Raw genomic sequence first — 56,786 nt, 5'->3', positions numbered from 1 at the left:
AGATCGAGCGGGTGGCGTGCCCGTCGGCCGGCGCCTGCGGCGCCCAGTTCACCGCCAACACGATGGCGACCGTCTCCGAGGCGATCGGCCTCGCGCTCCCGTATTCTGCCGGGGCCCCGGCGCCTTACGAGATCCGTGACTCCTTCTGCGCCGCTGCCGGCGAGAAGGTGATGGAGCTGATCGAGAAGAACATCCGGCCCCGCGACATCGTCACCCGCGAAGCCCTTGAAAATGCTGCGGCCGTGGTTGCAGCCTCAGGTGGTTCGACCAATGCTGCGCTGCACCTGCCGGCGATCGCCCATGAGTGCGGCATTAAATTCAATTTGTTCGACGTCGCCGAAATCTTCAAAAAGACTCCTTACGTCGCGGATTTGAAGCCGGGCGGCCGTTATGTTGCCAAAGACATGTTTGAAGTAGGTGGCATTCCGCTGCTGATGAAGACGCTGCTCGACAATGGCCACCTGCACGGGAATTGCCTGACCGTCACTGGCCGAACGATCGCCGAAAACCTCAAAAGCGTGAAATGGAATCCGCACCAGGATGTGGTGCGGCCCGCCGACAATCCGATCACCGTGACAGGTGGCGTTGTCGGACTGAAGGGTAATCTCGCTCCGGAGGGTGCGATCGTGAAGGTCGCGGGAATGTCCAACCTGAGGTTTACCGGTCCGGCCCGGTGCTTCGACCGCGAGGAAGACGCCTTCGAGGCGGTGCACAAGCGCACCTACAGGGAAGGCGAGGTTATCGTGATCCGCTACGAGGGGCCGAAGGGCGGTCCCGGCATGCGGGAGATGCTGGCGACCACGGCGGCGCTGACCGGGCAGGGGATGGGCGGCAAGATTGCGCTGATCACCGATGGCCGGTTCTCCGGAGCCACCCGTGGCTTTTGCATCGGACATATTGGACCCGAAGCGGCCGTCGGCGGGCCGATCGGGTTGTTGCAAGACGGCGACATCATCGAGATCGATGCGGTCGCCGGCACCCTTAACGTAAATTTGAGCGACGCCGAACTCGCAAATCGTAAGACCAAATGGGCCCCTCGCGCGACGAACCATACATCTGGTGCGCTGTGGAAGTACGCCGAGCAAGTGGGGCCGGCGGTGGATGGCGCAGTCACCCATCCGGGTGGCGCGTACGAGAAACAGTGTTATGCGGACGTTTAGGCGTACGATATTGGCGTTTGCGTTAGGGGCCATCCCGGTGGCGGGCCCCGGATTCGGATTCGACGGCGCTCCGGTCAACCCACAAGATACGGTTCTTCCTGTGGTTTCCCCGCAGCCGGGGACAGCCGGCGCGCTGAAACGGGCCGCGACTCCGGTGGCGCCTGCGGCGACCTCGCCGACCTCGTCGTTCAGCTCATTGCAGTATCAGGCCGAGGGCGGTCACCCCGTCGCGCAGTGGAAGCTCGGCAAGATGTACGCCGAGGGCGATGGCGTCATCCAGGACGACATGCGCGCCTTCGAGTATTTCAGCCGGATCGCCAATGCGCATGCCGAGGATTCTCCGTCGGCGCCGCAGGCCTCGATCGTGGCCAACGCCTTCGTGGCGCTCGGCCGCTACTATCTGAGCGGCATTCCCAATTCGAAGGTGAAGGCGGACACCGAGCGGGCGCGGGAGATGTTCTCCTATGCCGCGTCCTATTTCGGCAATGCCGACGCCCAGTACGATCTTGCCCGGCTGTACCTGAAGACGCCGGACGCCTCGCGGGACGACTTCCGCTACGGGGCGCGCTGGCTTGGGCTCGCCGCCCAGAAGGGCCAGCATCAGGCGCAGGCGCTGCTCGGCCAGATGCTGTTCAACGGCGACCGGCTGCCGCCGCAGCGGGCACGCGGCCTGATGTGGCTGACGCTGGCGCGCGACAGCGCGACGCCGGACGAGGCCTGGATCAAGGAAAGCTACAACCGGGCGATCGCCAAGGCGTCCGAGGACGATCGCGCGATGGCGCTGCAGATGCTCGAGCACTGGGTGCAGGGCCGCCGGGATTGATCTCCCGGCCGGCCGGCGGGGTCAGGCGGTCTCGAAATCGAGATCGGCCCAGACCGGGACGTGGTCGGACGGCTTCTCCCAGGCGCGGACATAGCTGTCGATGCCGACGTCGATCAGCCGGTCGCTCGCCTGCGGCGACATCAAGAGGTGGTCGATGCGCAGGCCCCAGTTCTTCTGCCAGGCGCCGGCCTGGTAGTCCCAGAAGGTGTACTGGCCGGGCTCGTCATTGACCGCGCGGAGCGCGTCGGTCAGGCCGAGGCCGAGCAGCGACTGGAAGGCCTCGCGGGTGGCGGGGCGGAACAGGGCGTCATCCGCCCAAGCAGCGGGATTGTAGACGTCACGGGCCGCTGGAATGACGTTGAAATCGCCGGCCAGGATCAACGGCTCCTCGGCCTTCAGCCGCTCCTTCGAATACTCAAGAAGCCGCGACATCCACTTGAGCTTGTACGGATATTTGTCGGTATTGGCGGGGTTGCCATTGGGCAAATAGAGGCACGCGACCCGGATCACGCCCTGCTTCAGTGTGACGACGCCTTCGAGGAAGCGGGCGTGAGCGTCCTCGTCATCGCCGGCGAGGCCGGATTTGGTCTCGTCGAACGGCAGCTTGGAGAGCAGTGCGACGCCGTTGAAGGTCTTCTGGCCGTGGGTGACGACATTGTACCCGATCGCCTCGACCTCGAGTCGGGGAAACGCGTCGTCGACGCATTTGATCTCCTGCAGACAGACGATGTCGGGGGAACACTCCTTCAGCCAGCTGACCAGAAGTTCGATCCGTTGCCGGACCGAGTTGACGTTCCACGTAGCGATGCGCATGCAAATGACCGGATTGAAGCCGCACTATTTCACTTAGGTGGCATACCATGGGCGGTCCGCCTGTGCTAACCCTCTCCGGAAACAAGGCGCAACAATTGCCGACGGGGGAGTGACGACGCGCACCGGCCTGCAAGGGAAGCCGGCGGCGCACGTGCAAAACTTATGAAAAAACGCAATTTGGTTCTGACTGTCGCTGTTCTCGGCATTGCGGCCGGGGCGGCTTACATGACCCGCACTTCATGGATGGGTGGCGGCGCCGCCACCGCGCAAGGGACGGCGCGGCCGCGCGTGGTGTCCGTGGATCTCGCCAAGGCGGAACGCAAATCGGTTCCGGTCGATGTCGATGCCATTGGACAGGTCACGCCGATATCCAGCGTGGCGCTGAAGTCGCGGCTGGAGACCACCATCGTCTCGGTGCATTTCGAGGACGGCGCCAAGGTCAATGAAGGCGATCTCCTGTTCACGCTCGACGCGCGGCAGATCGACGCGCAGATCGAGCAGGCCGAGGGCGTCCTGGCCCGCGACCAGGCCCAGCTCGAGGGCGCGCAGCGCGACCTCCGCCGCTACACCGAACTGGTCGGCAAGGGCGCGACCACTCAGGTCAACCTCGACAACGCCAAGACCCAGTCCGACGTCCTGATCGGCACCATCAAGGCCGACCGGTTCGCGCTGGAAAATCTCCGCGTCCAGAAGAGCTACACCGTCATCCGCGCACCGTTCGCGGGACGGATCAGCGCCGCCAACGTCAAGGTCGGCAACTTCGTCCGCCCCGCCGACACCCAGCCGCTCGCGGTCATCAACCAGATGGCGCCGGTCTATGTCACCTTCGCGATCCCGCAGCGGGCGCTGGTCGATCTGCGCGACGCGATGGGCAAGGGCGATTCAAAGGTGATCGCGACCATTCCCGGCCACCAGCGTTCCGAGCGCGGCAAGGTCGCGATGGTCGAGAACGCCGTCGACGCGACCACCGGCATGGTGACCGTGCGCGGCATCATGAACAACGAGAGCGAGACGCTGTGGCCCGGCACCATCGTGCAGACCAAGCTGATCATCCGCAGCGAAGACGCGGTCGTGGTGCCGACGGTCGCCGTGCAGCGCAGCCAGAACGGCAATTTCGTCTTCGTCGTCAAGGACGGCGTCGCCAAGGTCCAACCTGTCAAGGTCGATCGCACCTTCCAGGGCAGCTCGGTGATCGCGGGCGGCTTGGCGGGCGATGAGAGCGTCGTCGTCGACGGTCAACTGCTGCTCTCGGAAGGATCGCGGGTCGAGCTGCGGGCGCGCAAGGCCGGAGCCTGACCGATGACGCTCTCCGAGCTCTGCATCCGCCGCCCGGTCATGACGACGCTGATCACGGCGTCGATCATCGCATTCGGGGTGTTCGGCTTCCGCCTGCTGCCGGTCTCGGCGCTGCCCAAGGTGGACTTCCCGACCATCGCGGTGACCGCGACCTTGCCCGGCGCCAGCGCCGACACCATGGCGGCCTCGGTCGCCGGCATCATCGAGCGCCAGCTCTCGACCATTGCCGGCATCTCCTCGATGTCCTCGAACTCCTCGCAGGGCACGAGCGTCATCACCATCCAGTTCGACCTCAACCGCAACATCGACGCCGCCGCGCTCGACGTGCAGACCGCGTTGACGATCGCGCAGCGCCGGCTGCCGATCGAGATGACGATCCCGCCGAGCTTCCGGAAGGTGAACCCGGCGGACTTCCCGGTGCTGTTCGTCTCGCTAGGGTCGGCGACGCTGCCGCTGTCGAGCGTCAATGAATATGGCGACATCACGATCGGGCAGGCGCTGTCGCAGCTGCCGGGTGTTGCGCAGGTGCTGATCTATGGAGCGCAGAAATTTGCGATCCGCGTCCAGGCCGATCCGGTGGCCGCGGCTGCCCGCAGCGTCTCGATGGAGGACATCCGCGCCGCGGTGTCGCGCGCCAACTCCTCGACCCCGGTCGGTACCTTGAACGGCCCCAAGCAGGACGTCGCGCTGCAGGCCTCCGGCCAGATGGACAAGGCGGCCGACTACCGCCAGATCTATGTCGCCTGGCGCAACGGCTCGCCGGTCCGGCTTGACGAGATCGCCAAGGTCTATGACAGCGTCGAGAACGACAAGATCGCGACCTGGATGAACGACGAGCGGGCGATCGTGCTCGCGATCCAGAAGCAGCCCGACGCCAACACCGTGGCGGTGGTCGATGGCGTGCTGGCCAAGCTGCCGTCGCTGCGCGCCGCGATCCCGCCCTCGGTGACCATGCAGGTCATGATGGACCGTTCGGTCTCGATCCGCCAGGCGGTCAGCGACGTCGAGGAGACCCTGCTGATCGCGATCGGCCTCGTGATCCTCGTGATCTTCCTGTTCCTGCGCTCGGCCTCTGCCACGTTCATTCCGGCGCTCGCGGTGCCGATCTCGCTGTTCGGCACCTGCGCGGCGATGTACGCGCTGGACTACTCCATCAACAACATGACGCTGCTGGCGCTGACGCTCTCGGTCGGCTTCGTGGTCGACGACGCCATCGTCATGCTGGAGAACATCGTCCGCCATATCGAGCACGGCATGAAGCCGTTCGAGGCGGCGCTGAAGGGCGCCCGCGAGATCGGCTTCACGATCATCTCGATCACCTTCTCGCTGATCGCCGTGTTCATCCCGGTGCTGTTGATGGGCGGCATTGTGGGCCGCGTATTCCGCGAGTTCGCGGTGACGATCTCGGTTGCCATCATCGTCTCCGGCTTCGTGTCGCTGACCTTGACCCCGATGCTGTGCGCCCGCGTGCTGCGCGCGCATGACGCGAGCAAGCGGCCGAACGTCGTGCTGCGGGCGTTCGAGGCGATGTTCGAGGCCTGGCTGCGCGCCTATGAATGGGCGCTGGACTGGGTGCTGGCCAAGAAGGCGCTGATGCTGGTGGTGACGCTCGCGACGCTTGGCGGCACCATCTATCTCTACATGATCGTGCCGAAGGGCTTCTTCCCGCAGGAGGACACCGGCTTCCTGATCGGCGTGACGGAGGCCGCGACCGACACCTCGTTCGAGGCGATGAAGGTGCGCCAGCAGGCGCTGGTCGAGGTGATGCGGACCGATCCAGCGGTGGATTACATCAATTCGACGGTCGGCTCCGGCGGTCCCAATCCGACCACCAATTACGGCCGGTTGTTCATCGCGCTGAAGCCGCAGAAGACCCGCGACAACGCCACCGTGGTGATCGGCCGGCTCCGCCAGAAGGCGCGCGAGATCCCGGGCATGCAGGCGTTCTTCCAGAGCGTCCAGAACCTCAGCATCGGCGGGCGTATCTCGAAGAGCCAGTATCAGTATGTGATGCAGAGCGGCGATACCGAGGCGCTGTACCGGCTGGCGCCCGAGATGCGCGACAAGATCGAGAAGATCCCGGGCTTGCTCGATGTCACCACAGACCTCTACATCAAGAACCCGCAGATGACGGTCGACATCGATCGCGAGAAGGCGGCGGTTTACGGCGTCACGGTCGATCAGGTCCGCAACCAGCTCTACAACGCCTACGGCGCGCGGCAGGTCGGCACCATCTACATGCCGTCGAACGACTACCAGATCATCCTCGAGGTGCAGCCGCAGTTCCGCGTCGATCCGTCCGACCTCTCGAAGCTCTACATGAAGACCGCGAACAACCAGACCATTCCGCTGGATGCGGTGGCAAGGCTGGTGCCGACGGTCGGACCGCTGCAGATCAACCACCAGGGCCAGCAGCCGGCGGTAACGATCTCCTTCAACCTCGCGCCGGGCACCTCACTCGGCTACGCGGTCGACAAGATCACCGAACTCGAGCAGACCGCGAATTTGCCGCCGACGATTGTGACCGGCTTCTCCGGCACCGCGCAGGTGTTCCAGGATTCGCTGCGCGGGCAGGGCGTGCTGATCCTCGCCGCGGTGTTCGCGGCCTTCGTGATCCTCGGCATTCTCTACGAGAGCTTCATCCACCCGATCACGATCATCTCCGGCCTGCCTTCGGCCGGTATCGGCGCGATCCTGACGCTGATGATGTTCGGGATGGAGCTGTCGGTCATCGCGATGATCGGCATCGTGATGCTGGTCGGCATCGTCAAGAAGAACGCGATCATGATGGTCGACTTCGCGCTGGAGCGACGCCGGGTCGGCCTCAGCGCCGAGCACGCGATCCGCGAGGCGGCGCTGCTGCGCTTCCGCCCGATCATGATGACAACGTTCGCGGCGATCTTCGGCACGCTGCCGATCGCGCTCGGCGCCGGCGCCGGCGCCGAACTGCGTCAGCCGCTCGGCGTCGCCGTGGTCGGCGGCCTCTGCGTCTCGCAATTGCTGACGCTGTTCATCACGCCCGTCATCTACATCTATCTCGACCGCATCGACCGCAGGCTGCGCCGCAAGCTCGATCCGCAGGCGGAGGCGGGCGGCGACGTCGAGCGGCCGCAGGTGGTCGCGGCGGAATAGCCGAGCGTTCGGCGCGAGCCGGAAACCGGCTCGCCGGGAGAAACTGCTCGGGATCGCGAGGTGTTAGATCGAGAAGCTGGTGCCGCAGCCGCAGGAGGCGGTGGCGTTCGGATTGACGACGCGGAACGAGGCGCCGATCAGGTCGTCGACGAAGTCGACTTCCGAGCCCGCGAGGAAGGGGACCGAGGCGGGATCGATCAGCACCACCGCGCTGTCGCGCTCGATCACGAGGTCGTCATCGGCCTGGGTGCGCTCGACGTCGAACTTGTACTGGAAACCGGAGCAGCCGCCGCCCTCGACCGAAATGCGCAGCTTGGCGCCTTCGCCTTCCTTGCTGAGGATCTGCCCGATACGGCGGGCGGCCCGTTCGCTGACGGTGATGGCAGCAGTCATGTCGGTCTCCGAAACCCTATTTGAGCATGATCTGATCGGGATCAGGCCCGGCGTCATCCCCAATTCATTTGGTCGGCCGCCTCAGTCATAGTTAAGTGCGTCGGACCATGGAATCAAATGGATAAGGACTAAAATACAGTGTCGGTCGGAATGGCTGCCCCCCGCGCGCCTTATGCCTGCGACCCCGATCGCAGCCGCGGCCGGCTGGTCGCGGAGCCGCCGAGCCGGACCCGCAGCCCGTTCCGGCGCGACTGCGACCGGGTGATCCATTCCACCGCGTTCCGCCGCCTCAAGCACAAGACCCAGGTCTTCGTCTTCCACGAAGGCGATCACTACCGCACGCGGCTGACCCATTCGCTGGAGGTCGCACAGATCGCCCGGGCGCTGGCCCGCCAGCTCGGGGTCGACGAGGACCTGACCGAGACGCTGGCGCTGGCGCATGACCTCGGCCATCCGCCGTTCGGGCATGCCGGCGAGCGGGCGCTCGACGAATGCCTCAGGGATGACGGCGGCTTCGACCACAATGCGCAGGCGCTGCGGGTCGTCACCTCGCTGGAGCATCGCTATCCCGAATTCGGCGGACTGAACCTGACCTGGGAATCGCTCGAGGGGATCGTCAAGCACAACGGTCCGCTGACCGAGCGCAATGGCGCGCCCGCCGGCCGCTACCTGGACAGTGGAATCCCGATCGGAATTGCTGACTACAACAAGGGCTACGACCTCGAGCTCTGGAGCTATGCCTCGCTCGAGGCACAGATCGCGGCCTTCGCCGACGACATCGCCTATGACGCGCACGATATCGATGACGGCCTGCGTGCCGGCCTGTTCGCGGTCGACGACCTCAAGGAGATGCCGCTGACCGCCGACATCATCGCCGAGATCGACCGCCACTATCCTAGGCTCGACGAGGTCCGGCGCGGCGCCGAACTGGTGCGTGAGCTGATCTCACACTTCATCAGCGCGGTCTTCAACGAAGCGAGCCGGCGCCTCGCGGCCGCGCAGCCGCTATCGGCCCACGACGTGCGCCACCACAATGCCCCGCTGATCGCGTTTCCGTCCGAGGTGGCGGAGCAGGAGGCGGCGATCAAGGCGTTCCTGTTCCGGCGGATGTATCGCCACAAGCGGGTGATGCTGGTGATGGGAGAGGCGGAGGAGGTGGTCCGCAATCTGTTCGAGCGCTACCAGCAATCGCCGGAGGACCTGCCGGCGGAATGGATCGAGGGGAGCGTGCAGGAGACCGGGGGCGCTCGGAACAGGCGGATCGGCAATTTCATTGCCGGGATGACCGACCGTTTCGCCCTGATCGAGCACCAAAGGCTTTTTGACTCGACCCCGGATTTGCGTTAGCGCCCTGCCATGGCCGACACCACTGCTTCACCACACCTTTTTGCCGACATGTTGACGCGCGTGCACGCGATCTGTGCCGCTGTGGCAGCCGAGGACAATTGGCCCGCCGGCATCGATCCGTCCCGCGTCGTGGTGGAGCCGCCGCGCGACGCCAGCCATGGCGACATGGCCACCAATGCCGCGATGGTGCTCGCCAAGGACGCCAAGGCCAAGCCGCGCGACCTTGCCGACAAGATCGCCGAGCGCCTGCGCGCCGATGCGCTGGTGGCGTCGGTCGATGTCGCCGGGCCCGGCTTCATCAACCTGACCTTGAAGCCGCAAGTCTGGTCGGACGCGCTACGCGCCGTGCTGGCCGCCGGCTCGGCTTACGGGCGCAGCGACATCGGCAAGGCCGAGAAGGTCAATGTCGAATACGTCTCGGCCAACCCGACCGGGCCGATGCATGTCGGCCATTGCCGCGGCGCCGTGTTCGGCGACGCGCTGTGCAGCCTGCTGCAATTCGCGGGCTTCGACGTCTGCCGCGAATATTACATCAACGACGCCGGCGCCCAGGTCGACGTGCTCGCGCGTTCGGCGTTCCTGCGCTACCGCGAGGCACTCGGCCAGGACATCGGCCCGATCCCGGAAGGGCTCTATCCCGGCGACTACCTCGTGCCGGTCGGCGAGGCGCTCGCCAAAGAATATGGCGAGAAGTTGCTCGACGTGCAGGAAGCCGCGTGGCTGCCGATCGTGCGCGACAAGGCGATCGCCATGATGATGGAGATGATCAAGGGCGATCTCGCCGCGCTCAATATCCATCACGACGTGTTCTTCTCCGAGCGCTCGCTGATCGCGTCAGGCAACAACAAGGTCGCCGAGACCATCGATTTCCTGCGCGCCAAGGGCGACATCTACGAGGGCCGTTTGCCGCCGCCGAAGGGCAAGCCGGTCGAGGACTACGAGGACCGCGAGCAGTCGCTGTTCCGCGCCACCGCCTATGGCGACGACGTCGATCGTCCGCTGATCAAGTCGGACGGCTCCTACACCTACTTCGCATCCGACATCGCCAACCACCGCTACAAGTTCGAGCGTGGCTTCACCAATCTGATCGACGTGTTCGGTGCCGATCACGGCGGCTACATCAAGCGCATGCAGGCCGCCGTGAAGGCGGTGACCGCGGGCAAGGCTGTGCTCGACGTCAAGATCGTGCAGCTCGTGAAGCTGCTGCGCGACGGCGAGCCGGTGAAGATGTCGAAGCGGTCCGGCGAGTTCGTCACGCTGCGCGAGGTGGTCGAGGAGGTCGGCTCCGACGCTGTCCGATTCATGATGCTGTTCCGCAAGAACGACGCGGTGCTCGATTTCGACCTCGCCAAGGTGATCGAGCAGTCAAAGGACAACGCGGTCTTCTACGTCCAGTATGGCCACGCCCGCGGCCACTCGATCTTCCGCAACGCGCGGGAGGAAGCGGTTCCCGATCTGCCCGAGACCGATGAGGCCCGGCTCGCCTATCTCCGTAATGCTACGGTCGAGCGGCTGACCGACCCGGCCGAGCTCGAGCTGCTCAAGCGGCTTGCGCTTTATCCGCGGATGATCGAGGCTGCGGCGGTGGCACATGAGCCGCACCGAATCGCTTTTTATCTCTATGATTTGGCCAGTGAATTTCACGCGCTTTGGACCAAGGGGCGCGATTTGCCCTATTTACGCTTCATTATCAATAATGATGCAGAGATCACGAGGGCGCGACTGGCAATGGTTCAGGGCGTCGTCTCGGTTCTGGCATCGGGCTTAGCTGTTCTAGGCGTCCACGCTCCGACCGAGATGCGGTAGGCAGGGGCATTAGGCCCTCACGAGTGGGGATTTGTGAGGGCATCTGGCAGAGGCCAACTCGTACGGACCGGCTGTGCCGGCGATCTTGGCGCTGTCCCGAAGGGGATGCATCATCACAATGGCTGATCGATATCAGGACCGACATTTTCCCGCCGACACGGCTTCCAAGGCCGACAGCGATCCGCTTGCCGAACTGGCACGGCTGATCGGCCAGACGGATCCGTTCGGCTCCTCCAACAAGCCGCCGCCGCGTCCGCTGCAGTCGCGCGCCAACGCGCGGCCGCAACAATACGAGCCGCAGGCCGCGGACGAGGATGCGCCGCCCGCGGGCCCGCCGCCTTGGATGCAACGCGCGCGGCAGGAGGCCGTCGCTCCGCCTCCCGTGCAGAACGCCGAAGACGAAGAGCCCGAGCAGGACTACCAGCCGAAGCCGGTGCATCCGTTGCACCGCTATGCGGCCCAGCAGGCGCAGCCTGCGCCCGCGCCGGTGGCGCAGTATCGGCCGGTCGAGGCCCCTCGGCAGCCGGAGGCATTTGACGAGGAGCCGCACTATCAGAGTGGCGGTCAGAGTCAGGATCCGTCGCGCTATGACGACGCGCTCTACGGCCAGCTGGAAGCCGGCGAGCAGGACCTGCAGCGCGATCCCGCCTATCCGGACGATCCCTATGCCTATGAGGAGGCATACGAGGAAGAACCCGAGCCCCGTCGGCGGCGCAGCGGCCTGATAACGGTCGCCGCGGTGCTGGCGCTTGGCGTGTTCGGCGTCGGTGGCGCGTACGCCTACCGGACCTATGTCGGCTCGCCCCGCAGCGGTGAGCCGCCGATCATCAAGGCTGACAACACGCCGACCAAGGTGATCCCGGCCCAGGCCGATGCGCCGGCCAAGACGCCGGACCGGATGGCGACGGGCGACGGCACCGAGAAGATCGTGTCGCGTGAAGAGACGCCGGTCGACGTCAATTCGAAGACCGCCGGACCGCGCGTCGTGTTTCCGCCGCTGAACGCCAATGCGAATCCGCCGCCGGCGGCCAGCGTGCAGACGGCGCAGCCGGCGCCGGCGCCGCTCACCGCGAACGGCACGTTGCCCAACAACGAGCCGCGCAAGGTCCGCACCCTCTCGGTCAAGGGCGATGCGCCCGATGGCACGCAGGCCACCGCGGCCGTGCCGGCGAAACCTCCGGCGGCGGCGAAGCCTCCGGTGTCGCGCGGCAACCCGGCTGCGGCCAATGCCAGCGTCAACTCGCCAATGTCGCTTGTTCCCGGCCAGGCTGAGGCGGCTCCGGCCGCGCCTCCGACCCGGGTCGCGTCAACCTCGGCGGCTCCGGTTGGTGGCGGCGGATATCTGGTCCAGGTGTCCTCGCAGAAGAACGAGGCGGACGCGCAGGCGTCCTATCGGACGCTGCAGGGCAAGTATCGCAACGTGCTCGGTTCGCAGCCCTTGGTGGTGAAGCGCGTCGATCTCGGAGAGAAGGGCGTCTACTACCGCGCCTTTGCCGGCCCGTTCGCGTCCTCGGAAGAGGCGAGCCAAGTGTGCAAGAGCCTGATGTCTGCCGGTGGGCCGCAGTGCCTCATCCAAAGAAATTAAGGGCCGTTTCCTTGACCCGTGAGCTGCATACGGCCTAATCGGCCGAATGACGAACCGCGCATTCATCACGGGCATATCCGGGCTGATCCTCAACGACGCCGAACGCGAATTCATTCGCGCCGAGCGGCCATGGGGCTTCATCCTGTTCAAGCGTAACATCGAGAGTCCTGCCCAAGTCGCGGCTCTTGTTGGGGAACTCCAGTCCGCGGTCGGCGTCGCCGATGCCCCGGTCCTGATTGACCAGGAAGGCGGGCGGGTGCAGCGGCTCGGCCCGCCGCATTGGCCGGCCTATCCGCCGGGCGCGAGCTTTGGGGCGCTCTACGACATCGATCCGAAGCTCGGGCTTGCGGCAGCCCGGGTCAGCTCACGGCTGATTGCGGCCGATCTGATCGATCTCGGAATCACCGTCGATTGCCTGCCCTTGGCCGACGTTCCGGTGGCCGGGGCGGATGCGGTGATCGGCAACCGGGCCTATGGAACCGAGCCGGACAAGGTCGCGGCGATCGCCCGCGCTGTCACGGACGGGCTGGAACAGGGCGGGGTGCTGCCGGTTCTCAAGCATATTCCCGGCCATGGCCGGGCCACGGCGGACAGCCATTTCCGGCTTCCGACGGTCGATACCGCCAGGGACGAGCTGGAACGGACCGATTTTGCTGCGTTTCAGCCGCTTGCCGATCTGCCGATGGCGATGACTGCACATGTTGTGTTTAGCGCGCTCGACCCCGTCCATCCGGCGACGACTTCTGCGACAATCATCGAACAGGTGATTCGCGGCCTGATCGGGTTCCAGGGTTTGTTGATGAGTGATGACGTGTCGATGAATGCTCTGGCCGGATCGATTGCCGAGCGGACCCGCGCCATCGTCACCGCCGGTTGCGACATGGTTCTGCACTGCAACGGCAATATTGACGAGATGCGCGAGGTCGCACGCGAAACGCCGGAACTGACCGGCAAGGCGCTTGAGCGCGCCAAGGCGACGCTCGCCGCGCGCAAGCCGCCTCAGCCGCTCGACCGGCAGGCGGCACGGGATGAACTGGATGCGTTGTTGGATCGGGTAGGGACGGCATGACCGCTGAAATTCTTTCGTTTGATACCGGGCGGCCGGCTGACCTCGCCGAGGGCGAACCGGCGCTGGTGGTCGACGTCGAGGGCTATGAGGGTCCGCTCGACCTGCTGTTGACGCTGGCACGGCAGCAGAAGGTCGACCTGTCGAAGATCTCGATCCTCGCGCTCGCCGATCAATATCTTTCGTTCATCGAGGCGGCGCGCAAGATTCGCCTCGAGCTTGCGGCCGACTATCTGGTGATGGCGGCGTGGCTGGCGTTCCTGAAGTCGCGGCTGCTGCTGCCCGAGCCGCCGACCGCGGAGGGGCCGAGCGCCGAGGAAATGGCGACCGCGCTCGCCAACCGGCTGCGCCGGCTGGAGGCGATCCGCGAGGCGGCGAACCGGCTGATGAACCGGCCCCAGTTCCAGCGCGATATCTTTCCGCGCGGCAATCCGGAATCGATCGCCGAGATCAAGCATCCGAAGTTCACCGCGACCTTGTACGACCTGCTGTCGGCCTACGCCACGCAGCGCGCGTCGCGCGTACTGACATCGGTGCATCTGGCCAAGCGGACGGTGTGGTCGCTCGCCGAAGCGCGCGCGTCGCTGGAGCGGCTGGTCGGCCTCGCCGAGGAATGGAGCTGCCTCGACGAGTACCTGATGAAGTACGTCGCAGATCCCAAGCAAAAGGCGACGGTGTTCGCCTCGAGCTTCGCGGCCGCCCTCGAACTGGTTCGCGAAGGCGAGATGGAGATCAACCAGAAGCAGGCGTTCGCGCCGATCTATTTCCGAAAGCGTCAAGCGCAGGCCGCAATGGCGGCGCCGGACCTGTCGGTTGAGTAAGTGGAAGAAGGAGAGCAAGCCCATGGCAAGCTTGGCGGAAGTGCGCAGAGAAGAGCCCGAGGAGGAGGTTTCTCCTATGGATCCGGTGGCGCGTCCTGAGGAATTGCGGCTCCTGGAAGCCCTGTTGTTTGCATCGGCCGAGCCGATCGACCAGGCAACGCTGGCAAAGCGGATGCCCGATGGCGTCGACGTCAAGGCTGCGCTGGCACAGTTGCAGGCGGAATACGCGCCGCGCGGCGTCAACCTGGTGCGCGTCGCCAACAAGTGGACGTTCCGCACCGCCGGCGATCTGTCGTGGCTGATGACGCGCGAGAGCACCGAGACGCGGAAGCTGTCGCGTGCCGCGATCGAGGTGCTGGCGATCGTCGCCTATCACCAGCCGGTGACTCGCGCCGAAATCGAAGAGATTCGCGGCGTGGTCACGTCGAAGGGCACGATCGACGTGCTGCTCGAGACCGGCTGGATCCGTCCGCGCGGCCGCCGCAAGACGCCGGGCCGTCCGCTGACCTTCGGAACCACCGACGCGTTCCTGTCGCAGTTCAGTCTTGAAGCGCTTGGCGACCTGCCGGGGCTCGAGGAGCTGAAGGGCACGGGTCTGCTCGACTCGCGTCTGCCGACCGGATTTTCCGTTCCGTCGCCGTCGGATGACGCGACGCTGCGGGAAGACGAGGAGCCGCTCGAGCCGGGTGATACGCTGGAACTGCTGCTGGCGCCGGCCGTCGAGCCGGAAGCCGAGGAACCCAAGACTGAGGCCGAAAAGACTGAGGCCGAAGCGACTGCGGTGGTTGAAACCACCGCCGAGGTCGAGGTCGAGGCGGATGTTGGCTCTGAGGCGGATACGGCCGAACCTGACGCTGGCGAGCCGCAAGACCGGGCCGACCGCGCGGGTGATGAGGCCGACGCCGAGGACAAGGGCGAATAAGCCTGAATATTCCCGGTTAAGCCTAGCAATATTACGTAGCCGCGACAGCGATTTGCCGCGGCCGAGGTCCTTGTTTTTGACACCCCGCGGGCCTACCTTCCGGCAAAGTTCAGGCCGGTCCGCCGGCCATTTCTGGAGGGTTGCAGGATGGGTTCGTTGAGCATTTGGCACTGGATCGTCGTGATCGCAGTGGTCCTGCTGCTGTTCGGACGCGGCAAGATTTCGGATCTGATGGGTGACGTCGCTCAGGGCATCAAGGCCTTCAAGAAGGGCATGCAGGACGACGACAAGGTCGCCGAGAAGACCGAGCCCACCAAGTCGATCGATCACAATGCGGCGACGTCGGCCGCGCGCCAGGACGTCGGCAGCAAGGCCGTCTAACGCGCTTGTACTGACGCATATTTCGACGTTTTTTCTTGCGCGAAACGGTGACGCCGTCGCACAGACGCGCTATGGACGCCGATTGAGAAAAGGCGCCGGCAGCCCCAGATCCTGTTAAGAGCGATGGGGCCGATGGCGGCGCGCTTAGGCGGAAGAATTCATGTTCGATATCGGGTGGAGTGAACTGGTCGTCATCGCGGTCGTCGCGCTGATCGCCATCGGCCCGAAAGAACTGCCGGGCGTGCTGCGCATGGTCGGGCAATGGATGGGCAAGGCCCGCAAGATGGCCTCCGAATTCCAGGGCCAGTTCCAGGAAGCCATGCGCGAGGCCGAGATGGCCGACCTCAAGAAGAGCTTTGACGAGGTCAAGGAGGCCGCAACCGGTATCACCAGCGGCAACATCATGACCTCGCTGCAGAAGGACGTCAGCGACGCCCTGCAGATCGACAAGCCGGTCGATGCGCAGGTCGCCTCCGCAATCGACGCACCGGTGACGTCCAGCGACGCACCGGTGACGTCCAGCGACGCACCGGTGACGTCAAGTGACGCACCGGTTACTCCCACGACTCCCGCCGAGCCGACGCCGGAAACCTTCGTCGAGGCTGAGACGCATGTCGCCGCCAGCGAGCCGCTCGCGATCACCAATGAGGTGAAGGGTGAGCCGACGCCGCAGGACGTGACGCCGGCACAGCCGGATGTGCGCAAGGACGCGAGGGCGTCATGAGCGCCGAAGACATCGAGGCCAGCAAGGCCCCCTTGATGGATCACCTGATCGAGCTGCGCTCGCGGCTGATCAAGGCGCTGCTCGGCTTCGGTGTGGCCTTCATCATCTGCTTCTTCTTCGCCAAGCAGATCTACAATGTGCTGGTCTGGCCGTTCGTCTGGATCGCGGGGCCTGAGAATTCGAAATTCATCTACACCGCGCTGCTGGAATATTTCATCACCCAGCTGAAGCTCGCATTGTTCGGCGCGGGCTTCATCTCGTTTCCGATCGTGGCCACCCAGATCTACAAATTCGTCGCGCCTGGTCTCTACCGGCATGAGCGCAACGCGTTCCTGCCGTATCTGATCGCCACCCCGGTGTTCTTCGTTATGGGCGCGGCGCTGGTCTATTTCGTCGTGCTGCCGATGCTGGTGCGGTTTTCGCTCGGCATGCAGCAGGCCGGGGGCGCGGAGACCGCGCAGATCCAGCTGCTGCCCAAGGTCGGCGAATATCTTTCGCTGATGATGTCGCTGATCTTCGCCTTCGGCATCGCGTTCCAGCTGCCGGTAATCCTGACGCTGCTCGGCCGGATCGGCATCGTCACCTCGAAGATGCTGAAGGAGAAGCGGCGCTACTTCATCGTGATCGCCTTCATCATCGCCGCCGTGCTGACGCCGCCCGACGTGCTGAGCCAGGCCTCGCTCGCGATCCCGCTGCTCGCGCTCTACGAGGGCGCCATCATCGCGGTCCGGATCGTCGAGAAGAAGGCTGCCACCTCGACCGCCTCGTCCGGGGCGACCAATCCCGCCGAATAGGTGATTTTGCCTCACACTCAGCGTCATACCCCGCGAAAGCGGGGTATCCAGTACGCTGCGGCCTCTCGGTGACACGCTGACGTCTCTGGAATACTGGATCGCCCGCCTTCGCGGGCGATGACAGTTGTGCTAGTTGAGGCACACCACAAAACGTTGACATACAACGTTATCCGCCTGAGCGACGTTAGGACCCCGACTGCCATGCACGACATCAAAGCGATCCGCGACAATCCGACAGCCTTCGACGCCGGCCTGAAGCGCCGCGGGCTTCGGCCGTTGTCGCCGTCGCTGCTGGCGATCGACGAGAAGCGGCGTGCGGCGATCCTGGCGTCCGAGCAGGCCCAGGCGCGGCGCAATGCGGCCTCGAAGGAGATCGGCGAGGCCAAGAAGGCCAAGGACGAGGCGCGTGCGGCCAAGCTGATGGCCGAGGTCGCCGAGCTGAAGACCACGATGCCGGAGCTCGAGGCGGCGGCGAAATCGTCCGATGACGAGCTGACCAAAGAGCTGTCGTCGATTCCGAACCTGCCGCTCGACGAGGTGCCCGACGGCACCGACGAGCACGGCAATGTCCAGCACCATGTGTACGGGAAGAAGCGCGACTACGGCTTTGCGCCGAAGCTGCATGATGATCTCGGCACCGCGCTCGGCTATATGGATTTCGAGGCGGCGGCGAAATTGTCCGGCGCACGCTTCGTCGTGCTGAAGAAAGGGCTGGCGCGGCTCGAGCGCGCGATCGGGCAGTTCATGCTCGATTTGCACACCGGCGAGCACGGCTACACCGAAATCAATCCGCCGCTGCTGGTGCGCGACGCCGTGATGTTTGGCACCGGCCAGTTGCCGAAATTCGAGGACGACCAGTTCTGGGCGATCAAGGGCGAATTGCTCGCGGCACCGAATGCCGATCTGCGCAGCGAGCGCCTCGGCCTGATCCCGACCGCGGAAGTGTCGCTGACCAACCTCGCGCGCGAATCCATCCTCGACGAGAAGGAGCTGCCGATGCGGCTGACCGCGCTGACGCCGTGCTTCCGCGCCGAGGCAGGCGCGGCGGGACGCGACACGCGCGGCATGATCCGCCAGCACCAGTTCACAAAGGTCGAGCTGGTGTCGATCACGACGCCGGAAGCCAGCAAGGATGAGCTGGAGCGCATGCTGTCCTGCGCCGAGCAGGTCCTGCAGAAGCTCGACCTGCATTATCGCGTGATGACGCTGTGCGCTGGCGACATGGGCTTCTCCGCGCAGAAGACCTACGACATCGAGGTGTGGATGCCGGGGCAGGGCGACGGCGGCGCCTATCGCGAGATTTCGAGCTGCTCGGTGTGCGGCGATTTCCAGGCCCGTCGCATGGACGCGCGCTATCGCGGCCCCGACGGCAAGCCGCGCTTCGTGCATACGCTGAATGGCTCCGGCACGGCGGTCGGGCGCGCCTTGATCGCCGTCATGGAGACTTATCAGCACCAGGATGGTTCGATCGCGGTGCCCGATGTGCTGCAGCCCTATATGGGCGGGCTCAAGGTCATCGAGCACGGCATGTGAGGCGAGGGCCGGTGTGATGCCGCTGCACCGTGACATCCACTGGCTTGGTCGACAATGGGCCGTCACGGGCCACGGTCTGCAGCTGATCAATCAGAAGCAGATGGGCTATTACGACATCGAGGCCGCGCGCCTGTGGGAGGCGCGCGTGACCGAGGTGCAATCGAAGGCCTGGATCGACAGGCCCGACTTCGACAAGGCGCTGGAGATCGCGCGCGGCAAGTTCGCCCAGATGGCGCCGGCCGATCTGCCGCCACCTGTACCGATTGCGTCGCCGCCACCGCCGGTCCGGGCGACGCCGCCGGCCGCGCCGCGCGCGCCGCTTGACGCGACATCGGTGCCCTCGATCGAGGAGCTGCTGGCCAGGCTGAAATCGAAATCGGCTGCGACGGCGCCGATCGCAAAGCCGGCCGAGGCACTCGCTCCGGTGCCGCCCAAACCCGAACCGCTCAGGGTTGAGCCTCGGAAAGTCGAGCCAGCGAGGTCTGAGCTCCCCCAGGCGGCTTCGGTCGCCCCCGAACCGTCCAAGGCCGAGCCTCGCGCGTTTGAAGCTCCGAAGGCCGAGTCGCTCACGACCGCACCCGCCAAGGCCGATCTCATCACGGCCGATTCCATCAAGTCCGAGCTCCCCACATCGGAGCTTCCGAAGCCTCCCAAGCCCGAGCCTCGCCAAACCGCACCAATTGTTCTTGAGCCCGCCAGGCCGGAAGCTCGAAGGGTTGAGCCGCCCAAGGTTGAAGCGCCCAAATCTGAAGCTCCCAAGTCTGAAGCTTCCAAGGCTGAAGCGCCAAAACCTGAACCTGCCAAGCCCGAGCCTCCAAGGTCAGAAGCTGTCACGTCCCGGGGTCTCGGGGCCGAACTGCGTCAGGCCCCGCGGGTCAAAATGCCAGGGGCGCCGCCGCCAGCGCCCGTTATCGCGGTTGTTCGACGGCCGGCCAGACCGGCCTGGCCGGTGTTCGAGCGCAAGATCGCCGGCAGCGGCAGATTTGTCCGTCCATGGCGCGTGACGTCGGCGCGATGGCACGGGCCTTCGCCAGGTTTGCCTCCGCGGCCCTAGCCGGTTAAGACGGCAATCAACTCAAGAAACCGCAGCGTAAGAAACCCGCGTCGAATCGGAACAAGAGGCACTTTGACGGATGCGAATTCTCTGCACCAATGATGACGGCATCCACGCTCCAGGCCTGCAGGTCGTCGAGCAGATCGCACGCGCGTTGTCCGACGATGTCTGGATCGTTGCCCCCGAGCTCGATCAGTCCGGCGTCTCGCATTCGCTGTCGCTCAACGATCCGCTGCGTCTGCGCGAGGTCAGCCCGCGTCATTTCGCGGTGCGTGGCACGCCGACCGATTGCGTCATCATGGGCGCGCGCCACATTCTCGGAGACAAGCTGCCCGATCTCGTGCTGAGCGGCGTCAACAAGGGCCGCAACGTCGCCGAGGACGTGGTCTATTCCGGCACCATCGCCGGTGCGCTGGAAGGTACCATTCTGGGCTTTCCGTCATTCGCGCTGTCGCAGGAATTCTCGATCGAGACGCGCAATGCGCCGCTGTGGGACACTGCGCTGAAATTCGGACCCGACATCATCCGCAAGGTGATCGGCGCCGGCGTCCCCAGGAACACCGTCATCAACGTCAACTTCCCGTCTTGCATGCCCGATGACGTGAAGGGCATTCGGATCACGCGGCAGGGCAAGCGCAATCAGGGATTCCTGAAGATCGATCGCCGTCACGACGGACGCGGCAATCCGTATTTCTGGATCGGCTTCGAGCGCGCGGCGATGATGGACACGCCGGCCGAAGGCACCGATCTCGCTGCGCTTGCGGCGCGCTACGTCTCGGTCACACCGCTGCGGCTCGACCGCACCGATGAAGCATTTTCGGAAACGTTGCTTGATACGCTGAAGTAATCCTCGGGGAATCTGTAGCCCGGATGGAGCGAAGCGAAATCCGGGACCCGTGTTGTGAAGTCACCGGATTACGCTTCGCTCCATCCGGGTTACGCACCCAACTTGCCGTTAAACCGGCGCACCCTTCATCGCGCTGGAGATCACCTGGGCCAGCGTTTCCAGTTGGAAGGGCTTTTGCAGCGCCGGACGGTCGCGATACTCCGGAGGCAGGCCGGACGAGCCATAGCCGGTCGCGAAGATGAAGGGGCGGTTGCGGGCGTTGATCAGCTCGGCGACCGGGGTGATCACCTTGCCATTGACGTTGACGTCGAGGATCGCGAGGTCGAATTCGGTCGATTGCGCAAGCTTGACCGCTTCGCCGATCTCGCCGGCCTCGGCCGCGACGCTATGGCCGAGTTCCTCCAGCATATCGGCGACCATCATCCGGATCATGACCTCGTCCTCTACGAGGAAAACTGAACAGCCCGCCGGCCGTATCGCTGTCATGATGGAATCCTTGCCCTTCCCTGAATCAGGCTCGCAAATAACATTACAGCGCGCAATGCAAACGTTTGGGAATTGGTCCTTTTCCAGCGCGCAGCAGGGTTTGCCGCGTCGCCCTGGCTGACCTTGTTGCGCAAGATTTGCCCAACAGCCGACGAGGTATGTTGGCTCTACCAGAGCCCCGATCTGCACCACCCAGACGTTAACCCGCGCATCGTCGCGATTATATGTGATGCAACCGGGCCGGCGCCAATGCGAAACCGGGCGATGGTTCCTGGCCGGGAACAAAACGCGACGGGAAATTTTTCCTTAACGCGGTATTTCGGATTTCAATGGCATCAAGAGGGCGGAGATTCCGCGCTGCTGCCCAGAGACGCTGATGAACATGGCCGTGAACCCCGATCCGACCGAGAAGATGATGTTTCAGCTGACCCTGCGGCGGCGCGGGGTGAGCGATCGGGCGGTGTTGCGTACGATGGAGGAGGTGCCGCGCGAGGTCTTCGTCGATCCGCGCGATCGCAACGAGGCCTATCGCGACAGCGCACTTGCGATCGCCTGCGGGCAGACCATCAGCCAGCCTTTCGTCGTGGCCTACATGACCGAGCAACTGCAGCTGCAGAAGGACCATCGCGTGCTCGAGATCGGCACCGGCTCGGGCTACCAGGCGGCCGTGCTGTCCCGGTTGTGCAAGCAGGTTCTGACCATCGAGCGCTACCGGACGCTGGCCGACGGCGCCCGCAAGCGCCTCGAAAAGCTGGGCTATTACAATATCGAGGTGCTGCTCGGGGACGGCTTCGACGTTCCGGCCGGGGCAGGCGATTTCGACCGCATCATCGTCACCGCGGCGATGGAGCAGATCCCGGAGAAGCTGCTGGAGCGGCTCGAACCCGGCGGCATCCTGATCGCCCCGGTCGGGCCGCATCAGGGTACCCAGACCCTCGTCCGCGTGGTGCGGACCGAGAACGGCTTCGACCGCAAGGAATTGGTCGACGTCCGCTTTGTGCCGGCGCTGCCGGGAATCGCGCGCGAATTGTAAATTTGGCGATTTGCTGCTTGGCACCAACGCCTTATTCGCAGGGTTAAGCGGTTATTTACTCGGTACGTGTTTACTCAAAACAGTCTTTTGTTGCGTACGAGTGAGTAACCATGTCTGGGGTTGTCGAGTTGCTTCGCTCGCGTCGCGTGCCGCAGGTTGCGGTGCTGACGCTGATGTCCATGGCTTTTGCCGGTTGCAGCGCCGATATGTCGTCGCGCTTCTCGCAAAACTCCTACTCGCAAAATCCGTTTGCGTTTGATCCGCAGCCGACCGGTACCGTGCAGCAGCCGCCGCCGCCGCGCGAGTTGCCGCAATACGCGCGGCCGCGAACGCAACCGCAATATTCGCAATATCAGTCACAGCCGTTGCCGCCGCCGGTCGCAGCAGCGCCGCAGTCCTATCCGGTCGCCAATGCCAATGCCGGCGTCTCCGGAGGAGGGCGCGGAGTTTCGTCCTACACACCGCCGTCCGCGCGTCCGCAGATCGAATCCACCGGCACCGTTCCGCATTCGGTCGCAGCAGCCAATACCGGGCATAACGGCACCACGATCATTGTCGGCACCAGCGACACACTGGAAGTGCTGGCGCGCCGCTACAACGTCTCGACCGCGGAGATCCTGCGCGCCAACGGCTACAAGGGACCGCGCGCGCTGTCGCCCGGCCAGCAGCTGGTAATTCCGCGCCCGACCGCATCGGCCGCGGCGCCGGCGATGGCCGCACCGGCGGCGCGCCCCGTCGCCGTGGCAGCGGCGCCTGCCGGCGTCCACTATGTCAATCGCGGCGACACGCTGCACAGCATCGCGCGCCAGCACCACATTCCCGTGGCCGAGCTCGCCCGCGCCAACAATCTCGACCAGTCGGCCCGGCTCAGCCTCGGCATGAAGCTCGTGGTGCCCGGCGCCAAGACGGCGATGGCGGCGCCTGCGCCCGTCGCTCAGCCTGTTGCTGCTGCGCCGATTGCTGTGGTGGCTCCGGCACCGGCGGTCGCAGCCCCGAAGGTCGTTGCAACCGCGCTGCCGCAGCAAAGCGCGCGGCTGGTCCAGCCGACCGCGGCAGTCGAACAGCCGGCGGCTGCCGCTGAAGCGCCCGTCGTCACCAAGTCGAGCGAGGCCACCGGCGCGTTGCCGACCTTCCGCTGGCCGGTGCGTGGCAAGGTCATCACCGCCTACGGCTCGAAGACCAACGGCAAGGTCAATGACGGCATCAACGTCGCGGTGCCCGAGGGCACGCCGGTGAAAGCTGCCGAAGACGGCGTCGTCGCCTATTCGGGCAATGAGCTGAAGGGCTACGGCAATCTCGTGCTGGTTCGCCATTCCAACGGCTACGTCACCGCCTACGCCCATGCGAGCGAAATCCTGGTGAAGCGCGGCGATACCATCAAGCGCGGTCAGGTGATTGCCAAGTCGGGCCAGTCCGGCGAGGCGGGCTCGCCGCAGCTCCACTTCGAGATCCGCAAGGGGTCGTCGCCGGTCGATCCGCTCCAGTTCCTCAACGGCGCGTAAGCTACGCGTCGGGACTTCAAGGGACTTCCAAGTCTCACAACAAAGACAGCGGGGGTGGCGCAAGCCTCCCCCGCTTTGTTTTGTCGATTGCCTCGGTGATTACTTGCCGCTCAGCCGCGTAGCCCGGATGGAGCGAAGCGAAATCCGGGAGCTCACCCGCGGAGTGCACGATCCTGGATTGCGCTGCGCTCCATCCGGGCTACACAGGCAATGACGGGAGGGCTATGCCTTCCATTGCCTGTTACTGGCCGGTCAGCCGCACACCGAGCCGGCCCGCGAGCTCCTGCGTGTACTGCCAGGCGACGCGGCCCGAGCGCGAGCCGCGGGTGGTCGACCATTCGAGCGCCTCGCGCTCGAGTTCGTCGTCGGCGATCTTGATGCCGTAATGGTCGCAATAGCCCTTCACCATCGCAAGGTACTCGTCCTGGCTGCAGCGATGGAAGCCGAGCCAGAGGCCGAAGCGGTCCGACAGCGACACCTTCTCCTCGACCGCTTCGCCGGGATTGATCGCGGTCGAGCGTTCGTTCTCGATCATCTCGCGCGCCAGGAGATGCCGCCGGTTCGAGGTCGCATAGAGGATGACGTTGTCGGGGCGCCCCTCGATGCCGCCTTCCAGCACGGCCTTCAGCGACTTGTACGAAGCATCGTTGCCGTCGAAGGAGAGGTCGTCGCAGAACACGATGAAGCGGAAGGAGGAGCTGCGCAGCAGCTCCATCAGGCCGGGCAGGCTCTCGATGTCCTCGCGGTGGATCTCGATCAGCTTGAGGCGGTCGGCCCGCTTGCGGTCGAGATTGATGCTGGCATGGGTGGCCTTGACCAGCGACGACTTGCCCATGCCGCGGGCGCCCCAGAGCAGCGCATTGTTGGCGGGCAGGCCGTCGGCGAAGCGCTCGGTGTTCTCCATCAGGATATCGCGCATCCGGTCGACGCCCTTGAGCAGGCCGATCTCGACGCGGCTGACGCGCGGCACCGGGGCCAGGCGCCCGTCCGGATGCCAGACAAAGGCGTCCGCGGGGCCGAAGGTCTCGGCCGGATCGAGGGCCGGGGAGGCGTCAGCGAGGCGGCTCGCGATGACCTCCAGGGCGTTCGCGATCCGCTCGGCCGCCGCGCCGTCGAGCGCCGTTACCGGGCGTTTTGTCGCGGCGTTTTCAGCACGCTTGGCGGCAGCCTTGGGGGTGGTTTTGCGGGTTGTTTTACTGGTCGTTTTCTTGGCTTTTTTCGGCATTTGTCCAGTTCCTGACGGCGCAGCCTTATCGGGCTGGCGGCGGTCCCGCAAGCGCCCTAAATGAAGGTCCGTTAACGTTGCAATTGGGACCGCGGCCGCTATAGTCCGCGCGAATTTGTCCGGACCGCCATACCGCCCCGAATCCGAGGGCGCTGCCGGTTCTTTCCCGTCTTATCCGAGGATCGTCCGAATGCTGATTACTCCTGCGTTTGCCCAGGCTGGAGCGACTGGTGACACCAACAGCATGTTGATGTCACTGCTGCCATTCGCGCTGATCTTCGTCATCATGTACTTCCTGATTCTGCGCCCGCAGCAGAAGAAGGTGCGCGACCATGCGGACCTCGTGAAGAACATCCGCCGCGGCGACACCGTGGTGACCTCGGGCGGCCTCGTCGGCAAGGTGACCAAGGTGGTCGACGACGACCAGATCGAGTTCGAGATTTCGGACGGCGTGCGCGTGCGCCAGATGCGCCAGATGATCTCGGGTGTGCGTACCAAGGGTGAGCCGGCGAAGGGCGACGCCAAGGACGAGGCGTCCGCGAGCTGATCGCCGCGGCGCCTTTTTGGAATCTGACGGGTCAACTCGATGTTGTATTTCACGCGGTGGCGAGCGCTGGGGATTATCCTGACAGCGCTGGTGGTCTGCCTGTGCGCCGTGCCCAATTTCTTCCCCGAGGCGCAGGTGAAGACTTGGCCGGCCTGGGCGCAGCGGCGCCTGGTCCTCGGCCTCGATTTGCAGGGCGGCTCTTATCTGCTGCTCGAGGTCGACTCCAACTACGTGAAGAAGGAGAAGCTCGACCAGATTCGCGACGATGTCCGGAAGGTGCTTCGTGAAGCCAAGATCGGCTACACCGGCCTCAACACACGCAACGACGCGGTGGAAGTCCGCATCTCCAAGGAAGGCGACCAGTCGACGGCATTGTCGAAGCTCCGCGAGCTGTCGCAGCCGCTCGGCGGCCTGCTCGGCTCCAGCGGCCAGCGCAGCCTCGAGGTTGCCGATGCCGGCGGCGGCCTGATCCGCCTGACGGTCCCGCAGGCCGCGATCACCGAGCGCATCCGGCAGACCATCGAGCAATCGATCCAGATCGTCGAACGGCGCGTCAACGAGCTCGGCACGGTCGAGCCGGTGATCCAGCGTCAGGGCACCGACCGCATCCTGGTCCAGGTGCCGGGCCTGCAGGATCCGACACGCCTGAAGGAACTGCTCGGCAAGACCGCCAAGATGGAATTCCGCATGGTCGACAGCTCGGTGTCGCCCGACCAGGCCCAGCAGGGCCGCCTGCCGCCGGACTCCGAGCTCTTGATGAGCGCGTCACCGCCGCCGGTTCCGTATGTCGTCAAGAAGCAGGTCCTGGTTTCCGGAGGCGAGCTCTCCGATGCCCAGCCCGGATTTGACCAGCGCACCGGCGAGGCGATTGTCAGCTTCAAGTTCAATACGTCGGGCGCGCGCAAATTCGCGCAGGCGACCGCCGAAAACGTCGGCCAGCCGTTTGCGATCGTGCTCGACAACAAGGTGATCTCGGCACCCGTCATCCGTGAGCCGATCACCGGCGGACAGGGCCAGATCTCCGGCAGCTTCACCGTGCAATCGGCCAACGATCTGGCGATCCTGATGCGTGCCGGCGCGCTGCCGGCCCCGTTGACGGTGATCGAGGAGCGCACCGTCGGTCCCGGCCTCGGACAGGACTCGATCGAGAAGGGCGAGCTCGCGGCCTATGTCGGCTCGATCCTGGTCATCGTGTTCATGCTGATCACCTATCGGCTGTTCGGCGTGTTCGCCAACATCGCGGTGGCGATCAACGTCGCCATGATCTTCGGACTGCTGTCGCTGCTCAACGCCACGCTAACCTTGCCCGGCATCGCCGGCATCGTGCTGACCGTCGGCATCGCGGTCGATTCCAACGTGCTGATCTACGAGCGCATCCGCGAGGAATTGCGCGGCGGCCGCAACGCGATCTCGGCGATCGACGCCGGCTTCAAGCGGGCGCTGGCGACCATCCTCGACTCCAACATCACTACCTTCATCGCCGCCGCCGTGCTGTTCTACATCGGCACCGGACCGGTCCGCGGCTTTGCCGTGACGCTCGGCATCGGCATCATCACCACGGTGTTCACCGCCTTTACCCTGACGCGCCTGATCGTCGCCGGCTGGGTGCGGTGGAAGCGGCCGCAAACCGTGCCGATCTGAGAGGCCTGTTGTGACTCATACCGTTCTCATTGGCCTTGGTATCCTGATTACCGTGCTGACCGTGGTCGCGGCGCTCGGCCTGCTGCCGGCGCTGCGCATCGTGCCTGACGACACCCATTTCGACTTCACTCGCTTTCGCCGCATCAGCTTCCCGATCTCGGCGCTGCTCTCGATCCTTGCCATCACGCTGTTCTTCACCCACGGCCTGAATTTCGGCATCGACTTCAAGGGCGGCACGCTGCTGGAGGTGCAGGCCAAGTCCGGCACCGCCGACATCGCCGCGATGCGCACGACCTTGAACGGCCTTGGCCTCGGCGAGGTGCAGCTGCAGCAGTTCGGCGGTCCGGCGGAAGTCCTGATCCGCGTCGCCGAGCAGCCCGGCGGCGACAAGGCGCAGCAGGATGCGGTGACGAAAGTGCGCGGCGCGCTCGGCGAATCCGTCGACTACCGCCGCGTCGAGGTGGTGGGACCGCGCGTCTCCGGCGAACTGCTGGCCTACGGCATGATCGGCCTGATGTTCGCGATCATGGGCATCCTGATCTACCTTTGGTTCCGGTTCGAATGGCAGTTCGCGCTCGGCGCCATGATCGCCAACGTCCACGACATCGTGCTCACGATCGGCTTCATGTCGATCACCCAGGTCGATTTCGACCTCACCAGCATCGCGGCGCTGCTGACTATTCTCGGCTACTCGCTCAACGACACCGTCGTCATCTATGACCGCATCCGCGAGATGCTGCGGCGCTACAAGAAGATGCCGATGCCGCAGCTGCTGAACGAATCGATCAACTCGACGCTGTCGCGTTCGATCATCACCCACGTCACCGTGACGCTGGCGCTGCTCGCACTGCTGCTGTTCGGCGGCCAGGCGATCCACAGCTTCACCGCGGTCATGATGTTCGGCGTGGTGCTGGTCGGCACCTACACCTCGATCTTCATCGCGGCGCCGATCCTGATCTATCTCGGTGTTCACACCACGCGGGGTGGAGAGGCGGCGCAGGACGCGCCGGCCAAGAAGCCGGACACGGCGGCAGCCAAGAAGTAGCCGGTCATGAGCAACCCCTCGGACGCTCCCCATCTTCCGAGGTCGGCGCCGATCGAGGCCTACGGCAAGGGCGGCTTCGCGTTTGCCGATATGTCGCACCGCGGCTCGCTCCTGTGCCTGCCTGATTCGATCTGGGCCTGGTCGGTCACCAGACCGCAGGAGATCGACGAATACTCGCTGCAAAAGGTGTTCGCGGCCGCCAATGCGATCGACACGCTGATCGTCGGCACCGGCACCGACGTCTGGGTCCCGCCAAAGGGCCTGCGCGAGGCCCTGCGGGCCGTGCGGGTGGTGCTCGACCCGATGCAGACGGGACCCGCGATCCGCACCTACAACATCATGCTGGGCGAGCGGCGGCGCGTCGCGGCGGCGCTGATCGCGGTGCCATGAGCGCGACGGAGGCACCGAAGGACGGCGCGGCCTTCTGCGCCGATCTGGTGCGGAGCCATGACTTCGTGCGCTACGCGTCGACCTTGTTCCTGCCGGGTCCGGAACGGCGGGCGATGCTTGCGATCTACGCCTTCAACATCGAGGTCTCGCGCGTGCACGAGCAGGTCAGCCAGCCGCTGCCCGGCGAGATGCGGCTGCAATGGTGGACCGACATGCTGGCCGGCGCGGGCCATGGCGGCGTCGAGGGCAATCCGGTCGCGGCAGAATTGCTGCACACGATCCGCAATCACCGTCTGCCGGTCTCGCCATTCTCGCTGTTGGTCGAGGAGCACCAGTTCGATCTCTACAACGACCCGATGCCGTCGCTGACCGCGCTCGAGGGCTATCTCGACGCCACGGCCTCGGTGCTGCTCTCGCAGGCCACGCGCGTGGTGGCGCGGCCGTCGGAGGCGATCGATCACCTGGCCCGTCATGCGGGTCTTGCCCAGGGCATGGCGCAGGTCATCGCTTCGCTCGGCCGCGACGCCTCACGGCAGCAGCTGTTTCTGCCGTTGCAGCTGCTGCAGCAGCACGGCGGCAGCAAGGAGGAAGTGTTTGCCGGCAAGGTGACGCCGAACATCCGTGCCGCGATCGATCAGCTTGCGGACGAGGCCCAGGGCCATCTCAAGACCGCATTCGGACTGCTTGCGGATGTCCCGTCCGGTGTGAGGCCGATCTTTCTGCCGCTCGCTTGCGTCAGGCGCGAGTTGAACCGGGCGAGGAGGGAGGACTACGACCCGTTCCTGCCGAAGCCGGTCTCGCGCCTGCGCACGCTCTGGACGTTGTGGCGAGCCGCGCGCACGGAGGAGTTCGGTCGCTAGCTCTGCTCTTTCGGGATGTGCTTGGTGAAGATCCGGATTGTTGTGCCCCTGACCATCGGGCCGCTGTCATAGATGTCGGATGCGATCTGCTCCACCGCGTCGCGCAGCGCAACGAACTGGGCTTGCCGCGCCATGCTCGCCGTTCCGCGCGTGCCGGCCAGCTCGTCCAACGCGGCGTCGCTGATCTGGCATTCGATTTCCTGGTCGCCGTTCATCATGGTGAATCCGAACGCCAGTCGTTCGGAATCGTATCCCCCGATCCGGCCACGGGTGAGTGGCATTAAACTTGTCCCTTGAGCGCGCTACCCCTCGCAAAGAGTGAAGCTTCGCGCCGTGTTTGTCGAGGGCCACGCGCCGAGAAGCGCGCTCTAACCTGCCGGCCGGTCCATCTCGGCGACTTCAAAATTGAAGCGGTCGCGCAGATTCTTGCGTTGCTCGAGGATGTCCTTGAGGAACTCGCGATCGGCGTCGCTGCGCATCATCGGCTCGATCAGATCGATCTGGTTCATGGCGACGAGCTGCAGGATTTCGGTGCGCGGCTTGCCGGCGGCATCGCGCGGCAGCGCGTGCACGACCTGGATGTGTTCGGGCGGCTTGATGCCCCTTGCCGCGGCAAGCTCATTGCGCAGCGTCTTTTCCAGCGCGGACTGGTCCGCCTCGACGAAGGCATAGAGTCCGACGCCGACGCGCCGGTCGGCAAAGGCGACGATCGCGGTGTCGCGCACCTGCGGATTCTTGCGGATCAGATCGATCAATACCGGAGCGTCGTTGACCAGTCTCCGGCCGCCGCCCTCGCGGTCGGTGAAATTGAAGATGCCGCGCGTGATCGCCTGATAGACCTTCTTGCCGGTCTTGAGCCAGATGCCGGCGACCGCGGATTTCTTTGCGAGTACCTTGCGCTCTTTCGGCGTCAACGCCTCCGGCGCGTAGCTGCGCTTGTGCTTCAACAGATGCCGCAGATCCTCGTAGGCGGCGATGCGGAACAGCCGGCTGCGGGTCTTGAAGCAGGCGGCAAGCTGGAAGTCGGTGAGGTAGGCGCGGCCATCGCGGCCGACCAGCCAGTTCTGCTCCTTGGCGAGATCGTTGTGGCAGATGCCGGCGCGATGCAGCTTGCGCAACGCGGCCTTGGCGGAACGAAAATAGACGACATCGCCATGCGGTTTCGCCAGATGCAGCGCCGCGCCGTCGATGAAACCGCGCACCAGAGCCCGGCGGCCGGCCCACAGCAGCTTTGGCCCGACGTCGAGGTCGCGCGCCAAGGTCAGCGCGCGGCGCTCGCGCGAGAACAGATGCAGCGCCAGGCCGAACGACCAGAACGGCACCTGATCGAGCCGGCGCAGCACGCCGTCGACCTCGCCGTCATCGGCGCGGAAGCGGCCGCGCTCGACGGTCGAGAACACGTCGCGCTTGAGCAGCACGCCCTGGCTCCACCGCACCGACAGGGTGGCGTCATCGTCTTTCGGCAAGCTCATGACTGTCAGGCCGCTGCCGCAACGCGCAGATGCTCTGCGATCCAGTGGTCGAGATCGGCGAGAGCGCGCGCGCTGATCGCCTGCTTCTTGGCGACGGTCTTCTCGTTGCCGCGCAGCCGCGAGCCGTCCGGCTTCTTGGTCGGCGCGCTGGCCAGCGGCGGGAACAGACCGAAATTGATGTTCATCGGCTGGAACGAGCGCGAACCGGCCTCGATCGTTTCGATGTGGCCACCGGTGATGTGGCCGAGCAGCGCGCCGAGCGCGGTCGTCGCCGGCGGCGGCGTCAGCGCGGCACCGCGCATGTCGGCGGCGGCACAGAGGCCGGCGATCAGGCCGACGCTGGCCGACTCGACATAACCCTCGCAGCCCGTCATCTGCCCGGCGAAGCGCAGCCGCGGCTGCGCGCGCAGACGCAGCTGACCGTCGAGCAGCTTTGGCGAGTTCAGGAAGGTGTTGCGATGCAGGCCGCCGAGGCGCGCGAACTCCGCGTTCTCAAGGCCAGGAATGGTCCGGAACACGCGCTGCTGCGCGCCGTGCTTCAGCTTGGTCTGGAAGCCGACGATGTTGTAGAGCGTGCCGAGCTTGTTGTCCTGCCGCAGCTGGACGATCGCATACGGCTTGACGGTCGGGTTGTGCGGATTGGTCAATCCCACCGGCTTCATCGGCCCGTGGCGTAGCGTCTCGTGACCGCGCTCGGCCATCACCTCGACCGGCAGGCAACCGTCGAAATAGGGCGTGTTGGTCTCCCAGTCCTTGAAGTCGACCTTCTCGCCGTCGAGCAGCGCCGCGACGAAGGCGTCATACTGCTCCTTCGTCATCGGGCAGTTGATGTAGTCCGCGCCGGTGCCGCCGGGGCCGACCTTGTCGTAGCGCGACTGAAACCAGGCCACCGACATGTCGATGGAATCCTTGTGCACGATCGGCGCGATCGCGTCGAAGAATGCCAGCGCGCTCTCGTCGGTCAGCTGCCTGATGGCGTCGGCAAGCGGTGCCGAGGTGAGGGGACCGGTCGCGACGATGACGTTGCTCCAGTCGGCCGGCGGCAGTCCTGCGACTTCCTCCCGGCTGATCTCGATCAGCGGATGTTCGTTGAGCGCCTTGGTGACGGCGGCCGAAAAGCCGTCGCGGTCGACCGCCAGCGCGCCGCCGGCGGGCACCTGATTGGCGTCGGCCGAGCGCATGATCAGGGAGCCCAGCCGCCGCATCTCGGCGTGCAGCAGCCCGACCGCGTTATTCGCGGCATCGTCGGAGCGGAAGGAGTTCGAGCAGACCAGTTCGGCACAGCCGTCGGTCCGGTGCGCCTCGGTCATCCGGTGCGGGCGCATTTCATGCAGCACGGCGCGGATGCCGGCATTGGCGACCTGCCAGGCGGCCTCCGAGCCGGCGAGCCCCGCGCCCACGATGTGCACGGGTTGGGAAGAGGATTGATGCGGTGTCATCGCGCAGCGTTAGCGCGTTTTGATCTCATATGCATCTGAAACCGCACCACAAACGACAACGCCCGCTGTGGAAGCGGGCGTTATCCGTTCAGCAGATGGCCTGCGGCCGATTAGCCGTTGTAGGTGCCGGCGGCAACGCGCGGAATGTCCGAGCGGTCGAGGCCGATATCGGCGAGTTCACGATCGCTGAGCTGGGACAGTTCGCTGACATTGCGCTGATAATCCCGGAAAGCCTGGATCATGCGGATGAGCGAGAGCAACATGGTAGTCTCCTAGTAATTCAGATTCAGCTTTTCCAAAGCCTCATCGTTGAAGTGAATATAGATGGTATAGTGCAGTGCGGTAGTTCCGATGTTGCGATGCAGCTAGGCTCAAAACGCATAGCGGCAGTAAGTTCCGGTTAACCGTTTGGCGCATCGAAAACTGCCCGGTAGACGGAAGTTCCATAAAGGCCGAGTATGCCAACAAAACGTTTCTGAAATCAGTCAGTTATTGAAATCTTGGCAGGCGTGGTTGCGCCATTTACGTGGTAATTACGGACCGTTTGTTCAAGCCGAGGTCCCTCGTTACGGGAGGGATCACAGCGATGTGTTCCATGCGTGATTCGCATGCAAGCGGTTGTCGTTAAAATGATCTTATATTCACTTCATTGCGATCTCGGACAGAAGATGGTGTCGCGTCAATCAGTCGCATTGACGTAAGCGGTAATTCGATCCTGTGCCGCAACGGATTTCCGTCGCGGGGTCCCATGTCGCGCGGAATGTGCTGCTGATTATCGGAAGTGAGTCTCGATTGAAGTGAACACGCCGAACAAAGCTATTGCGGCGCTGCTTCCTTACTGCCTTGTAATCAAAACACTATGCAACGCATGCGCGATGCGCGCGCAGCGCTCATCACATTTGTATCGCGCGAAGTTCATTCTGAACGGTGCCGGGAACAGCGAATAATCGTTCCGCAGATTCCGCAATCACGCTGGGATCTGTCCAAGAACAACAGATGGATCATCCCATGATTAAGACATTGATCGCAGCAGCCACCGTGGCTGCCGTTGCCTACGCTGTCGCTCCCGCTCAGGCTGCGCATCGTCATCATGCGGGCCTCGGCTGCAGCGGTGCCAATCTCGGCAAGACTGAAGCTGCAGTCGAAGCCATGGCTGACAATGAGGTCAAATTCGCGGCGGAGAAGGAAGTCTCGCTCGCCCAGGACGCGATGCTGAACAACAAGTGGGGCGCATGCGGCGCGCACCTCAGCAAGGCTGCCGAAGCCAGCATGGCGAAGTAAGCTTTGATCATTGCGATAAGGGCCGATTGCCTGGGGCGATCGGCCCTTTTTGATTCACCCGTAGCTGGACCAACTTTGATCTAGTCAGAGCAGAAGGTTGGCCTCGCTGCGCCACGCAATCTGGTGTGAAAGCGCTATGGAGCCTTGGCGAGTTGGGTGGCGAAGTAGCCGATCGTCTTGGCGTACACCTCGCTCTTGTTCCACTGCTGGATCACCGCAAAATTCTCGCTGCCGGGCTCCCAGCCCTTGCCCTTCTTCCAGCCATAGCTCTTCAAATAGTTTGCCGTCGACGCCAGCACGTCGGGCACGTTGTGCAGGAGGTCGCGCTTGCCGTTGCCGTCAAAGTCGACCGCGAACTTGATGTAGGACGACGGCATGAATTGAGTCTGGCCGATCTCGCCGGCCCAGGCGCCGCGCATCTCCTGCGGCGGCAGATCGCCGCGCTCGACGATGCGCAAGGCGTCCATCAACTCGGCCTTGAACATGTCGGAGCGGCGGCAGTCATAGGCGAGCGTCGCCAGCGAACGTATGGTCGGAAACTTGCCGGTGTTGACGCCGAAATCGGTCTCCAGTCCCCAGATCGCAACCAGGATCTCGCCCGGTACGCCGTAGGCCTCCTCGATCCGCGACAGCACGGAGCCGTAGCGCTTCATCATGTCGGCGCCGCGATTGAGCCGCGGCGGCACCATGCGGCCCGAGAACTGCTCGAACGTCTGGCTGAACACCTGCTGCGAATGGTCGCGGGCGAGGATCGCCTTGTCCTGCGTGACGCCGGTCAACCCGGCCTGGATCGCGTTCTGCGAAATGCCCTTCGTCGCAGCCTCTTTCTTGAAATCGTCGAGCCAGGATTCGAACGTGCCCGTGCCGCATTGGGCAGCCAGCACCGACGCCGTCGAGGTCAACAGCCACGCGCCGATGGCGAGCGTGCGAAAGCAAAAGCGAGAGGTCATAGGCAATTCACTCCGGAGTCTGCGCCGTCATCGACTGGTCGCGAAGGGCGGCGGGTATGTTCGCGGCAACAGCGGCCAAAACAAGGCTCGTGACCGAGCCGCTTTTTTCTCAGGCCGCGCTGCAAGTGCCACGCCAATTTCACATCCTCTTGACAGTGCGGGACGACAAACCGCCGGCCGAACATATCGGCCGGCGGTTGCTTTGACGTTTACGAATCCGGGTTAGCGGCGCTTAGCCGCGATCGCTGCGCCGCCACGGAAACAGATTGGCCGGGAAGTCCGCCGCGGGCTTGCGCTCGCGCGGTTCGGGGGTTACCGGCCGCGCATTCGGATCCTTGACGATGACCTCGCGATAGAGATGCCAGGTGGCGTGACCGAGCAGCGGGATCACCACGGCAAGCCCGAGGAAGAACGGGATCGTGCCCAGCACCAGCAGCACGGCGACGATCAGGCCCCAGGCCGCCATCGGCACCGGGTTCTGTGCGACGGCGCGCATCGACGTCACCATGGCTTCGCCGGCGGTTGCCTGGCGGTCGAGCATCATGGGGAAGGCGATCACGCTGATGCAAAGTGCGATGAGCGCGAACAGGAAGCCGACGCTGCAGCCGACCACGATGAGCCACCAGCCTTGCGGAGTGGTCAGCACGCGCGCGGCGAAATCGGGAATGTTGGCTGCGGTCTCATAGCCGAACACCGCCGTGTAGATCGCCTGGGCGGTCGCGATCCAGGTCACGAAAAGCGCGAACAGCAGCGTTCCGACCCCAAGCATCGCGCCGAATGACGGCGAGCGGAATACCTCCATGGCATCCCATGCAGATGCTTCCCCGCCATCTTCGCGGCGGCGGCTCATCTCGTAGAGGCCGATGGCGGCAAACGGGCCGAGCAGGGCAAAGCCCGCGGCCAGCGGAAACAGCAGGGGCAGCACGGAATAGCCGTGCACGGTGCGCGCGAGCACGAGGCCGAGCACCGGATAGATCAGGCAGAGGATGATGGCGTGACTTGGCACCGCCTTGAAGTCTTCCCAGCCGAGACGCAGCGCATGATGCAAGTCGGACAGGCCGATGGTGCGGATAACAGGCGCAGACGCGGCGCCTTGTCCGCTCTGCGTCATCGATGTGACATTGCCTTGGTATGACGTGGCCATGGTCGTTGTCTCCCTCTGGGCGGTCGCATTCAGCGCCCGGCACGCGGGCACAAACGTACCGCCTCTCGAAACGATCACGATCAAGCCAGACGCGAAAGACAGAGCAGGGAACTGGCCGTGTCGCGAACTGTAGAATGAAGGTACTCCCAAACTGTGCCAAAAGCACTCACGCTTAAGTGAATGTCGCATTGGCAAGCTATGGAGGGGGCGATAGACTTGAACTGCGACCTCGGTCAGGCGCGCCAAGGCCGTCTGGCCTTCACATCTCAACTCTCTTGGGAGCGAACGATGAGCATTTTCGGAAAAATCATGGGCGCGATCTTCGGCAGCAGCGCCAGCGCCGCGCCCGCCGGCGGATCGGCCACAAGCGCAGCTCCCGCCGGTGGATCCGGCAGCGCATCGTCGTCTCCTGCCGCGGTGCCCGCCGGCGCGGCGCCGGCGCAGTCGGTTGACGTCGCCCCGATTCTCGACAAGGCGGTTGCCGCGAAGGGCGAGAAGCTCGAGTGGCGGACCTCGATCGTCGACCTGATGAAGGCGCTCGACATCGACTCCAGCCTGTCGGCCCGCAAGGAGCTCGCCAAGGAGCTCGGCTACACCGGCGACACCAACGATTCCGCCAGCATGAACATCTGGCTGCACAAGCAGGTGATGACCAAGCTCGCGGCCAATGGCGGCAAGCTGCCCCCCGACATCAAGCACTGACGGGATCATCCTCCCGCGCATAGCCAGGGCCCGCGCCAGCGCGGGCCCTTTTTTATCGACCGGCGAACATCTATAGATCGCCCAACAACAACGAGGAGAACGCCCATGACTGATCTCGATCGCCGGACGATGCTTGCGACCGGCGCCCTTGCACTGGCCGGTGCCGCCGCGCAATCCGCGCCGGCCCATGCCGAGGCCGCGCCGAAGGCGATGTTTCCGGTCGCGGCCGTGACGATCCCGATCGTCGGCGCCAGCGAGGTGTTTCAGGTTCGCCGCATCTACTGCATCGGCCGCAACTACGCAGCGCACGCGATCGAGCGCGGCTCGGACCCGACGCGCGAGCCTCCGTTCTTCTTCCAGAAGCCGACGGATGCGATCCAGAATGTCGCGATCGGCACCGTCGCCGATCATCCCTATCCGTCGCTGACCAAGAACTATCACCACGAGGTCGAGCTGGTTGCCGCGCTGAAGTCCGGCGGCACCAATATTCCGGCCGACAAGGCGCTCGATCACGTCTATGGCTACGCGCTCGGCCTCGACATGACGCGGCGCGATCTGCAGAACGGCATGGCCGCGGAGAAGAAGCCCTGGGAGATCGGCAAGAGCTTTGACCATGCCGCGGTGCTCGGGCCGATCCATCCGGCTGATAAGATCGGCCACTTCACGCAAGGCGCCATCTCGCTCGCGATCAACGGCACGGTGCGACAGAGCTCGGATCTGAAGAACATGATCTGGAGCGTCGCCGAGCAGATCGCAAAGCTGTCCGAGGCATTCGAGCTGAAGGCCGGCGACATCATCTATTCCGGTACGCCGGAGAACGTCGGCCCGGTCGTCAAGGGCGACGTGCTGCTGTGCAAGCTCGAGGGCCTGCCCGACATGTCGATCAAGATCGTCTGACGCCGCGTGAAGCGCAATAGCGTTTTCGAGCGAGTGGGTACCGGTTCGCGTAAGGAAAACGCGTCGAAAGAAGCTGGAGCCCCGTTCCGATTCCATCTGAACGGAAAGGGCTCTAGCCGGCAAGGTCCGCGTATTCCGGATGCTTGTCGAGGTAATCCACCACGAAACCGCAGCCGGCGATCACCTTGCGGCCGTCGGCGCGGATCAGCTCCAGCGCACCCTTGACCAACTCCGATGCGATGCCGCGGCCGCGCAGGGCGCGCGGTGTTTCGGTATGGGTGATGATGACGGCCGCGGGCGTCCGCCGGTAGTTCGCAAAGGCGAGGCCGCCCTCGGTGTCGAGCTCGAAGCGGTTTTGGTCCCTGTTGTCGCGCACGGCGGCCATCGCAAAATCCCGGTTGATTCACAGGCCCTGATGTAAGCGTGTGAACCGGCCGGTGCAAAGCGGCGACCAACCCGCAAATTGGCATTTGTGGATTGACGATATGCGCATTTTGACCTGCCTGACCGCCGTATTGCTCGGCGCCGCCTTGACGCTTCCAGACCCGCCGAAAGCCGCCGCCGGCGACGATCCGAGCTGGCAGAGCTGCGTCGGCCCGACGACAGCGCCCGGCGACCGCGTGGCCGCCTGCACCACGGTGATCGACGGCAAGACCGAGAGCGGCAAGCGGCTGGCCGGGGCCTATTGCAATCGCGGCCATGGGCTGACCGAGAAGCGCGAGCTCGACGCTGCGCTCGCCGACCTCAGCGAGGCCATCAAGCTCGATCCCGCCTATGCCTGCGCCTACACCAATCGCGGCCGCGTCTACGCCTTCAAGCGCGATCTCGATCATGCGATCGCCGATTACGATGAGGCGATCCGCATCGATCCGGCGTTCGCGCTGGCCTACAACAACCGCGGCGATGCCTGGCTCAACAAGGGCGATCTCGACCGTGCGCTGGCCGATCTCAGCCTCGCCATCAAATTCAATCCGCAGCTCGCCACCGCCTACGGCAATCGCGGCTTCGTCTACTACCGCAAGCGCGACGCGGCACATGCGATCGCCGACTTCACCACCGAGATCAGGCTCGAGCCCAACGTGCTCGCCTATATCAACCGCGGCAATGTCTATCGCGATACCGAACAGCTCGATCGCGCGGCCGCCGACTACGGCGAGGCGGCGAGGATCGCGCCGACCGATGCGCGCGGCTGGCGCAACCGCGGCATGATCCGTCTCTATCAGGGTGACAACAAGGGCGGGCTCGCCGATTACGACAAGGCGCTGCAATACGATCCGAACGATGTCTATTCCTGGAATAATCGCGGCCAGGCCAAGCTGCGGCTCGGCGACAAGAAGGGCGCGGCGGCCGACTTCCGCAAGGCGCTTGAGCTGCAGCCCGATCTGCAGAGCGCCAAGGGGGCACTGGCGCGGCTCGGCGGGGCGCGGTGACACCCTGCCGGCCACGGTCGCCGCTGCCGCGTCGCACACCCGCGGACGGGCCTTGCGGATGGATGCAGTTCGATTACGTTTGATGTCAGACATACGCCCCTGATGCGGCCGGATGGTCGTCTGGTACGGAGTGGCGGAGCCGGCCGCCGACGTATGCCTCTTGTCGGAGGAGGTTCGTCATGTCTGACAATCGTTTCTTCAACACACACCGTCCCTGGGAGGACTGGTTCGGCATGCTGCTCGGCGTGCTGATCATGGTCTCGCCCTGGTTTCCGATGCAAGTGAGCGGCGCCGTCGATATCGAGCGCAGCCACCTCGTCCTCAACAGCTTCATGGTCGGCATGCTGGTGCTCGGTATCGCCCAGCTCGAATATGTCGCGCTGCACCGCTGGGAGGAGGTGGCCAGCATCCTGCTCGGCCTCTGGCTGATGGCATCGCCCCTGGTCTTCGGTTACGCCGAGGACCACTGGCTGCAGTTCTGGCACATCCTGCTCGGCGCGGTGGTCGCCTTTATAGGCGCGTTGCAGCTGTGGCAAGACTGGAACCTGAGCGAGCAGGAACTCGCCAAGCACCCGCAGTAGCGGCCTGGGCAGAAAACAACGGGCCGGCCGCCGCCGGCGCGCGGTATCATCGCGCTGCGTCCGGCGGGCCTTGCCGAAGGCGGCGGCTTGGCGATAAACCGGGTGGTACCGACCCCTTGCGGCGCTTGAAGACGCCCGGTTCTGACCGAGGAAATACCCGATGACCGTCCTGACCTTGCCCTGTCTGTTGTGCGTACCGGCGGAGCGGCAATGAGCGGGACGGCTGCTGCCGCGCCGCGCGGCGGGATCGCGCGGGTGTCGCGCCGGGTGATGAACCTCGCCTACATCCTGACCCAGAACGCCCGCCGCCACGGCGATCGCCCCGGTTTCATCTGGAACGAGAAGGCCTGGTCCTGGCGTCATATCGACCAGAATGTCTCGGCGCTGGCGGCGGCGCTCGCCGCGCGCGGCATCGTCAAGGGCGACCGCATCCTGGTGCATTCCAAGAACTGCGACGAGATGTTCTGGTCGATGTTCGCGGCCTTCCGGCTCGGCGCGGTCTGGGTGCCGACCAATTTTCGCCTGATGCCGGATGAGGTCGCCTATCTCGCGGCGGCCTCCGGCGCCAAGGCGTTTCTCTGCCACGCCGACTTCCCCGAGCATGCCAAGGCGGCCGCCAATCCCGCGCTCGAATTCGTCTGGCGGATCGGGGAGGAGGGCACGTTCGGCGAGGCGACCGTCGGTGACGTCATCGCCAAACACGCAAGCGCTGTGGTCGAGAACGTTGCCGTCGACTACGACGATCCCTGCTGGTTCTTCTTCACCTCCGGCACCACCGGCCGCTCCAAGGCCGCGGTCTTGACCCATGGCCAGATGGCCTTCGTCATCACCAACCATCTCGCCGACTTGATGCCCGGCACGACGGAACAGGACGCCTCGCTGGTGGTGGCGCCGCTGTCGCATGGCGCCGGCGTGCATCAATTGGTGCAGACTGCGCGCGGCGTGCCGACCATTCTGCTGCCGTCGGAGAAGTTCGACATCGGCGAAGCCTTCCGGCTGATCGCCAAGCATCGCATCAGCAACATGTTCACGGTGCCGACCATCCTGAAGATGATGGTCGAGCATCCCGCCGCCGACCAACACGACCATTCCTCGCTGCGCTACATCATCTATGCCGGCGCGCCGATGTATCGCGAGGACCAGAAGGCGGCGCTGAGCAAGCTCGGCGGCGTGCTGGTGCAGTATTTCGGCCTCGGCGAAGTCACCGGCAACATCACGGTGCTGCCGCCCGGCCTGCACGATCCTGAGGACGGGCCGCATGCGCGGATCGGCACCTGCGGCTTCGAGCGCACCGGGATGCAGGTCTCGATCCAGGGCGACGATGGAAGCGAGCTGAAGGCGCACGAGACCGGCGAGATCTGCGTGATCGGTCCCGGCGTGTTCGCCGGCTACTACGACAATCCCGACGCCAACGCGAAGGCGTTCCGCAACGGCTGGTTCCGCACCGGCGACCTCGGCCACATGGACGAGGAGGGCTTCGTCTACATCACCGGCCGCGCCTCCGACATGTACATCTCGGGCGGCTCCAACATCTATCCGCGCGAGATCGAGGAGAAGCTCTTGACGCATCCCGCGGTCGGCGAGGTCGCGGTGCTCGGCGTGCCCGATCCCTTCTGGGGCGAGGTCGGCGTCGCCGTCTGCGTCGCGCGCGAGGGCACCGAGGCAGTCGCGGAGGCGGAGCTTGCCGCCTATCTCGCGCCAAAAGTGCCGCGCTACAAGATGCCGAAACGCTTCTTCTTCTGGGAGGCGTTGCCGAAGTCCGGCTACGGCAAGGTGCCGAAGCGGCTGATCCGCGACGAACTCGAGGCGCGCGGGCTGCTCGAGGTGATCGCCAAATCGACGGGCGCGTGAGGCGATGCGCAGCATCGCCCAGCCTGGCGCTCCGCATCCAGAGCGCATCCAATGGGTCAGCGCGCGCGGCCGCGCCTTTTCATTCGTGCTCGAGGCCGGCATTCCGTTGCTCGAAGCCGTGCGCCGCGGCTTTGCGGCAGAAGGATTTTCCGGCGGCCTACTGAGCGCCAGGGGCGGCGCGGTCGGGCCGTTCGCCTATGTGATGCCGGCGCTGTCGAAGGACGGCGTCAACGCCGCGTTCTACAGCGACACGTTCCGTCCCGATGGTGTGACACGGCTCAAGCTCGCGGCGCTGACTTTCGGCGAACGCGACGGCGCGCCGTTCTTTCATTGCCACGGCCTGTGGACCGAGGCCGATGGCCGCTTCAGCGGCGGCCACATGCTGCCGGATGAAACCATTGTCGCCGAGCCGTTCGAGGTCAACGCGTTCGGGATCGACGGCGCGACATTCCTGGCCGAAGCGGACAGCGAGACCAATTTCAAGCTGTTCGGTCCCGTCGCCAGCGCGCCGCGTGGGGCCAGGACCACGAGCCATGCCTACGCGCTGCGGCTGCGGCCGAACCAGGATTTTGCCTGCGCGCTGGAAGGCTTCTGCCGCCAGCACGGCATCCTGCGCGCTCGGCTGCATGGCGGCGTCGGCTCGACCATCGGCGCCGTCTTCACCGAAGGCCACAGCGTCGTGCCGTTCGCGACCGAACTCGCGGTGACCGCGGGCGAGATCGCACCGGACGCCGATGGCCGGCTGCATGCCGAGCTCGACGTCGCGCTGGTCGACTATCTAGGCGGCATCGCCGAGGGACGCCTGGTGCGCGGCGACAACCCGGTCCTGATGACGATGGAGCTGGCGCTGGAGGTGCTGGCGGAGGCGGAGCAGCCGTAGGGGTGCGGGCGCTTTCTCCCGGCGGTCGTCCTGGCGTTCGCCGGAGCCGATATCGCGCCGCGGCCTCCGCTGTCGTCCCTGCGAAAGCAGGGACCCATAACCACAGACGTTCGTTGTCGAAGCGAGCTGTGTTTCCAGCGTTATGCAACAATGACCTTCGGTGGTTATGGGTCCCGGGTCGCGCTTCGCTTGCCCGGGACGACATCTAATTTGTTGCGCGATCTGCGAGTCACACATCCGCATTCTCGCGACATGAATTGTCTGAGGTTTGCCACCTTCGCCGCCCTCTCTTGACCAGAGGGCGCAGGGGCCGCTCACCGCCGCTTGCGGACATGGATGTTGATGTCGAGGTCGATCTCGCTGACGCAGGTCTGCTCGGTGCGGTGCGATCCGCCCTCGTGCCAACGGCCCTTGCGCAGGCTGATGTCGCTGACATTGGCGAGCCGCAGGCAGCGCCACTGCGGCAGCTTGCCCGAGCTCTCGCCCGCGAACTGCCAGGCCAGCACGACCTCTTCACCGTTCTTGTTGTGGCCGATGATGTGCGGGCAGAGCTCGCGCGGCCGTCCGTCATAGATGCAGACGACCTGCTGCTCGGTGAGGATCGCCTTGCGGAAGAGGTCATAGCTGCGGCTGGGCATCGCGGCACGGGTCTCGGTTCAAGGCTGGTGGCGGCAGCGGGCGCTTGCGCATCAGTTAGCATGATGCATCGACAACGCTTCTGGCCTGGGTTTGTTGTTCTTGTTACGTTCTTGACGGGTCCATATCGATCTGGGATTGTACGTTCCGAGGCGCGAGCCCCAAAGGTTGGACCGATGGCCAGACGAAACCGCCCGATCAACATGCCCGCGCCATACCTGCGGCGGGTCTGGCTCGAGCCTGCGCGGATCCCGGACCGCGAGGCTTACCCGTTCGTGCTGCCGCTGCTGCGCGACGATTTCGAGCTGAGCTTCGACAAGGCAATCACCATCATTGTCGGCGAGAACGGCACCGGCAAGTCGACGCTGCTCGAGGGGATCGCCGTGATGGCCGGCTATGATGACGCCGGTGGCGGCAAGGGCTACATGCCGGTCGATCACAGCAATGCGGTCGAGGAAATGGGCGGCTCGCTTGCGACCGCGCTCCGCGCGAGCTGGCTGCCGAAAATCACCAATGGCTGGTTCTTCCGCGCCGAGAGCTTCTTCTCGGTCGCCAGATATCTCGACTCCGTCGCCAGCCCCTATGCTGACTTCCTGTCGCATTCGCATGGCGAAGGCTTTTTGCGCTTCTTCGAGGAGCGCTGCCAGCGGCAAGGCATCTTCATCTTCGACGAGCCGGAATCCGCGCTGTCGCCGTCGCGCCAGATCGAATTCCTCAAGCTGCTGCACCGGATGAACGGCACCGGCCACTGCCAGGTGATCATGGCCACGCATTCACCGGTGCTGATGGCCTATCCGAATGCGACGCTGCTGCGGCTGACGAAATACGGGCTGGAGCCGGTGAACCTGAAGGACACCGATCATTACAAGGTCATGCGCGAGTTCTGCGACGATCCGAAAGGGTTCGTCGAGGCGGCGATCGAGGGGTGAACCCACCGCCCGGGCAGGCTTGCCTCCCGGGGAAGCCGCCGGCCGCGACTTCGCTCTGGTGCAAGAAGCCGGTCCCCGATCTAGTCTAGAACCCGGACCATTAACTGCGGCATGCGCCAGGCGGCGGATGGCCGACACACATCGGGAGAGAACAAGGATGAGGCGAACGATCGCGCGAGCTTGCGTCGTGGTGGCGGCATTGGCTGTGTTGGGGGCCGCGTGGGCTCACGGGCCGACCCGCCAGAAGGTGCGGGAATCGATCGAGATCGACGCGCCGCAGGCGAAGGTGTGGGCGGTGATCGGCAATTTCCAGGACATGAGCTGGCTCGCCGGCGTCACCAAGACCGAGGGCGAGAAGGGCAACGAGATCGGCGCCACGCGGCGGCTGACGCTGGGCCCCGGCGCCACCGTCGACGAGGAACTCTACAAATACGAACCGGAGATGATGAGCTATTCGTACCGGATCACGGCGGTCGACGTGAAGGTGCTGCCGGTCACCAATTATTCCTCGACGCTGACGGTGTCGCCGGCGCCGGACGGCAAGTCGAAGCTGGAATGGGCCGGCGCGTTCTACCGCGGTTTTCCCAACAATGATCCGCCGCCGGAGCTGAGCGACGAGGCCGCGGTGAAGGCGGTGAGCGGGCTCTACAAGGCCGGGCTCGAAGCGCTGAAGAAGAAGATCGAGAGCGGGACCTGAGCGTGCGCGCGATTGCGCTCCTCGCGCTGCTTGCCAGCCTCGGCGCCGCGCGCGCCGAGGAGGCGTTCGTCACCAACCAGCTCAGCGACGACCTCACGGTGGTCGATCTCGCGACCTCGAAGCCGGTCGCGACCATCGCGATCGGCGGCAAGCCTGCCGGCGTTGCCGTCAGCAATGACGGCCGCTTCGCCTATGTGACCAGCCCGGATGCCAAGGCGGTCACGGTGGTCGACGCGTCGACGCGAAAGGTCGTCGGCCGGGTCGATGTCGGCGGCGGGCCGCTCGGCATTGCGGTCGCGCCCGACGGCGCGACGGTCTATGTCGCCGACTGGTACGCCGCCGCGGTGCGGGTGATCGACGCCAGAGAGCGGCGTGTCGCGGCGAGTATCGCGGTCGGTGCATCGCCGTCCGGGCTGGCGGTGACGCCGGACGGGCTGCTGCTGCTGTCGGCGGATCGCGACGATGACAGCGTCTCCATCATCGACACCGCCTCGCGCGAGCGGAGGGGGATTGTGAAGGTCGGGACGCGGCCGTTCGGCGTCACGATCGATGCCGATGGCAAGCGCGCCTACACCGCCAATGTCGGCACCAACGACGTCTCGGTGATCGACATCGCGACCGCCCGCGAGATCGGCCGCGTGCCGGTCGGCCTGCGCCCCTATGCGGTGGCGCTGGCGCAGGGCCGCGGTTTCGTCACCGACCAGTATGACGGCAAGGTCAGCGTGTTCGACCTCGCGACGTTGCAGCCCGTGAAGCGGATCACGGTCGGCGATTACCCCGAAGGCATCGAGGCGACCGCCGACGGCAAGCGCATCCTGGTCGCGAACTGGGAGAGCAACACGCTGAGCGTGATCGATGCCGCCGAGATGAAGGTGATTGGCGAGGTCAAGGTCGGCGACGGCCCGCGCGCGTTCGGGGCGTTTCTGAGAAGGACGGAGTAGGGGCCTGTAGCCCGCATGAGCGAAGCGATATGCGGGGCGATTTGACGAGAGAGTCCCGGATGTCGCTTCGCTCATCCGGGCTACTGCCACTTGCGGACCATCGCAGAATGGGTGGAGCGAAGCGATACCCATCATTCGGGCCGCGGCATGGGCCAATGGGTTTCGCTTCGCTCTACCCATCCTCTCCGCCCCGCGGCTCGGCGCCCTGTTGGCTCCTCGGGACGACAGGCCTATATTATCAGGCAAACACCAGGAAACAGGGAGGATGCCATGCATCATACCTTGGTGCCCAGTGACCGGGTCGAGCACGTCTGCGTCTACGGGCGCGACGGCGCAAAACTTGGGTCGATCGAGCGGCTGATGCTCGACAAGGTGAGCGGCACGGTGGCCTACGCCATCATCAAGACCGGCGGCGTGCTGAGCACCCACCACCACTATCCCGTCAGATGGGCCGCACTGCGCTTTGACCCTGTGCGCCAGGCCTTCGAGGCCGAGGTGACGCTGGACGACCTGCGGTCCGGCCCGTCCGAGTTCGACGGCGACGAGTTCGACTGGGGCGACCGCTCGCAATCGTATACGCACCCGAATTATTGGGCGGTGTAGCGCAGGCGAGGTGGTTTTTGTAGCCCGCATGAGCGAAGCGACATGCGGGGCTGACGTTGGCGACTGCCAGAGCTCCCCGGATGTCGCTTCGCTCATCCGGGCTACTTGCTCCTGCGTCTGGCAGATCGCTACCTATCGCAGCAATCCGTAGGATGGGTGGAGCGCAGCGATACCCATCATTCGGGCCGCGGGGTGAGTTGATGGGTTTCGCTTCGCTCTACCCATCCTACTTGCATGTTGCGGTAACTCGCACCGACGAGCGATGCCGCTACTCCGCCGCCTCGCTCGCGCTGCTCTTCCTCGGCTTGCTGTTCGCCTTCTTCAGCACCGGTGCCAGAAACTTGCCCGTGTAGCTGCGCGGCGCCTTGACGATGTCCTCCGGCGGACCCCAGGCGACGATCTCGCCGCCGCCGTCGCCGCCTTCGGGGCCGAGGTCGATCACCCAGTCGGCGGTCTTGATGACTTCGAGATTGTGCTCGATCACCACGACCGTATTGCCCTGGGCGACCAGCTCGTGCAGCACCTCTAAGAGCTTTGCGACGTCATGGAAGTGCAGGCCGGTGGTCGGCTCGTCCAGGATGTAGAGCGTGCGGCCGGTGGCGCGCTTTGACAGCTCCTTGGCGAGCTTGACGCGCTGGGCTTCGCCGCCCGACAGCGTGGTCGCCTGCTGGCCGACATGGATGTAGTCGAGGCCGACGCGGTGCAGGGTCTGGAAGGTTTCGCGCACGCGCGGCACCGCCTTGAAGAACTCGGCGGCTTCCTCGACGGTCATGTCGAGCACGTCGGCGATGCTCTTGCCCTTGAACAGCACCTCCAGCGTCTCGCGGTTGTAGCGCTTGCCCTTGCAGGTGTCGCAGGTGACGTAGACGTCGGGCAGGAAATGCATCTCGATCTTGATGACGCCGTCGCCCTGGCAGGCCTCGCAGCGGCCGCCCTTGACATTGAAGGAGAAGCGCCCGGGCTCGTAGCCGCGCGCCTTCGCTTCGGGCAGACCGGCGAACCATTCGCGGATCGGCGTGAAGGCGCCGGTATAGGTCGCGGGGTTGGAGCGCGGCGTGCGGCCGATCGGCGACTGGTCGATGTCGATGATCTTGTCGATGTGCTCAAGGCCCTCGATGCGGTCGTGCGGCGCCGCGCCCTCGCTGGCATTGTTCAGTTTGCGGGCGATGGCGCGGTACAGCGTGTCGATCAGCAGCGTCGACTTGCCGCCGCCGGACACGCCGGTGACGCAGGTGAACAGGCCGAGCGGAATCTCGGCGGAGACGTTCTTGAGGTTATTGCCGCGGGCGTTGACGACCTTGATGGTGCGCCGGTGGTTCGGCGGCCGCCGGTCGGGCACGGGGACCGAAAGCTCGCCGGTGAGGTACTTGCCGGTCAGCGATTTCGGGTTGCGCATGATCTGGTCGGGCGTGCCCTCGGCGACGATGTGGCCGCCATGCATGCCGGCGCCGGGCCCGATGTCGAGCACGTAATCGGCGAGGCGGATGGCGTCCTCGTCATGCTCGACTACGACCACGGTGTTGCCGAGGTCGCGCAGCCGCTTCAGGGTGTCGAGCAGCCGGGCATTGTCGCGCTGGTGCAGGCCGATCGACGGCTCGTCCAGCACGTAGAGCACGCCGGTGAGGCCCGAGCCGATCTGCGAGGCGAGGCGGATGCGCTGGCTCTCGCCGCCCGACAGCGTGCCGGACGAGCGCGACAGCGTCAGGTAGTTCAGGCCGACGTCGAGCAGGAAGGTCAGGCGCTCGCGGATCTCCTTCAGGATGCGTGTCGCGATCTCGTTCTGCTGCGCGTTCAGCGCCTCCGGCACCGTCTCGAACCATTCGCCAGCGCGCTTCACCGAGAGCTCCGAGATCTCGCCGATGTGCTTGCCGCCGATCTTGACGCACAGCGCCTCGGGCTTCAGCCGGTGGCCGTTGCAGCCGGCGCAGGGCACGTCGGAGAAATACTTGCCGAGCTCCTCGCGCGCCCACTCGCTCTCGGTCTCGCGGTAGCGGCGGTTGATGTTGGTGATGACGCCCTCGAACGGCTTCTTGGTGTCGTAGGAGCGGACGCCGTCCTCATAGGAGAACTTGATCTCGTCGTCGCCGGAGCCGTGCAGCAGCGCGTTCTGGACCTTCTTGGTCAGGTCCTTCCACTTGGTGTCGAGCGTGAACTTGTAGTGCTTGCCGAGCGCGGTCAGGGTCTGGATGTAATAGGGCGAGGACGATTTCGCCCAGGGCGCGATCGCGCCCTTGCGCAAGGTCAGGTCCTTGTCGGGGATGACCAGATCCTCGTCGATATGCTGCTCGACGCCGAGGCCGCCGCAGGCCGGGCAGGCGCCATAGGGGTTGTTGAACGAGAACAGGCGCGGCTCGATCTCGGGGATCGTGAAGCCGGAGACCGGACAGGCGAATTTCTCCGAGAACAGGATGCGCTCGGGCCCGCTCTTGTCGTGGATCTTCGCGGTCTTCTTCTTGTCCTCTTTCTTGTCGTCCTGCGCGGCCGCCGCCGGCGCATCGGCGTATTCGATCACGGCGAGGCCCTCGGCGAGCTTCAGCGCGGTCTCAAAGCTTTCCGCGAGACGTTGGGCGAGGTCGGGACGCACCACGATGCGGTCGACCACGACGTCGATGTCGTGCGGGAATTTCTTGTCGAGCGCGGGCGCCTCGGACAGTTCGTAGAAGGTGCCGTCGATCTTGACGCGCTGAAAGCCCTTCTTGAGATACTCGGCGAGCTCCTTCTTGTACTCGCCCTTGCGGCCGCGCACGACCGGCGCCAGCAGATAGAGGCGGGTGCCTTCCGGCAGCGCCAGCACGCGGTCGACCATCTGCGAGACGATCTGGCTCTCGATCGGCAGGCCGGTGGCCGGCGAATAGGGCACGCCGACGCGCGCCCAGAGCAGACGCATGTAGTCGTAGATCTCGGTGACGGTGCCGACGGTGGAGCGCGGGTTCTTCGACGTGGTCTTCTGCTCGATCGAGATCGCCGGCGACAGGCCGTCGATTTGGTCGACATCCGGCTTCTGCATCATCTCGAGGAACTGGCGCGCATAGGCCGACAGCGATTCGACGTAGCGGCGCTGGCCCTCGGCATAGATGGTGTCGAACGCGAGCGACGACTTGCCGGAGCCGGACAGGCCGGTGAACACCACGAGCTTGTCGCGGGGAATCTCGACGTCGATGTTCTTCAGATTGTGTTCGCGCGCGCCACGGATCGTGATGGCGCGCGATGAGGAGCCGGCGTTCTGTTGGCGCTTCGCCTTGAGCACTTCATCCATAGCGACAGTTCCGGGCGCATGCTTGGGCGCCTTTTGGGCGCGCATCGCCGGTGATGCCGGGACCCTGCGCCGATGGGGGTGTGAAGACTGGAACGTAGGAAGAACGGCCGACAATTTCCAGTGCTGAGTCGCGTCCATCAACGGATAGTTTGCCTGATGGCAGCAGCCGTCAGCAGCGCCGGTTCCGCGAGAGCCTTTCCCGTTCCGATGGAATCGGAACGGCGGCTCCAGATTCCTGCTTTGACGCGTTTTCTTGACGCGAACCGGAATCCGCTTCGCTCGAAAACGCTCTTACGCAAAAAGGCCGGCGCGAGGCCGGCCTTTCCGTGCGATCCGACCGCAGATCAATCTTAGTACTTGGCGACGATCGGGCCGCCGAAGTGATAGTTCACGCCGAACTGGGCGCTGTGCAGTTCGAGCGTACCGGACGGCACGCCGAAATAGTTCTCGCTGTCGAGGCTGCGATACAGGTATTCGCCCTTGATCGACCACTGCGGCGCGATGAACGCCTCGACGCCGGCGCCGACGGTCCAGCCGGAGTGGAAGTTGCTCTGCGAGGCGGTCACGCCGAGCGCGGTGACGCTGACCTCATTGTTGGCCCAGGCGTAGCCGCCGGTGCCGTAAAACAGCACCTTGTCGACGGCAAAGCCGAAGCGGCCGCGCACGGTGCCGAGCGAGTCGATCTTGCTCCGGGCGGTGACGCCCAGCGTCGAGACCGACGCGTCGATGTCAGCGCCTGCAGCGTCGACCTCGAGGCCGTACACGATGTTGCCGGCCTGCCAGTTATAGCCGATGGTGCCGCCGCCGAAGCCGCCTTCCATGCTCGGGGTGCCGGAGTTCTCGCTGGCGTAGCCGCCGAAGCCGCCGACGTAGAAGCCGGTCCAGTTGTAGATCGCGGCCGGCGGCGGAGCCTTCACGTAGGGGGCGCGAGCCGCCATGTCGGCGGCCATCGCAGGCGCAAAAGCGCTCAGTGCAAACAAGCCGGCCGATGCCAGCAAAACATTCCTGATTTTCAAAGTCCGAGTCCCGTTTTTCTTGCCCATTTTCTTGTTGTCCCTTCAAAGATTTTGAAGAGAGCGTCACAGCAGTGTCGCGTGACGCGAGGTGCTTCTACAGAGAAATGCCGGAAGGTGTGTATCCGCGAAACCACAACGCACCGAAAACGCTCGCGGCGAGGTGCACGCGCATACGCAACGAAAAAGCCGGCGCGCAAACAAAAAGGCCGGCGCGAGGCCGGCCTTTCGTCTGGATCAAATCGGCTTGGCGCGATCAGTACCGCGCAACGACCGGGCCACCCCACTTGTAGTTCACGCGGACGGTAACGAGGTCGACGTCCTGACGATCACGGATGGTGCTGTTCAGCGTGCCGTTGGGGGCGATCAGGTTGTAGGTCTTGTCCTGCATGAACAGGTGGTCGTATTCGATGCCTGCGGTCCAGTTCGGCGCGAAGCCAACTTCGATGCCGGCGCCGACGGTGCCGCCCCAGCGGGTGTCGCTTGCGCTGCCGACCAGCACGCCGGTCGGGGTGAAGTAGGTGTTGAAGCGGTTGTCGGTCAGCGCCGCGCCGCCCTTGGCGTAGAGCAGCACGTTGTTGACGGCGTAACCGATCTGGCCGGTGAACAGCCCGAACGCGTCGATCTTGGACTGGTTGGTGAACAGGCCCGGGAAGATCGCGCTGCCGTTGCTGCCCTTCAGGTCAGCCCAGTCGCCCTGCGCTTCAAGGCCGAACACCCAGGCGCCGGCCTGCCAGCGATAGCCGATCTGGCCACCAGCGACGCCGCCCGTTGCGTCATGGCAACCGTCCGAGGCGAGGAAGATGCCGGCCGGGAGCTGGTCCCAGCAATTGTGGCTCGAGCCCCAGCCGCCGTTGGCGCCGATGTAGAAACCGGTCCAGTCATAGATCGGGGCAACCACGGGCGGCGGCGCCTTGGTGTAGGGGCGCGCAGCGAGATCGGCGGCCGCTGCAGGTGCAGCAAACGCAATCAGAGCAACCGTACCGAGCAAAAACTTCTTCATTATCAGTCCCCCAATTCCCCGATCGGCTTCCAAACGGTCCCGAAGCACGATCCCAGACGCGAGCGCCCGCGCCATGATTGGAGCTATACGCTGATTCAACCGGAAACGCAGTCTCCCAAATGCAACACTCGCGGGAGAAGTAATGATAAGGCAAACTACTGATTTGTTTGTTGTTTTTCCAAATCTCGCTGCCCGGCGTCGGCCGGCGTCGAGATCGACTGCCGCTCTGTCGGCATTGGCCGCTTCTACGGCTGGTTGTGGCGAACAAAACTGGAACAATTCCGGATGCGATGCTATATCTCGAATATCGTGGATAACCGGCGCGACGGCAAAGGCGGCGAGCCGGCACCGGCGTATAGGGTCATCCACGACGCCTGCGACGTAAGTGGCGAAGGTTGAGAGTGGCGGCCGATGTCCGGACGCCCGGTTTTTGAGTGGAGATGATGCGATGGCAGGAAGCGTGAACAAGGTGATCCTGGTGGGAAATCTCGGCAAGGATCCGGAAATCCGGCGGACGCAGGACGGCCGTCCGATCGCAAACCTTTCCATCGCCACCTCGGAAACCTGGCGCGACAAGGGCACCGGCGAGCGCAAGGAAAAGACCGAGTGGCACCGCGTCGTGATCTTCAACGAGGGCCTCTGCAAGGTCGCCGAGCAGTATCTGAAGAAGGGCGCCAAGGTGTACATCGAGGGTCAGCTGCAGACCCGCAAATGGACCGACCAGAGCGGCGTCGAGAAGTACTCGACCGAAGTCGTGCTGCAGGGCTTCAACTCCAACCTCACCATGCTCGACGGGCGCGGCGGCGGAGGCAGCAGCTTCTCCGATGATGGCGGTAGCGATTTCGGCTCGTCCGGACCGGTCAGCTCGGCGCCGCGCCGCGCCGTCGCCGCGGGCGGCGGCAGCCGCAACAGCGACATGGACGACGACATCCCGTTCTGAGGGGACGTCGCGCCTTTATCCATTCCGTCAGGCGCCGTTCCGTGAAGATCATTTCCCGGAACGGTCGTTGCGATCCGGGGCGGCAATCTCCTCGTGTGGATTATGAGGATAACCCCGTAACCATCTGCTAGAACGGCGGTGGTCCACGTGCGGTGATGCGGGTTCCCTGAACTTTGACACAGGCCGATGTAAATGATATTTACATTGACCTGCGGCATTTGATGTCTGGCCGCGAGATTCACTCGAGGGCCGCCATCATGAGCCTCGCGCCATTGCTCGACGCCGCGCCTGCGATCCCGCTTCATGCCTTTGCCGCGATGGCCGCCTTCGTGCTCGGCTCCATCCAGCTCGCCGCCCCCAAGGGCACGCTGCCGCACCGGACCCTGGGTTGGATCTGGGTGATCCTGATGCTGGTGGTCGCCGGAAGCTCGTTCTGGATCCATCAGATCCAGCTGGTCGGTCCCTGGAGCCCGATCCACCTGCTGTCGATCTTCTCGCTCGCCATGCTGGTGCTCGGCGTGACGGCGGCGCGGAGCCACGATGTCCGCCGCCACAGGTTCACGATGATCGGCATCTTCTTCGGCGCACTGCTCATCGCCGGACTGTTCACCTTCATGCCCGGGCGGATCATGCATGCGGTGGTTTTCGGCCACTGACGGGAGAGGCGAGTAGCGAATGGCGAGTGGCGAACAGGGATTTTTCCATTCGCTATTCGCCATTCGCTACGCGCTTCCCGACCAAGCAGCCGGAACCTCGGCGCTCCACCCGTAAGTGCATGAAAAAACGAAGGGAAAAACGGCTTGCCGGAGCCGCGCAAGGGTGGTTATCAGGCCTTCGATGGTCTATATGATTCCCCAGTAGAACTGACCGGATTTCCCCTTTGTCCGATAACGACGACCACAAGCCCGGCGAGCCGCCGGGACCCTCAGATATTCGTCCCGTTTCCATTCTCGACGAGATGAAGAAGTCCTACCTCGATTACGCGATGAGCGTGATCGTGTCGCGTGCGCTGCCCGATGCGCGCGACGGGCTCAAGCCGGTGCACCGGCGCATCCTCTATTCGATGCATGAGCAGGGACATACGCCGGACAAGAAATACGTGAAATCCGCGCGCGTCGTCGGCGACGTGATCGGTAAATATCACCCGCATGGCGACCAGTCGATTTACGATGCGATGGTCCGCATGGCGCAGGATTTCTCGCTGCGCGTGCCGCTGATCGACGGGCAGGGCAATTTCGGTTCGGTCGACGGCGATCCGCCGGCTGCCTATCGATATACCGAAGCGCGGCTGACCAAGGCGGCGCTGGCCGTGCTGGCCGACATCGACATGGAGACCGTCGATTTCCAGCCGAACTACGACAACTCCGAGAAAGAGCCGTCGGTTCTGCCGGCCCGGTTCCCGAACCTTCTGGTCAATGGCGCCGGCGGCATCGCCGTCGGCATGGCGACCAACATTCCGCCGCACAATCTCGGCGAGGTCGTCGACGCCTGCGTGGCGCTGATCGATAATCCGGCGCTCACGATCGACGAGCTGATCGACATCATTCCCGGACCGGACTTCCCGACCGGCGGCGTGATCCTCGGCCGTCAGGGCATCCGCAGCGCCTACCACCTCGGCCGCGGCTCGATCGTGATGCGCGGCAAGGTGACTATCGACACGATCAGGAAAGATCGTGAAGCCATCATCATCACCGAAATTCCCTATCAGGTGAACAAGGCGACCATGGTCGAGCGCATCGCCGACCTGGTGAAGGAGAAGAAGATCGAGGGCATCGGCGACCTGCGCGACGAGTCGGACCGTGACGGCTATCGCGTCGTCATCGAGCTGAAGCGCGAAGCAGTGCCCGACGTGGTGCTCAACCAGCTCTACCGGTTCACGCCGCTGCAGACCAATTTCCCGGCCAACATGCTGGCGCTGGATTCCGGCCGTCCGCAGACGATGAATCTGAAGGACCTGCTCACCATCTTCGTCGCGTTCCGCGAGCAGGTGGTGACCCGGCGGACCAAGTTCCTGCTCGGCAAGGCGCGCGATCGCGCCCACATCCTGGTCGGGCTCGCGATAGCGGTCGCCAACATCGATGAGATCATCCGTGTCATCCGAACCTCGCCCGATCCGAACACCGCGCGCGAGGCTCTGATGTCGCGCGACTGGCCGGCACGCGACGTCGAGGCGATGATAACGCTGATCGACGATCCCCGGCATCGCATCAACGAGGACGGCACGCTGCGGCTTTCGATGGAGCAGGCCAGGGCCATCCTCGATCTCCGGCTGCAGCGCCTGACCGCGCTGGGGCGGGACGAAATATCCGAAGAGCTCGACAAGCTCGCGGCCGAGATCGCCGACTATCTCGACATCCTGCGCTCGCGTGCCCGCGTGCAGGGCATCGTCAAGACCGAGCTCGCCGAGGTGAAGCAGCAGTTCGCGACGGCGCGCAAGACCGTGATCATCGAGCAGGAAGGCGAGGTCGAGGACGAGGACCTGATCCAGCGCGAGGACATGGTCGTCACCGTGTCACATGCGGGCTACGTCAAGCGCGTGCCGCTGTCGACCTACCGGGCGCAGCGCCGCGGCGGCAAGGGCCGCGCCGGCATGCAGACCCGCGACGAGGATTTCGTCTCGCGCCTGTTCGTGGCCTCCACGCACACGCCGGTGCTGTTCTTCTCGTCGCGCGGCCAGGTCTACAAGGAGAAGGTCTGGCGGCTGCCGATGGCGGCGCCGAACGCGCGCGGCAAGGCGCTGATCAATATCCTGCCGCTGGAGCAGGGAGAGCGTATCACCACGATCATGCCGCTGCCGGAGGATGAATCCTCCTGGGCCAATCTCGACGTGATGTTCGCGACGACCGGCGGCACCGTTCGCCGCAACAAGCTGTCCGACTTCGTCGACGTGCGCCGTTCCGGCATCATTGCCATGAAGCTTGGGGAAGGCGAGGCGATCGTCGACGTCCAGATCTGCACCGAGCATGACGACGTGCTGCTGACCGCCGCAGGCGGCCAGTGCATCCGTTTCCCCGTCACCGATGTGCGCGTCTTCACCGGCCGCACCTCGATGGGCGTGCGCGGCATCGCGCTGGCCGAGGCCGACAAGCTGATCTCGCTGGCGATCCTGCGCCATGTCGAGACCACCTCGGACGAGCGCTCGGCCTACCTGAAGATGCGCCGCGCCGTAGCCGGCGAGGCCGCGGCCGAGGAGCCGGTCGAGGGCGAGGAGACCGCGAATGCGATCCAGCTGTCGCAGGAGCGCTATGCCGAACTGTCGGCGGCCGAACAGGTGGTGCTGACCGTCTCCGTCAACGGCTACGGCAAGCGGACCTCGTCCTACGAGTACCGCACCACCGGCCGCGGCGGCAAAGGCATCGTCGCCATGAGCGTCAACAACCGCAACGGCAACCTGGTGGCGTCGTTCCCGGTCGAGGACGCCGACCAGATCATGCTGGTCACCGACAAGGGCCAGCTGATCCGCTGCCCGGTCGCCGACATCCGCGTCGCCGGCCGCTCGACCCAGGGCGTGATCGTGTTCGACACCGCCGAGGACGAGCACGTGGTCTCGGTCGAGCACATTCCGGAAGAGGAAAACGGCGAGAACGGCAACGGCGGCTAGCGCCGCCGGGCCGTTGAATTTCCTGTAGCCCGGATGGAGCGAAGCGAAATCCGGGGCTGTTGACGCGGCGTCGGTCGTCCCGGATTGCGCTTCGCTCCATCCGGGCTACGCTAAGAGTACCGCGGCGCGCTTCAGCTCCTCGGTGAACTTCGGAAGCGCGTCCGCGTTGCCGATCTGCGCGAACCAGCACCAGAGCTCCAGCGTGCAGGCCAGCCGGTAGAGCGCGATCGTGGCCTCCCAGTCCGGCCGCTCGCTTGTGCCGTGGCCCGCGAGCAATCCGTCGCGCTTCGGCGCGTCCTTCGGCGTGAAGTAATAGAGCGCCTTGGCGATGTCCATCAGCGGATCGCCGGCGGTGGCATTCTCGAAATCGACGATGCCGGTGAGACGCGGCTGCCCCTCCGGTGTCACCAGCACGTTGCCGGCGTGGAAGTCATAGTGGCAGAGGCGGGGCGTGTCGGCTGCGTCGAGCAGGACGCTGCGCGCCAGGATGCCGGCCCGCAGCCGCGCGGCCAGCGCTTCGTCCCCGCCGCGCGTGCAAAACTCGGTCAGCTTCCGCTCGAACTGCGCGGACATGTAGGCGCGGTTGGTCGGGTACGACGTCCAGACGCCGTGCGGGCCGATATAGCCGAAGCTGTCGAGCGTGATGGCATTGATATGGCGGAGCGCCGCGCCCATGGCGGCGTAGATCGAAAACAGCTCCTGATCCGTCAGCGCCGCCTCTCGGTTGCCGAGCACGACGCCGTCGAGCTTGTTCATCAGCACAAAATTGAAGTCGATCAGCGCGCGGCTGTCGTCGGCTATGAGGATGCGCGGAATGGCAATACCGGCGTCGCGCAGAAGACCAAGGACATGGACCTCCTTCGCCATCTTCCATTGCAGCTGGGCGGGGTAGACCTTGAGGATGCAGCTTGGCGCGTCCGCCCGCGTGATCTCGAGGATCGTGCTGATCTCGCCGCCGCGCAGTTCCGTGATGCCTGCCACCCGCGCGCCCGGCGCAACCCGATCGATGATCGCCTGCGCCTGGTCGATCGAAATCGCCAGCCGCGGCTTCAGCTGAAGAGGTGGATCGTCTGACATGTCCGCATCCGGGCTGCGGGACTAAATCTCGATCTCCGTCCCGAACTCCACGACCTGTCCGGTCGGCACGCCGAAGAACGCCGCCGACCGCTCGGCGTTGCGCTGCAGGAAGGCGAACAGCGATTCTCGCCATACCCACATGCCCGGAATGTCTTCCCGCGGAATGATGGTCTCGCGACCGATGTAGTAGGTCACATCGGTCAGCCGGAGACCGGGCAGTTTGCCCTGACGGCAGGC

At 64.8% G+C, this 56,786-nt stretch carries 53 protein-coding genes and 2 pseudogenes (1 of these 55 running past the window's edge); 38 read left to right on the top strand and 17 right to left on the bottom strand.

All coding sequences use genetic code 11. The features are described 5' to 3' along the window. On the top strand, positions 1-1,160 hold the 3' portion of the coding sequence (gene ilvD / locus IF803_RS03355) for a dihydroxy-acid dehydratase (RefSeq protein WP_461191260.1). 565 nt of this gene lie to the left of the window's left edge; only the last 1,160 of its 1,725 coding nucleotides appear in the window; its start codon lies off the left edge, out of view; its stop codon occupies positions 1,158-1,160. Then, complete coding sequence (locus tag IF803_RS03350) at positions 1,147-1,983, top strand: tetratricopeptide repeat protein (protein WP_411779959.1); 837 nt, start codon at positions 1,147-1,149, stop codon at positions 1,981-1,983. Before ilvD ends, IF803_RS03350 begins: the two co-directional genes overlap by 14 nt. A 21-nt stretch (positions 1,984-2,004) precedes the next feature. On the opposite strand, the gene xth is transcribed toward IF803_RS03350, so the two are convergent. Continuing rightward, positions 2,005-2,796, bottom strand: coding sequence for an exodeoxyribonuclease III (xth, locus tag IF803_RS03345; RefSeq protein WP_461191259.1), 792 nt, complete (start codon positions 2,794-2,796; stop codon positions 2,005-2,007). Between the two features lie 162 nt (positions 2,797-2,958). On the opposite strand from xth, the gene IF803_RS03340 reads away from it, so the two are divergent. Next, complete coding sequence (locus IF803_RS03340; protein WP_461191258.1) at positions 2,959-4,092, top strand: efflux RND transporter periplasmic adaptor subunit; 1,134 nt, start codon at positions 2,959-2,961, stop codon at positions 4,090-4,092. A gap of 3 nt (positions 4,093-4,095) precedes the next feature. Beyond that, positions 4,096-7,224, top strand: coding sequence for an efflux RND transporter permease subunit (locus tag IF803_RS03335; protein ID WP_461191257.1), 3,129 nt, complete (start codon positions 4,096-4,098; stop codon positions 7,222-7,224). A 63-nt stretch (positions 7,225-7,287) separates the two neighbouring features. On the opposite strand, the gene erpA is transcribed toward IF803_RS03335, so the two are convergent. Then, the gene (gene erpA, locus IF803_RS03330; RefSeq protein WP_016846874.1) at positions 7,288-7,617 is read right to left on the bottom strand and encodes an iron-sulfur cluster insertion protein ErpA; all 330 of its coding nucleotides are present in this window, start codon (positions 7,615-7,617) and stop codon (positions 7,288-7,290) included. A 138-nt stretch (positions 7,618-7,755) separates the two neighbouring features. Here erpA and IF803_RS03325 point away from each other — a divergent pair, with 138 nt between their 5' ends. From IF803_RS03325 to surE, 12 genes and pseudogenes are all read left to right on the top strand, one after another. Continuing rightward, positions 7,756-8,964 carry a deoxyguanosinetriphosphate triphosphohydrolase gene (locus tag IF803_RS03325; protein ID WP_461191256.1) on the top strand — a complete coding sequence of 403 codons (1,209 nt, stop codon included), beginning with the start codon at positions 7,756-7,758 and terminating at the stop codon, positions 8,962-8,964. Between the two features lie 9 nt (positions 8,965-8,973). Further along, a complete protein-coding gene (argS, locus tag IF803_RS03320; protein WP_461191255.1) occupies positions 8,974-10,770 on the top strand; it encodes an arginine--tRNA ligase in 1,797 nt (598 codons plus the stop codon). 118 nt (positions 10,771-10,888) lie between these two features. Next, the gene (locus IF803_RS03315; RefSeq protein WP_461191254.1) at positions 10,889-12,355 is read left to right on the top strand and encodes an SPOR domain-containing protein; all 1,467 of its coding nucleotides are present in this window, start codon (positions 10,889-10,891) and stop codon (positions 12,353-12,355) included. Between the two features lie 46 nt (positions 12,356-12,401). Further along, positions 12,402-13,424, top strand: a complete 1,023-nt coding sequence (nagZ, locus tag IF803_RS03310; RefSeq protein ID WP_461191253.1) for a beta-N-acetylhexosaminidase — start codon at positions 12,402-12,404, stop codon at positions 13,422-13,424. Next, on the top strand, positions 13,421-14,242 hold the full coding sequence (locus IF803_RS03305) for a segregation and condensation protein A (RefSeq protein ID WP_028342077.1): 822 nt from the start codon (positions 13,421-13,423) through the stop codon (positions 14,240-14,242). Before nagZ ends, IF803_RS03305 begins: the two co-directional genes overlap by 4 nt. 22 nt (positions 14,243-14,264) lie before the next feature. Then, a pseudogene (gene scpB, locus IF803_RS03300) lies at positions 14,265-15,119 on the top strand (SMC-Scp complex subunit ScpB); the annotation flags it as partial. A 192-nt stretch (positions 15,120-15,311) separates the two neighbouring features. Then, complete coding sequence (locus IF803_RS03295) at positions 15,312-15,545, top strand: twin-arginine translocase TatA/TatE family subunit (protein ID WP_016846882.1); 234 nt, start codon at positions 15,312-15,314, stop codon at positions 15,543-15,545. A gap of 160 nt (positions 15,546-15,705) precedes the next feature. Further along, positions 15,706-16,269 carry a Sec-independent protein translocase protein TatB gene (tatB, locus tag IF803_RS03290; protein WP_461191252.1) on the top strand — a complete coding sequence of 188 codons (564 nt, stop codon included), beginning with the start codon at positions 15,706-15,708 and terminating at the stop codon, positions 16,267-16,269. Then, complete coding sequence (gene tatC, locus IF803_RS03285) at positions 16,266-17,063, top strand: twin-arginine translocase subunit TatC (protein WP_038388491.1); 798 nt, start codon at positions 16,266-16,268, stop codon at positions 17,061-17,063. The genes tatB and tatC overlap by 4 nt, the downstream gene beginning before the upstream one ends. Positions 17,064-17,264: 201 nt before the next feature. Continuing rightward, positions 17,265-18,596 (top strand): serine--tRNA ligase, encoded by a 1,332-nt coding sequence (serS, locus tag IF803_RS03280; protein ID WP_461191251.1) that lies wholly within the window; start codon positions 17,265-17,267, stop codon positions 18,594-18,596. Between the two features lie 16 nt (positions 18,597-18,612). Continuing rightward, the gene (locus IF803_RS03275) at positions 18,613-19,650 is read left to right on the top strand and encodes a hypothetical protein (protein ID WP_461191250.1); all 1,038 of its coding nucleotides are present in this window, start codon (positions 18,613-18,615) and stop codon (positions 19,648-19,650) included. Between the two features lie 79 nt (positions 19,651-19,729). Further along, positions 19,730-20,497, top strand: coding sequence for a 5'/3'-nucleotidase SurE (gene surE, locus IF803_RS03270; RefSeq protein WP_461191249.1), 768 nt, complete (start codon positions 19,730-19,732; stop codon positions 20,495-20,497). A 108-nt stretch (positions 20,498-20,605) separates the two neighbouring features. On the opposite strand, the gene IF803_RS03265 is transcribed toward surE, so the two are convergent. After that, the gene (locus IF803_RS03265; RefSeq protein ID WP_026192734.1) at positions 20,606-20,983 is read right to left on the bottom strand and encodes a response regulator; all 378 of its coding nucleotides are present in this window, start codon (positions 20,981-20,983) and stop codon (positions 20,606-20,608) included. A gap of 376 nt (positions 20,984-21,359) precedes the next feature. On the opposite strand from IF803_RS03265, the gene IF803_RS03260 reads away from it, so the two are divergent. Both IF803_RS03260 and IF803_RS03255 read left to right on the top strand, forming a co-directional pair. After that, positions 21,360-22,016: a protein-L-isoaspartate(D-aspartate) O-methyltransferase gene (locus tag IF803_RS03260; protein ID WP_051447967.1), complete on the top strand. Its 657-nt coding sequence runs from the start codon at positions 21,360-21,362 to the stop codon at positions 22,014-22,016. A gap of 110 nt (positions 22,017-22,126) precedes the next feature. Beyond that, positions 22,127-23,518, top strand: coding sequence for a peptidoglycan DD-metalloendopeptidase family protein (locus IF803_RS03255; RefSeq protein WP_461191248.1), 1,392 nt, complete (start codon positions 22,127-22,129; stop codon positions 23,516-23,518). A 241-nt stretch (positions 23,519-23,759) separates the two neighbouring features. Here IF803_RS03255 and IF803_RS03250 read toward each other — a convergent pair whose 3' ends face one another. Then, complete coding sequence (locus IF803_RS03250) at positions 23,760-24,743, bottom strand: ATP-binding protein (RefSeq protein WP_461191247.1); 984 nt, start codon at positions 24,741-24,743, stop codon at positions 23,760-23,762. A 190-nt stretch (positions 24,744-24,933) separates the two neighbouring features. On the opposite strand from IF803_RS03250, the gene yajC reads away from it, so the two are divergent. Genes yajC through IF803_RS03225 form a run of 5 tightly spaced genes read left to right on the top strand, consistent with a single transcriptional unit; the run spans position 24,934 to position 29,226 of the window. Further along, complete coding sequence (yajC, locus tag IF803_RS03245) at positions 24,934-25,290, top strand: preprotein translocase subunit YajC (RefSeq protein WP_026192737.1); 357 nt, start codon at positions 24,934-24,936, stop codon at positions 25,288-25,290. Between the two features lie 39 nt (positions 25,291-25,329). Continuing rightward, positions 25,330-26,931, top strand: coding sequence for a protein translocase subunit SecD (secD, locus tag IF803_RS03240; protein WP_028342067.1), 1,602 nt, complete (start codon positions 25,330-25,332; stop codon positions 26,929-26,931). 10 nt (positions 26,932-26,941) lie between these two features. Beyond that, the gene (gene secF / locus IF803_RS03235; protein ID WP_028342066.1) at positions 26,942-27,976 is read left to right on the top strand and encodes a protein translocase subunit SecF; all 1,035 of its coding nucleotides are present in this window, start codon (positions 26,942-26,944) and stop codon (positions 27,974-27,976) included. Between the two features lie 6 nt (positions 27,977-27,982). Continuing rightward, entirely contained in the window at positions 27,983-28,366 is a 384-nt protein-coding gene (locus IF803_RS03230) for an Mth938-like domain-containing protein (RefSeq protein ID WP_461191246.1), read from the top strand. Then, a complete protein-coding gene (locus tag IF803_RS03225) occupies positions 28,363-29,226 on the top strand; it encodes a phytoene/squalene synthase family protein (protein ID WP_461191245.1) in 864 nt (287 codons plus the stop codon). The genes IF803_RS03230 and IF803_RS03225 overlap by 4 nt, the downstream gene beginning before the upstream one ends. Here IF803_RS03225 and IF803_RS03220 read toward each other — a convergent pair. The 4 genes from IF803_RS03220 to IF803_RS03205 all read right to left on the bottom strand — a co-directional run bounded on the left by IF803_RS03220 (position 29,223) and on the right by IF803_RS03205 (position 32,400). Further along, a complete protein-coding gene (locus IF803_RS03220; protein WP_461191244.1) occupies positions 29,223-29,507 on the bottom strand; it encodes a DUF1488 family protein in 285 nt (94 codons plus the stop codon). The genes IF803_RS03225 and IF803_RS03220 overlap by 4 nt on opposite strands. An 87-nt stretch (positions 29,508-29,594) precedes the next feature. Next, positions 29,595-30,698, bottom strand: a complete 1,104-nt coding sequence (locus tag IF803_RS03215; RefSeq protein WP_461191243.1) for a serine/threonine protein kinase — start codon at positions 30,696-30,698, stop codon at positions 29,595-29,597. A 5-nt stretch (positions 30,699-30,703) separates the two neighbouring features. After that, entirely contained in the window at positions 30,704-32,137 is a 1,434-nt protein-coding gene (gene trmFO, locus IF803_RS03210) for a methylenetetrahydrofolate--tRNA-(uracil(54)-C(5))-methyltransferase (FADH(2)-oxidizing) TrmFO (protein WP_304495304.1), read from the bottom strand. Positions 32,138-32,247: 110 nt separating this feature from the next. Continuing rightward, positions 32,248-32,400 (bottom strand): DUF1127 domain-containing protein, encoded by a 153-nt coding sequence (locus tag IF803_RS03205; protein ID WP_016846063.1) that lies wholly within the window; start codon positions 32,398-32,400, stop codon positions 32,248-32,250. A gap of 733 nt (positions 32,401-33,133) precedes the next feature. Here IF803_RS03205 and IF803_RS03200 point away from each other — a divergent pair. Further along, the gene (locus IF803_RS03200; RefSeq protein WP_028332121.1) at positions 33,134-33,418 is read left to right on the top strand and encodes a hypothetical protein; all 285 of its coding nucleotides are present in this window, start codon (positions 33,134-33,136) and stop codon (positions 33,416-33,418) included. 134 nt (positions 33,419-33,552) lie between these two features. Here IF803_RS03200 and IF803_RS03195 read toward each other — a convergent pair whose 3' ends face one another. Both IF803_RS03195 and IF803_RS03190 read right to left on the bottom strand, forming a co-directional pair. Continuing rightward, the gene (locus IF803_RS03195; RefSeq protein WP_304495305.1) at positions 33,553-34,368 is read right to left on the bottom strand and encodes a lytic murein transglycosylase; all 816 of its coding nucleotides are present in this window, start codon (positions 34,366-34,368) and stop codon (positions 33,553-33,555) included. 232 nt (positions 34,369-34,600) lie between these two features. Further along, entirely contained in the window at positions 34,601-35,512 is a 912-nt protein-coding gene (locus tag IF803_RS03190) for a DUF2189 domain-containing protein (protein ID WP_461191242.1), read from the bottom strand. A 288-nt stretch (positions 35,513-35,800) separates the two neighbouring features. Here IF803_RS03190 and IF803_RS03185 point away from each other — a divergent pair, with 288 nt between their 5' ends. Both IF803_RS03185 and IF803_RS03180 read left to right on the top strand, forming a co-directional pair. Next, positions 35,801-36,214 (top strand): DUF3597 domain-containing protein, encoded by a 414-nt coding sequence (locus tag IF803_RS03185; protein WP_028340766.1) that lies wholly within the window; start codon positions 35,801-35,803, stop codon positions 36,212-36,214. A 105-nt stretch (positions 36,215-36,319) separates the two neighbouring features. After that, positions 36,320-37,111, top strand: a complete 792-nt coding sequence (locus IF803_RS03180; protein ID WP_028340765.1) for a fumarylacetoacetate hydrolase family protein — start codon at positions 36,320-36,322, stop codon at positions 37,109-37,111. Between the two features lie 112 nt (positions 37,112-37,223). Here the strand turns inward: IF803_RS03180 and IF803_RS03175 are convergent, their stop codons facing one another. Next, positions 37,224-37,496, bottom strand: coding sequence for a GNAT family N-acetyltransferase (locus tag IF803_RS03175; protein ID WP_461191241.1), 273 nt, complete (start codon positions 37,494-37,496; stop codon positions 37,224-37,226). A 100-nt stretch (positions 37,497-37,596) separates the two neighbouring features. Here IF803_RS03175 and IF803_RS03170 point away from each other — a divergent pair, with 100 nt between their 5' ends. The 4 genes from IF803_RS03170 to IF803_RS03155 all read left to right on the top strand — a co-directional run bounded on the left by IF803_RS03170 (position 37,597) and on the right by IF803_RS03155 (position 41,853). Continuing rightward, on the top strand, positions 37,597-38,541 hold the full coding sequence (locus IF803_RS03170) for a tetratricopeptide repeat protein (RefSeq protein WP_461191240.1): 945 nt from the start codon (positions 37,597-37,599) through the stop codon (positions 38,539-38,541). Positions 38,542-38,720: 179 nt separating this feature from the next. Further along, positions 38,721-39,122, top strand: coding sequence for an SPW repeat domain-containing protein (locus IF803_RS03165; RefSeq protein WP_304495310.1), 402 nt, complete (start codon positions 38,721-38,723; stop codon positions 39,120-39,122). A gap of 210 nt (positions 39,123-39,332) precedes the next feature. Beyond that, entirely contained in the window at positions 39,333-40,973 is a 1,641-nt protein-coding gene (locus IF803_RS03160) for an acyl-CoA synthetase (protein WP_461191239.1), read from the top strand. 4 nt (positions 40,974-40,977) lie between these two features. After that, positions 40,978-41,853: a PPC domain-containing DNA-binding protein gene (locus IF803_RS03155; protein WP_461191238.1), complete on the top strand. Its 876-nt coding sequence runs from the start codon at positions 40,978-40,980 to the stop codon at positions 41,851-41,853. A 314-nt stretch (positions 41,854-42,167) separates the two neighbouring features. Here IF803_RS03155 and IF803_RS03150 read toward each other — a convergent pair whose 3' ends face one another. Beyond that, positions 42,168-42,491 (bottom strand): hypothetical protein, encoded by a 324-nt coding sequence (locus IF803_RS03150; protein WP_461191237.1) that lies wholly within the window; start codon positions 42,489-42,491, stop codon positions 42,168-42,170. Between the two features lie 282 nt (positions 42,492-42,773). Here IF803_RS03150 and IF803_RS03145 point away from each other — a divergent pair. The 5 genes and pseudogenes from IF803_RS03145 to IF803_RS03125 form a co-directional block, all read left to right on the top strand. Then, a pseudogene (locus tag IF803_RS03145) lies at positions 42,774-42,878 on the top strand (AAA family ATPase); the annotation flags it as partial. Continuing rightward, positions 42,876-43,418, top strand: coding sequence for an AAA family ATPase (locus IF803_RS03140; protein ID WP_461191387.1), 543 nt, complete (start codon positions 42,876-42,878; stop codon positions 43,416-43,418). The pseudogene IF803_RS03145 and the gene IF803_RS03140, both read left to right, overlap by 3 nt. Before the next feature lie 157 nt (positions 43,419-43,575). Continuing rightward, on the top strand, positions 43,576-44,115 hold the full coding sequence (locus IF803_RS03135) for an SRPBCC family protein (RefSeq protein WP_028340757.1): 540 nt from the start codon (positions 43,576-43,578) through the stop codon (positions 44,113-44,115). A 2-nt stretch (positions 44,116-44,117) separates the two neighbouring features. Beyond that, positions 44,118-45,056 carry a YVTN family beta-propeller repeat protein gene (locus IF803_RS03130; protein ID WP_461191236.1) on the top strand — a complete coding sequence of 313 codons (939 nt, stop codon included), beginning with the start codon at positions 44,118-44,120 and terminating at the stop codon, positions 45,054-45,056. A 270-nt stretch (positions 45,057-45,326) separates the two neighbouring features. Beyond that, positions 45,327-45,659, top strand: a complete 333-nt coding sequence (locus IF803_RS03125) for a PRC-barrel domain-containing protein (protein WP_028340755.1) — start codon at positions 45,327-45,329, stop codon at positions 45,657-45,659. Between the two features lie 268 nt (positions 45,660-45,927). Here IF803_RS03125 and uvrA read toward each other — a convergent pair whose 3' ends face one another. The 3 genes from uvrA to IF803_RS03110 all read right to left on the bottom strand — a co-directional run bounded on the left by uvrA (position 45,928) and on the right by IF803_RS03110 (position 50,931). After that, positions 45,928-48,915: an excinuclease ABC subunit UvrA gene (gene uvrA / locus IF803_RS03120; RefSeq protein ID WP_172648011.1), complete on the bottom strand. Its 2,988-nt coding sequence runs from the start codon at positions 48,913-48,915 to the stop codon at positions 45,928-45,930. Between the two features lie 350 nt (positions 48,916-49,265). Beyond that, complete coding sequence (locus IF803_RS03115; protein WP_461191386.1) at positions 49,266-49,925, bottom strand: outer membrane protein; 660 nt, start codon at positions 49,923-49,925, stop codon at positions 49,266-49,268. A gap of 259 nt (positions 49,926-50,184) precedes the next feature. After that, a complete protein-coding gene (locus IF803_RS03110) occupies positions 50,185-50,931 on the bottom strand; it encodes an outer membrane protein (RefSeq protein WP_018271555.1) in 747 nt (248 codons plus the stop codon). A 448-nt stretch (positions 50,932-51,379) separates the two neighbouring features. On the opposite strand from IF803_RS03110, the gene IF803_RS03105 reads away from it, so the two are divergent. The 3 genes from IF803_RS03105 to gyrA all read left to right on the top strand — a co-directional run bounded on the left by IF803_RS03105 (position 51,380) and on the right by gyrA (position 55,472). Then, positions 51,380-51,871, top strand: a complete 492-nt coding sequence (locus tag IF803_RS03105) for a single-stranded DNA-binding protein (protein ID WP_028340751.1) — start codon at positions 51,380-51,382, stop codon at positions 51,869-51,871. 257 nt (positions 51,872-52,128) lie between these two features. Further along, positions 52,129-52,527, top strand: a complete 399-nt coding sequence (locus IF803_RS03100) for a DUF2306 domain-containing protein (protein WP_028340750.1) — start codon at positions 52,129-52,131, stop codon at positions 52,525-52,527. Positions 52,528-52,751: 224 nt separating this feature from the next. After that, the gene (gyrA, locus tag IF803_RS03095; RefSeq protein WP_461191235.1) at positions 52,752-55,472 is read left to right on the top strand and encodes a DNA gyrase subunit A; all 2,721 of its coding nucleotides are present in this window, start codon (positions 52,752-52,754) and stop codon (positions 55,470-55,472) included. A gap of 105 nt (positions 55,473-55,577) precedes the next feature. Here the strand turns inward: gyrA and IF803_RS03090 are convergent, their stop codons facing one another. Then, the gene (locus IF803_RS03090) at positions 55,578-56,549 is read right to left on the bottom strand and encodes a phosphotransferase family protein (RefSeq protein ID WP_461191234.1); all 972 of its coding nucleotides are present in this window, start codon (positions 56,547-56,549) and stop codon (positions 55,578-55,580) included. A 21-nt stretch (positions 56,550-56,570) separates the two neighbouring features. Further along, positions 56,571-56,786: KUP/HAK/KT family potassium transporter (locus tag IF803_RS03085; RefSeq protein WP_461191233.1), on the bottom strand; the 216-nt coding region annotated here is incomplete at its 5' end.

Source organism: Bradyrhizobium sp. UFLA06-06 (assembly GCF_054820065.1).
The sequence above is the reverse complement of the archived record's forward strand: the minus strand, read 5'-3'. Positions and strand labels throughout refer to the sequence as shown.

Coding starts and splice junctions, on each gene's coding strand:
- IF803_RS03165 (WP_304495310.1), top strand. CDS start 38,721: ATGTCTGACAATCGTTTCTTCAACACACACCGTCCCTGGGAGGACTGG.
- IF803_RS03275 (WP_461191250.1), top strand. CDS start 18,613: ATGCCGCTGCACCGTGACATCCACTGGCTTGGTCGACAATGGGCCGTC.
- nagZ (WP_461191253.1), top strand. CDS start 12,402: ATGACGAACCGCGCATTCATCACGGGCATATCCGGGCTGATCCTCAAC.
- IF803_RS03180 (WP_028340765.1), top strand. CDS start 36,320: ATGACTGATCTCGATCGCCGGACGATGCTTGCGACCGGCGCCCTTGCA.
- xth (WP_461191259.1), bottom strand. CDS start 2,796: ATGCGCATCGCTACGTGGAACGTCAACTCGGTCCGGCAACGGATCGAA.
- IF803_RS03150 (WP_461191237.1), bottom strand. CDS start 42,491: ATGCCCAGCCGCAGCTATGACCTCTTCCGCAAGGCGATCCTCACCGAG.
- IF803_RS03295 (WP_016846882.1), top strand. CDS start 15,312: ATGGGTTCGTTGAGCATTTGGCACTGGATCGTCGTGATCGCAGTGGTC.
- erpA (WP_016846874.1), bottom strand. CDS start 7,617: ATGACTGCTGCCATCACCGTCAGCGAACGGGCCGCCCGCCGTATCGGG.
- IF803_RS03315 (WP_461191254.1), top strand. CDS start 10,889: ATGGCTGATCGATATCAGGACCGACATTTTCCCGCCGACACGGCTTCC.
- IF803_RS03350 (WP_411779959.1), top strand. CDS start 1,147: ATGCGGACGTTTAGGCGTACGATATTGGCGTTTGCGTTAGGGGCCATC.
- trmFO (WP_304495304.1), bottom strand. CDS start 32,137: ATGACACCGCATCAATCCTCTTCCCAACCCGTGCACATCGTGGGCGCG.
- tatC (WP_038388491.1), top strand. CDS start 16,266: ATGAGCGCCGAAGACATCGAGGCCAGCAAGGCCCCCTTGATGGATCAC.
- IF803_RS03170 (WP_461191240.1), top strand. CDS start 37,597: ATGCGCATTTTGACCTGCCTGACCGCCGTATTGCTCGGCGCCGCCTTG.
- IF803_RS03220 (WP_461191244.1), bottom strand. CDS start 29,507: ATGCCACTCACCCGTGGCCGGATCGGGGGATACGATTCCGAACGACTG.
- IF803_RS03255 (WP_461191248.1), top strand. CDS start 22,127: ATGTCTGGGGTTGTCGAGTTGCTTCGCTCGCGTCGCGTGCCGCAGGTT.
- IF803_RS03195 (WP_304495305.1), bottom strand. CDS start 34,368: ATGACCTCTCGCTTTTGCTTTCGCACGCTCGCCATCGGCGCGTGGCTG.
- IF803_RS03190 (WP_461191242.1), bottom strand. CDS start 35,512: ATGGCCACGTCATACCAAGGCAATGTCACATCGATGACGCAGAGCGGA.
- IF803_RS03110 (WP_018271555.1), bottom strand. CDS start 50,931: ATGAAGAAGTTTTTGCTCGGTACGGTTGCTCTGATTGCGTTTGCTGCA.
- secD (WP_028342067.1), top strand. CDS start 25,330: ATGTTGTATTTCACGCGGTGGCGAGCGCTGGGGATTATCCTGACAGCG.
- IF803_RS03090 (WP_461191234.1), bottom strand. CDS start 56,549: ATGTCAGACGATCCACCTCTTCAGCTGAAGCCGCGGCTGGCGATTTCG.
- IF803_RS03200 (WP_028332121.1), top strand. CDS start 33,134: ATGGATCATCCCATGATTAAGACATTGATCGCAGCAGCCACCGTGGCT.
- argS (WP_461191255.1), top strand. CDS start 8,974: ATGGCCGACACCACTGCTTCACCACACCTTTTTGCCGACATGTTGACG.
- IF803_RS03205 (WP_016846063.1), bottom strand. CDS start 32,400: ATGTTGCTCTCGCTCATCCGCATGATCCAGGCTTTCCGGGATTATCAG.
- IF803_RS03175 (WP_461191241.1), bottom strand. CDS start 37,496: ATGGCCGCCGTGCGCGACAACAGGGACCAAAACCGCTTCGAGCTCGAC.
- IF803_RS03250 (WP_461191247.1), bottom strand. CDS start 24,743: ATGCCGAAAAAAGCCAAGAAAACGACCAGTAAAACAACCCGCAAAACC.
- IF803_RS03335 (WP_461191257.1), top strand. CDS start 4,096: ATGACGCTCTCCGAGCTCTGCATCCGCCGCCCGGTCATGACGACGCTG.
- IF803_RS03135 (WP_028340757.1), top strand. CDS start 43,576: ATGAGGCGAACGATCGCGCGAGCTTGCGTCGTGGTGGCGGCATTGGCT.
- uvrA (WP_172648011.1), bottom strand. CDS start 48,915: ATGGATGAAGTGCTCAAGGCGAAGCGCCAACAGAACGCCGGCTCCTCA.
- IF803_RS03185 (WP_028340766.1), top strand. CDS start 35,801: ATGAGCATTTTCGGAAAAATCATGGGCGCGATCTTCGGCAGCAGCGCC.
- IF803_RS03265 (WP_026192734.1), bottom strand. CDS start 20,983: ATGACAGCGATACGGCCGGCGGGCTGTTCAGTTTTCCTCGTAGAGGAC.
- IF803_RS03340 (WP_461191258.1), top strand. CDS start 2,959: ATGAAAAAACGCAATTTGGTTCTGACTGTCGCTGTTCTCGGCATTGCG.
- IF803_RS03125 (WP_028340755.1), top strand. CDS start 45,327: ATGCATCATACCTTGGTGCCCAGTGACCGGGTCGAGCACGTCTGCGTC.
- IF803_RS03230 (WP_461191246.1), top strand. CDS start 27,983: ATGAGCAACCCCTCGGACGCTCCCCATCTTCCGAGGTCGGCGCCGATC.
- IF803_RS03215 (WP_461191243.1), bottom strand. CDS start 30,698: ATGAGCTTGCCGAAAGACGATGACGCCACCCTGTCGGTGCGGTGGAGC.
- serS (WP_461191251.1), top strand. CDS start 17,265: ATGCACGACATCAAAGCGATCCGCGACAATCCGACAGCCTTCGACGCC.
- IF803_RS03155 (WP_461191238.1), top strand. CDS start 40,978: ATGCGCAGCATCGCCCAGCCTGGCGCTCCGCATCCAGAGCGCATCCAA.
- IF803_RS03160 (WP_461191239.1), top strand. CDS start 39,333: ATGAGCGGGACGGCTGCTGCCGCGCCGCGCGGCGGGATCGCGCGGGTG.
- IF803_RS03305 (WP_028342077.1), top strand. CDS start 13,421: ATGACCGCTGAAATTCTTTCGTTTGATACCGGGCGGCCGGCTGACCTC.
- yajC (WP_026192737.1), top strand. CDS start 24,934: ATGCTGATTACTCCTGCGTTTGCCCAGGCTGGAGCGACTGGTGACACC.
- IF803_RS03225 (WP_461191245.1), top strand. CDS start 28,363: ATGAGCGCGACGGAGGCACCGAAGGACGGCGCGGCCTTCTGCGCCGAT.
- IF803_RS03260 (WP_051447967.1), top strand. CDS start 21,360: ATGAACATGGCCGTGAACCCCGATCCGACCGAGAAGATGATGTTTCAG.
- surE (WP_461191249.1), top strand. CDS start 19,730: ATGCGAATTCTCTGCACCAATGATGACGGCATCCACGCTCCAGGCCTG.
- tatB (WP_461191252.1), top strand. CDS start 15,706: ATGTTCGATATCGGGTGGAGTGAACTGGTCGTCATCGCGGTCGTCGCG.
- IF803_RS03100 (WP_028340750.1), top strand. CDS start 52,129: ATGAGCCTCGCGCCATTGCTCGACGCCGCGCCTGCGATCCCGCTTCAT.
- IF803_RS03140 (WP_461191387.1), top strand. CDS start 42,876: ATGGCCGGCTATGATGACGCCGGTGGCGGCAAGGGCTACATGCCGGTC.
- IF803_RS03105 (WP_028340751.1), top strand. CDS start 51,380: ATGGCAGGAAGCGTGAACAAGGTGATCCTGGTGGGAAATCTCGGCAAG.